The 55,819-nt window shown below is 73.1% G+C and carries 49 protein-coding genes and 1 pseudogene (1 of these 50 cut by a window edge); 28 read left to right on the top strand and 22 right to left on the bottom strand.

Annotation, left to right across the window (positions count from 1 at the left end; genetic code table 11):
* Window positions 1-94 carry the end of a 30S ribosomal protein S4 gene (rpsD, locus tag ACLBXO_RS04890; RefSeq protein ID WP_010686187.1) on the top strand. The gene continues 524 nt to the left of window position 1, outside the view, so the window shows 94 of its 618 coding nt (coding positions 525-618); its start codon lies beyond the left edge, outside the window; the stop codon is at window positions 92-94.
* Window positions 95-205: 111 nt separating this feature from the next.
* On the opposite strand, the gene ACLBXO_RS04885 is transcribed toward rpsD, so the two are convergent.
* Window positions 206-508, bottom strand: a complete 303-nt coding sequence (locus ACLBXO_RS04885; RefSeq protein ID WP_331313735.1) for a hypothetical protein — start codon at window positions 506-508, stop codon at window positions 206-208.
* 102 nt (window positions 509-610) lie between these two features.
* Between ACLBXO_RS04885 and ACLBXO_RS04880 the strand changes: the two genes are divergently transcribed.
* From ACLBXO_RS04880 to ACLBXO_RS04860, 5 genes are all read left to right on the top strand, one after another.
* On the top strand, window positions 611-949 hold the full coding sequence (locus tag ACLBXO_RS04880; protein ID WP_042670839.1) for a DUF2293 domain-containing protein: 339 nt from the start codon (window positions 611-613) through the stop codon (window positions 947-949).
* A 95-nt stretch (window positions 950-1,044) separates the two neighbouring features.
* Window positions 1,045-1,254 (top strand): TOBE domain-containing protein, encoded by a 210-nt coding sequence (locus ACLBXO_RS04875; protein ID WP_010686190.1) that lies wholly within the window; start codon window positions 1,045-1,047, stop codon window positions 1,252-1,254.
* Window positions 1,255-1,401: 147 nt separating this feature from the next.
* Entirely contained in the window at window positions 1,402-2,466 is a 1,065-nt protein-coding gene (tsaD, locus tag ACLBXO_RS04870; protein ID WP_447684656.1) for a tRNA (adenosine(37)-N6)-threonylcarbamoyltransferase complex transferase subunit TsaD, read from the top strand.
* Window positions 2,463-3,320, top strand: coding sequence for a GNAT family N-acetyltransferase (locus ACLBXO_RS04865; RefSeq protein WP_447684655.1), 858 nt, complete (start codon window positions 2,463-2,465; stop codon window positions 3,318-3,320). The genes tsaD and ACLBXO_RS04865 overlap by 4 nt, the downstream gene beginning before the upstream one ends.
* Window positions 3,317-4,315: an NAD(P)H-dependent glycerol-3-phosphate dehydrogenase gene (locus tag ACLBXO_RS04860; protein ID WP_447684654.1), complete on the top strand. Its 999-nt coding sequence runs from the start codon at window positions 3,317-3,319 to the stop codon at window positions 4,313-4,315. Before ACLBXO_RS04865 ends, ACLBXO_RS04860 begins: the two co-directional genes overlap by 4 nt.
* A gap of 40 nt (window positions 4,316-4,355) precedes the next feature.
* Here the strand turns inward: ACLBXO_RS04860 and ACLBXO_RS04855 are convergent, their stop codons facing one another.
* The gene (locus ACLBXO_RS04855; RefSeq protein WP_447684653.1) at window positions 4,356-6,815 is read right to left on the bottom strand and encodes an EAL domain-containing protein; all 2,460 of its coding nucleotides are present in this window, start codon (window positions 6,813-6,815) and stop codon (window positions 4,356-4,358) included.
* 222 nt (window positions 6,816-7,037) lie between these two features.
* Between ACLBXO_RS04855 and ACLBXO_RS04850 the strand changes: the two genes are divergently transcribed.
* On the top strand, window positions 7,038-7,454 hold the full coding sequence (locus tag ACLBXO_RS04850) for an EVE domain-containing protein (RefSeq protein WP_331313737.1): 417 nt from the start codon (window positions 7,038-7,040) through the stop codon (window positions 7,452-7,454).
* Window positions 7,455-7,481: 27 nt separating this feature from the next.
* On the opposite strand, the gene ACLBXO_RS04845 is transcribed toward ACLBXO_RS04850, so the two are convergent.
* Entirely contained in the window at window positions 7,482-9,017 is a 1,536-nt protein-coding gene (locus ACLBXO_RS04845) for a sensor histidine kinase (RefSeq protein ID WP_331313738.1), read from the bottom strand.
* A gap of 284 nt (window positions 9,018-9,301) precedes the next feature.
* Between ACLBXO_RS04845 and ACLBXO_RS04840 the strand changes: the two genes are divergently transcribed.
* From ACLBXO_RS04840 to ACLBXO_RS04820, 5 genes are all read left to right on the top strand, one after another.
* Complete coding sequence (locus ACLBXO_RS04840; RefSeq protein WP_103984994.1) at window positions 9,302-9,757, top strand: (2Fe-2S)-binding protein; 456 nt, start codon at window positions 9,302-9,304, stop codon at window positions 9,755-9,757.
* A 72-nt stretch (window positions 9,758-9,829) separates the two neighbouring features.
* Window positions 9,830-12,025: a xanthine dehydrogenase family protein molybdopterin-binding subunit gene (locus ACLBXO_RS04835; protein ID WP_331313739.1), complete on the top strand. Its 2,196-nt coding sequence runs from the start codon at window positions 9,830-9,832 to the stop codon at window positions 12,023-12,025.
* Window positions 12,026-12,162: 137 nt separating this feature from the next.
* Window positions 12,163-12,780: a uracil-DNA glycosylase family protein gene (locus ACLBXO_RS04830; RefSeq protein WP_447684652.1), complete on the top strand. Its 618-nt coding sequence runs from the start codon at window positions 12,163-12,165 to the stop codon at window positions 12,778-12,780.
* 70 nt (window positions 12,781-12,850) lie between these two features.
* Entirely contained in the window at window positions 12,851-13,543 is a 693-nt protein-coding gene (gene pyrF, locus ACLBXO_RS04825) for an orotidine-5'-phosphate decarboxylase (RefSeq protein ID WP_331313741.1), read from the top strand.
* Between the two features lie 63 nt (window positions 13,544-13,606).
* Complete coding sequence (locus tag ACLBXO_RS04820) at window positions 13,607-13,951, top strand: DUF1330 domain-containing protein (RefSeq protein WP_043346068.1); 345 nt, start codon at window positions 13,607-13,609, stop codon at window positions 13,949-13,951.
* A gap of 11 nt (window positions 13,952-13,962) precedes the next feature.
* Here ACLBXO_RS04820 and ACLBXO_RS04815 read toward each other — a convergent pair whose 3' ends face one another.
* Window positions 13,963-14,592 (bottom strand): TetR/AcrR family transcriptional regulator, encoded by a 630-nt coding sequence (locus ACLBXO_RS04815; protein ID WP_331313742.1) that lies wholly within the window; start codon window positions 14,590-14,592, stop codon window positions 13,963-13,965.
* Window positions 14,593-14,744: 152 nt separating this feature from the next.
* On the opposite strand from ACLBXO_RS04815, the gene ACLBXO_RS04810 reads away from it, so the two are divergent.
* Window positions 14,745-15,515 carry an SDR family NAD(P)-dependent oxidoreductase gene (locus ACLBXO_RS04810; RefSeq protein ID WP_331313743.1) on the top strand — a complete coding sequence of 257 codons (771 nt, stop codon included), beginning with the start codon at window positions 14,745-14,747 and terminating at the stop codon, window positions 15,513-15,515.
* 91 nt (window positions 15,516-15,606) lie between these two features.
* Here the strand turns inward: ACLBXO_RS04810 and ACLBXO_RS04805 are convergent, their stop codons facing one another.
* From ACLBXO_RS04805 to ACLBXO_RS04765, 9 genes are all read right to left on the bottom strand, one after another.
* Window positions 15,607-15,804 carry a hypothetical protein gene (locus ACLBXO_RS04805; RefSeq protein ID WP_012318739.1) on the bottom strand — a complete coding sequence of 66 codons (198 nt, stop codon included), beginning with the start codon at window positions 15,802-15,804 and terminating at the stop codon, window positions 15,607-15,609.
* 203 nt (window positions 15,805-16,007) lie between these two features.
* Window positions 16,008-16,652 carry a cysteine hydrolase family protein gene (locus ACLBXO_RS04800; RefSeq protein ID WP_447684651.1) on the bottom strand — a complete coding sequence of 215 codons (645 nt, stop codon included), beginning with the start codon at window positions 16,650-16,652 and terminating at the stop codon, window positions 16,008-16,010.
* 108 nt (window positions 16,653-16,760) lie between these two features.
* On the bottom strand, window positions 16,761-17,270 hold the full coding sequence (locus ACLBXO_RS04795) for a ferritin-like domain-containing protein (RefSeq protein WP_331313745.1): 510 nt from the start codon (window positions 17,268-17,270) through the stop codon (window positions 16,761-16,763).
* Between the two features lie 345 nt (window positions 17,271-17,615).
* A complete protein-coding gene (locus tag ACLBXO_RS04790) occupies window positions 17,616-18,215 on the bottom strand; it encodes a PAS domain-containing protein (protein WP_331313746.1) in 600 nt (199 codons plus the stop codon).
* Between the two features lie 571 nt (window positions 18,216-18,786).
* The gene (locus ACLBXO_RS04785) at window positions 18,787-19,656 is read right to left on the bottom strand and encodes an ABC transporter permease subunit (protein ID WP_447684650.1); all 870 of its coding nucleotides are present in this window, start codon (window positions 19,654-19,656) and stop codon (window positions 18,787-18,789) included.
* Window positions 19,653-20,444 carry a taurine ABC transporter ATP-binding protein gene (locus ACLBXO_RS04780; RefSeq protein ID WP_447684649.1) on the bottom strand — a complete coding sequence of 264 codons (792 nt, stop codon included), beginning with the start codon at window positions 20,442-20,444 and terminating at the stop codon, window positions 19,653-19,655. Before ACLBXO_RS04780 ends, ACLBXO_RS04785 begins: the two co-directional genes overlap by 4 nt.
* A 23-nt stretch (window positions 20,445-20,467) precedes the next feature.
* A complete protein-coding gene (gene tauA, locus ACLBXO_RS04775; protein WP_331313747.1) occupies window positions 20,468-21,493 on the bottom strand; it encodes a taurine ABC transporter substrate-binding protein in 1,026 nt (341 codons plus the stop codon).
* Window positions 21,494-21,695: 202 nt separating this feature from the next.
* On the bottom strand, window positions 21,696-25,163 hold the full coding sequence (locus ACLBXO_RS04770; protein ID WP_447684648.1) for a PAS domain S-box protein: 3,468 nt from the start codon (window positions 25,161-25,163) through the stop codon (window positions 21,696-21,698).
* Window positions 25,164-25,363: 200 nt separating this feature from the next.
* On the bottom strand, window positions 25,364-25,909 hold the full coding sequence (locus ACLBXO_RS04765) for a TetR/AcrR family transcriptional regulator (RefSeq protein WP_331313750.1): 546 nt from the start codon (window positions 25,907-25,909) through the stop codon (window positions 25,364-25,366).
* A 136-nt stretch (window positions 25,910-26,045) separates the two neighbouring features.
* On the opposite strand from ACLBXO_RS04765, the gene ACLBXO_RS04760 reads away from it, so the two are divergent.
* Window positions 26,046-26,609, top strand: a complete 564-nt coding sequence (locus ACLBXO_RS04760; protein ID WP_331313751.1) for a sugar O-acetyltransferase — start codon at window positions 26,046-26,048, stop codon at window positions 26,607-26,609.
* Between the two features lie 283 nt (window positions 26,610-26,892).
* Here ACLBXO_RS04760 and ACLBXO_RS04755 read toward each other — a convergent pair whose 3' ends face one another.
* The gene (locus ACLBXO_RS04755) at window positions 26,893-28,545 is read right to left on the bottom strand and encodes a hypothetical protein (protein WP_331313752.1); all 1,653 of its coding nucleotides are present in this window, start codon (window positions 28,543-28,545) and stop codon (window positions 26,893-26,895) included.
* A gap of 591 nt (window positions 28,546-29,136) precedes the next feature.
* Here ACLBXO_RS04755 and ACLBXO_RS04750 point away from each other — a divergent pair.
* Together ACLBXO_RS04750 and ACLBXO_RS04745 are read left to right on the top strand one after the other, a co-directional pair.
* Window positions 29,137-29,415, top strand: a complete 279-nt coding sequence (locus ACLBXO_RS04750; protein WP_447684647.1) for a hypothetical protein — start codon at window positions 29,137-29,139, stop codon at window positions 29,413-29,415.
* Between the two features lie 162 nt (window positions 29,416-29,577).
* On the top strand, window positions 29,578-29,895 hold the full coding sequence (locus ACLBXO_RS04745; RefSeq protein WP_331294265.1) for a hypothetical protein: 318 nt from the start codon (window positions 29,578-29,580) through the stop codon (window positions 29,893-29,895).
* A 21-nt stretch (window positions 29,896-29,916) separates the two neighbouring features.
* Here the strand turns inward: ACLBXO_RS04745 and ACLBXO_RS04740 are convergent, their stop codons facing one another.
* On the bottom strand, window positions 29,917-32,622 hold the full coding sequence (locus tag ACLBXO_RS04740) for an MGH1-like glycoside hydrolase domain-containing protein (protein WP_331313754.1): 2,706 nt from the start codon (window positions 32,620-32,622) through the stop codon (window positions 29,917-29,919).
* A 350-nt stretch (window positions 32,623-32,972) separates the two neighbouring features.
* Between ACLBXO_RS04740 and ACLBXO_RS04735 the strand changes: the two genes are divergently transcribed.
* The 6 genes from ACLBXO_RS04735 to ACLBXO_RS04710 all read left to right on the top strand — a co-directional run bounded on the left by ACLBXO_RS04735 (window position 32,973) and on the right by ACLBXO_RS04710 (window position 39,872).
* A complete protein-coding gene (locus tag ACLBXO_RS04735; protein WP_331313755.1) occupies window positions 32,973-34,106 on the top strand; it encodes a branched-chain amino acid ABC transporter substrate-binding protein in 1,134 nt (377 codons plus the stop codon).
* A gap of 122 nt (window positions 34,107-34,228) precedes the next feature.
* On the top strand, window positions 34,229-35,119 hold the full coding sequence (locus ACLBXO_RS04730; RefSeq protein WP_331313756.1) for a LysR family transcriptional regulator: 891 nt from the start codon (window positions 34,229-34,231) through the stop codon (window positions 35,117-35,119).
* 130 nt (window positions 35,120-35,249) lie between these two features.
* Complete coding sequence (locus ACLBXO_RS04725) at window positions 35,250-36,014, top strand: HpcH/HpaI aldolase family protein (RefSeq protein WP_091776158.1); 765 nt, start codon at window positions 35,250-35,252, stop codon at window positions 36,012-36,014.
* Window positions 36,015-36,050: 36 nt separating this feature from the next.
* Window positions 36,051-36,938 carry a 2-hydroxy-3-oxopropionate reductase gene (locus ACLBXO_RS04720; protein WP_331313757.1) on the top strand — a complete coding sequence of 296 codons (888 nt, stop codon included), beginning with the start codon at window positions 36,051-36,053 and terminating at the stop codon, window positions 36,936-36,938.
* A gap of 44 nt (window positions 36,939-36,982) precedes the next feature.
* Window positions 36,983-38,587, top strand: a complete 1,605-nt coding sequence (garD, locus tag ACLBXO_RS04715; protein WP_331313758.1) for a galactarate dehydratase — start codon at window positions 36,983-36,985, stop codon at window positions 38,585-38,587.
* A gap of 76 nt (window positions 38,588-38,663) precedes the next feature.
* Entirely contained in the window at window positions 38,664-39,872 is a 1,209-nt protein-coding gene (locus ACLBXO_RS04710) for a PepSY-associated TM helix domain-containing protein (protein ID WP_447684646.1), read from the top strand.
* A gap of 64 nt (window positions 39,873-39,936) precedes the next feature.
* Here the strand turns inward: ACLBXO_RS04710 and ACLBXO_RS04705 are convergent, their stop codons facing one another.
* From ACLBXO_RS04705 to ACLBXO_RS04680, 6 genes are all read right to left on the bottom strand, one after another.
* Window positions 39,937-42,117: a TonB-dependent siderophore receptor gene (locus ACLBXO_RS04705; protein WP_331313759.1), complete on the bottom strand. Its 2,181-nt coding sequence runs from the start codon at window positions 42,115-42,117 to the stop codon at window positions 39,937-39,939.
* Between the two features lie 421 nt (window positions 42,118-42,538).
* Complete coding sequence (locus ACLBXO_RS04700; RefSeq protein ID WP_447684645.1) at window positions 42,539-43,177, bottom strand: TetR/AcrR family transcriptional regulator; 639 nt, start codon at window positions 43,175-43,177, stop codon at window positions 42,539-42,541.
* 17 nt (window positions 43,178-43,194) lie between these two features.
* Entirely contained in the window at window positions 43,195-43,494 is a 300-nt protein-coding gene (locus ACLBXO_RS04695; RefSeq protein WP_447684644.1) for a hypothetical protein, read from the bottom strand.
* Between the two features lie 318 nt (window positions 43,495-43,812).
* Window positions 43,813-45,663 (bottom strand): NADPH-dependent assimilatory sulfite reductase hemoprotein subunit, encoded by a 1,851-nt coding sequence (locus ACLBXO_RS04690; protein ID WP_331313760.1) that lies wholly within the window; start codon window positions 45,661-45,663, stop codon window positions 43,813-43,815.
* A 171-nt stretch (window positions 45,664-45,834) separates the two neighbouring features.
* Window positions 45,835-47,604 (bottom strand): diflavin oxidoreductase, encoded by a 1,770-nt coding sequence (locus ACLBXO_RS04685; protein WP_447684643.1) that lies wholly within the window; start codon window positions 47,602-47,604, stop codon window positions 45,835-45,837.
* A gap of 111 nt (window positions 47,605-47,715) precedes the next feature.
* Entirely contained in the window at window positions 47,716-48,231 is a 516-nt protein-coding gene (locus tag ACLBXO_RS04680; protein ID WP_010686224.1) for an Lrp/AsnC family transcriptional regulator, read from the bottom strand.
* Window positions 48,232-48,496: 265 nt separating this feature from the next.
* Here ACLBXO_RS04680 and ACLBXO_RS04675 point away from each other — a divergent pair, with 265 nt between their 5' ends.
* The 3 genes from ACLBXO_RS04675 to cysN are packed head-to-tail and all read left to right on the top strand — an operon-like array spanning window position 48,497 to window position 51,710.
* On the top strand, window positions 48,497-49,348 hold the full coding sequence (locus ACLBXO_RS04675; RefSeq protein WP_331313761.1) for a phosphoadenylyl-sulfate reductase: 852 nt from the start codon (window positions 48,497-48,499) through the stop codon (window positions 49,346-49,348).
* Window positions 49,345-50,304, top strand: coding sequence for a sulfate adenylyltransferase subunit CysD (gene cysD / locus ACLBXO_RS04670; RefSeq protein ID WP_331313763.1), 960 nt, complete (start codon window positions 49,345-49,347; stop codon window positions 50,302-50,304). The genes ACLBXO_RS04675 and cysD overlap by 4 nt, the downstream gene beginning before the upstream one ends.
* The gene (gene cysN / locus ACLBXO_RS04665; protein WP_331313764.1) at window positions 50,304-51,710 is read left to right on the top strand and encodes a sulfate adenylyltransferase subunit CysN; all 1,407 of its coding nucleotides are present in this window, start codon (window positions 50,304-50,306) and stop codon (window positions 51,708-51,710) included. The genes cysD and cysN overlap by 1 nt, the downstream gene beginning before the upstream one ends.
* 164 nt (window positions 51,711-51,874) lie before the next feature.
* On the opposite strand, the gene ACLBXO_RS04660 is transcribed toward cysN, so the two are convergent.
* The gene (locus ACLBXO_RS04660; protein WP_331313765.1) at window positions 51,875-52,909 is read right to left on the bottom strand and encodes an LLM class flavin-dependent oxidoreductase; all 1,035 of its coding nucleotides are present in this window, start codon (window positions 52,907-52,909) and stop codon (window positions 51,875-51,877) included.
* A gap of 200 nt (window positions 52,910-53,109) precedes the next feature.
* Here ACLBXO_RS04660 and ACLBXO_RS04655 point away from each other — a divergent pair, with 200 nt between their 5' ends.
* From ACLBXO_RS04655 to ACLBXO_RS04645, 3 genes and pseudogenes are all read left to right on the top strand, one after another.
* Window positions 53,110-54,312, top strand: a complete 1,203-nt coding sequence (locus ACLBXO_RS04655) for a pyridoxal phosphate-dependent aminotransferase (RefSeq protein ID WP_331313766.1) — start codon at window positions 53,110-53,112, stop codon at window positions 54,310-54,312.
* 26 nt (window positions 54,313-54,338) lie between these two features.
* Window positions 54,339-55,181, top strand: a complete 843-nt coding sequence (locus ACLBXO_RS04650; protein WP_447684642.1) for a DUF1932 domain-containing protein — start codon at window positions 54,339-54,341, stop codon at window positions 55,179-55,181.
* Between the two features lie 427 nt (window positions 55,182-55,608).
* Window positions 55,609-55,819 (top strand): annotated as a pseudogene (locus ACLBXO_RS04645) (hypothetical protein); the annotation flags it as partial.

The following is a 55,819-nucleotide window of genomic DNA, read 5'->3' as shown; positions in this document are numbered from 1 at the left end:
GACCGCCCGCGTCACCCGCATCCCCAGCCTGTCCGAGGTGCCCTACCCGGTGCAGATGGAGCCGAACCTCGTCATCGAGTTCTACTCCCGCTGATCCTGTCGCCCCGGCGACCGATGGAGGGGCTGCCCGTTCGGGCGGCCCCTTCGCGTTTCGAGAGCCCCGTCCCGAAGGCGGACCTCCGGCACCCGGGACGGGATGCGGGCCTCAGCAGCCGTGGCAGATCGAGCCCATCGTGTGCCGCATCTTGCTGTCCCAGGCCTTCGAGCGGGCCTCGGCGGCCTTCTGGGCCTTGATCATCTCGGCCTGGTTCACGGGCTGCGGCAGGCCGGTGACGGCGGCGTTGCCCGTCGGCTTGGTCTGGCTCATGGGGGTGACCCGGCGGCCGCCCACGATGGGGCCGGCCGGGGCGGCGGGGCCTGGGCCCGCGCCCGGAGCCGGGCTCTGGGCCAGCGCCGGCGTCGCCCCGAGCAGGAGGCCGAGAAGCAGCGCGGGACGAAGAATTGCCATGGACGTGATCTCCCCGGCGGAGGATCCTGTGCCGGCCCCGCCTCATCTGGCGGCGATCCTACCCGATCACACCTTTAAAATCATGCCGACGGCAGATCCCCGGTGAGCGCCGGTCCGCCCCTGAACCGCCGGGAGGCCGTCGCCGCGGCCCTGGCCCGCCTCGCCCCGCGCCTGCCGGATTTCGAGGCGGAGGCCGCCCTCGACCGGGCGCTGGCGAGCCCGGGCCTGCGCCGGGCCGCCCCCGAGACGGCGGCCCGCCTCGCCCTCGTGGCCTACGCGCGCCACGTCTTCACGGATTACGACGAACTCCTCGCGGAAGGCTACGACCGGGACAGCGCCCGGCACTTCGTCCTCGAAGACCTCAACGCCGCGCTCGCCGCCTGGGGCGCCGCGCCGGTCCCCGAGGACGAGCCCGGCGCGCCCGGGGCCGATCCGCGCTGAGGCGGTCGCGCCGGGCTCCGCCATGCTGTAGGAGACCGGCCCGGGGCCGCCCCGCGGCCCGTTCCGGTGCCGCTCGTGGAGATTGGCAGCAGACCATGAAGATCAGCGCGCGCAACGTCCTCAAGGGTACGGTCGTCTCGGTGGAGAAGGGGGCGACCACCTCCCACGTGAAGATCGAGATCAGCCCCGGCCAGGTGGTCACCGCCTCGATCACCAACGCGGCCGTCGAGTCCCTCAAGCTCGTCGCCGGCGGTCCCGCCTACGCGGTGATCAAGGCCTCCGACGTCATGGTCGCCGTCGACTGACGACGGCCGGCGCGCCACCGTTCGGGGACGGAGGGCGGCGCGCATCCACCACGCTCCGGGCCCGGGCATGGGCATGGGCATGGGCCGGCCGCCTTCGCGCCGCCACCGCCGCCGGATAGGATGAGCCCGGACTAAGGAGTTCCGCGCGTGCAGAAGACCGTGCTCGGCATCGAGACCACCTGCGATGAGACCGCCGCCGCGGTGGTGTCGGTCGACGAGGAGGGGGTCGCCCAGATCCGCGCCAACGAGGTGCTGAGCCAGATCGCCGAGCACGCGGCCTACGGCGGCGTCGTGCCGGAGATTGCCGCCCGCGCCCATGTCGAGGTGCTCGACCGGCTGATCGCCCGCGCCCTCGACCGGGCCGGAACGGGCTTCCGGGACCTCGACGGCATCGCGGTGGCGGCCGGGCCCGGGCTGATCGGCGGCGTGCTGGTCGGCCTCGTCACCGCCAAGACCCTGGCGCTCGTGACCCGCAAGCCCCTGCTCGCCGTCAACCACCTGGAGGCCCACGCCCTCACGGCGCGGCTCACCGACGGCATCGCCTTCCCCTACCTGCTGCTCCTGGTCTCGGGCGGCCACACCCAGCTCGTCGCCGTGCGCGGCGTCGGCGACTACGTGCGCCTCGGCTCCACCGTCGACGACGCCATCGGCGAGGCCTTCGACAAGGTCGCCAAGCTCCTGGGCCTCGGCTATCCCGGCGGCCCCGAGGTCGAGCGCGTGGCCGAGGCCGGCGATCCCGAGCGCTTCGCCCTGCCCCGGCCGATGCTCGGCCGCCGCGAGGCCGACTTCTCCCTCTCGGGCCTCAAGACCGCCGTGCGGATCGAGGCCGAGCGGATCGCCCCGCTGGCCGAGCGCGACGTCGCCGATCTCTGCGCGAGCTTCCAGGCCGCCGTGGTCGACGTGGTGGTGGACCGCGCCCGGGTCGCCCTGCGCGCCTTCTCAGACGCGGCCGGTCGCCCCACCGCCCTGGTGGCGGCGGGGGGCGTCGCCGCCAACGGCGCCGTCCGGCGGGCGCTCGCGTCCCTCGCGGGCGAGGCGGGCCTGAGCTTCGTGGCCCCGCCCCTGCCCCTCTGCGGCGACAACGGCGCGATGATCGCCTGGGCCGGGCTGGAGCGCCTGCGCCTCGGGCTGGTGGACGACCTCACCGCCCCGGCGCGGCCCCGCTGGCCGCTGGCGGCCGCCCCGGCCCGCGCGGCGGTCCCGGCCGGATGAGCGCGGCGGACCGGCGCGCGCACTGGCGGGACCTGGTGGGGCGCCGCCTGCCCGAGGCCGCCCGGCCGGGCTGGCCGGTGCGGCTGGACCATTGCTTCGCCCGCATCCTCCTGGATCAGGCCTGCGGCGGCGCGTGGCGCGACCATGTCCGCCCGCCCGCCCACGCCACCATGCCCCTCGCGCAGCTGGAACTGGCGATCGCGCTCGGCGAGGCGGTGCTCGCCGGTCGCGCGGATCTCGCCCTCCTCAACCGCCGCTCGCTCGCGTGGCGCGGCAAGATCGCCCTCGCGCCGGTGCCAACGGCTCTCCGCGACGGCGACCTGACCCTGCGCCGCTGGCGCCCGGAGGACGCGGCGCCGTTCGCGGCGCTCAACGCCGATCCGGCGGTGATGGCCCACTTTCCCCGGACCCGGACCGCGACGGAGAGCGCCGCCGAGGCCGGCCTCCTCGACCGCCGCTTCGTGGCGGACGGGTTCGGCCCCTGGGCCCTGGAACACGCGGGCCGGTTCGTCGGCTTCGCCGGCGCGATGCGGATCCTGCGGCCCCTGCCCTTCCCGGGCGGCGACCGGCCCGGCTCGACGGTCGAGCTGGCCTGGCGCCTCGCGCGGGACTCCTGGGGCCGCGGCCTCGCCACGCGCGCCGCGCGGCTCGCCCGCGCCGACCTCGCGGAGCGCTGCGGGATCCGGAGCGTCGTGGCCTTCACGGCGGCCGGCAACGGCCGCTCCCGCGCCGTGATGGAGCGTCTCGGCATGCGCGCGGCCGGGACCTTCCCGCATCCGGCGGTGCCGGAGGGGCCGCTGCGCGACCACGTGCTCTACCGGCTGGACTGCGCCGACAGGGAGGAAGCGGCATGAGCGCCGAGACCCCGATCAACGTCGTCGGCGGCGGGGCCTGGGGCACGGCGCTGGCCAACGCCGCCGCCGGGGCCGGCCATCCCGTCACCCTCTGGCTGCGCGACCCGGGGGCCGCCGCCGCCCTCCAGGTCCAGCGGGAGAATCCGCGCTACCTGCCGGGCGTGCCGCTCCACCCGGCGATCCGGGCGACGGGCGAGGCCGCCGACCTCGCGGGTGCCCGGGCGACCCTCCTGGTCGTGCCCGCCCAGACCGTGCGCGGCGTGCTCGAAGCCCTGCGCGAGCCCCTGGCGACGGCGGGGCCGGTCATCCTCTGCGCCAAGGGGATCGAGCGCGGCAGCGACAGCTTCATGAGCGCGGTGGCCGAGCAGGTCCTGCCGCCGGGGACGCCCGTGGCGGTCCTGTCCGGCCCGAGCTTCGCCATCGACGTCGCCCGCGGCCTGCCCACGGCCGTGACCCTGGCGGCGGCCGATGCCGGCCGCGCCGCCGCCCTGAGCGCCCTGCTGTCGGGACCGAGCTTCCGCCTCTACCACACCGACGACGTGCGCGGCGTCGAGATCGGCGGTGCCGGCAAGAACGTGCTCGCCATCGCCTGCGGGATCGTGGCCGGGCGGGGGCTCGGCGAGAGCGCCCGGGCCGCGCTGATCGCCCGGGCCTTCGCCGAGCTGATGCGCTTCGCCCGCACCTTCGGCGGCCGGCCCGAGACGCTGATGGGGCTGTCCGGCCTCGGCGACCTCGTGCTCACCGCCTCCTCGCCGCAATCGCGCAACTTCGCTTTCGGCCAGCGCCTCGGCGCCGGGGCGAGCCCGGCCGAGGCCGCGGGCGGCAAGCTCGCCGAGGGGGCGTTCACGGCCGCGGCGCTCGCCGGGCTGGCGGCCGCCAAGGGCATCGAGATGCCGGTGGCGGAGGCCGTCGCGGCCATCGTGGCGGGCACGGCCAGCGTCGACGACGTGATCGCCGGCCTGCTGGCCCGTCCGCTGCGCGGGGAGACCGACTGAGCGCCGGCCCCGGCCCGCCATCCCCCGCCCGCAACCCCCGTCACGCCACCGAGGCCGCCGGTACAGCGCGGTCTCGTCCTTGGCCGTGGGTGTGGTCCGCGAAGCGCGCGATCGGCGCCGGCCGACCCAGCAGGTAGCCCTGGGCGAGGTGGCACTGCTCGCCGGCCAGGAAGGACAGCTCCTCGGCGGTCTCCACGCCCTCCGCCACCACGGCGAGCCCGAGGCCGCGCCCCAGTCCCAGGACGGAGCGCACGATCGCCGCCCCCTGCGGGTTGGTGTGGACCGCCCTGATGAACGAGCCGTCGATCTTGATCCGATCGAACGGGAAGGAGCGCAGGTTCGACAGCGACGAGTAGCCGGTGCCGAAATCGTCCATGGCGATCCGCACGCCGAGGGCCTTGAGCTGGCGCAGCGTGAGGAGCGCCCGGGCCGGGTCCCGGATCAGCGCCGTCTCGGTGATCTCGATCTCCAGGCGCTCCGCCCGCAGCCCGGCCTCGTACAGGGTGCCGTGGACGAACTGGACGAAGAGCGGGTTGTGGAGCTGCACCGCCGACACGTTGACGGCGATCGCCAGCGGGTTCGGCCAAGCGGCCGCCGCCCGGCAGGCCTCTCGCAGCACCCAGGCGCCGATCTCGAGGATCGCCCCGGTCTCCTCGGCGATCGGGACGAACAGGGCCGGCGAGATGCTGCCCCTGTCCGGATGGTGCCAGCGCAGCAGCGCCTCGAAGCCCGTGACCGTGCCGGACTCGATCCGGCTCTGCGGCTGGTAGACGAGCGCCAGCTCGCCCCGCGCCACCGCGTGGCGGAGGTCGTGCTCGAGCTGGCGCCGGTCGCGGATCTCCGCGCCCATGCTGGCGTCGTAGCGCCGGCAGGTCCCGCGCCCCTCGTTCTTGGCCCGGTAGAGGGCGGCGTCGGCGTGGCTCAGCAGCGCGCGCAGGTCCGCGGCGTCGTCGGGATAGACCGCGATGCCGATGCTGGTGGCGATCACCGGGCCGGAGGCGGCCGGCACCGCCGCCAGGGTGGCGAGGATCCGCTCGGCCAGCCGCTCGGCCTGTCCCTCCACGTGTCCCTCCACGTGTCCCTCCACGTGTCCCTCCACGTGTCCCTCCACGTGTCCCTCCACGTGTCCCTCCACGTGTCCCTCCGCCTGCGGCGTCAGGATGGCGAACTCGTCGCCGCCGAGCCGCGCCATCAGCTGCTTGGGATCGAGGAGGCCGCCGACCCGGAGGGCGAGGTCGCGCAGCATCGCGTCGCCGGTCGCGTGCCCGAAGAGGTCGTTGACCTCCTTGAAGCGGTCGAGGTCGAGGCACAGCACCGCGAGCCGGCCGCCCCGGACGTCCGCGGCGCGCATCTCCCGCTCGAGCCGCGCGTGGAAGCTCGTGCGGTTGGCGAGGCCGGTGAGCGCGTCGTGGTGGGCGAGGTAGTGGATCTCGCTCTCGGCCCGGCGCCGGGCGCGCAGGTCGCGCACTGCCACGGCGTGGTGCGGCAGGCGCCCGTACTCGGCGACCGGGCGCATGATCACCTCCACCGGGATGGGGGCGCCTCCCGCCGGGAGGAGTTCGGTCTCCAGGGGCTGGTCGGCCGTCCCGGCGCCGGGCACGAGGTCCGGCAGGTAGGCGCTCAGGCTCCGCCCCGTCAGGAGGGCCGCCTCCAGGCCCGCGAGCCGGGCGAAGGCCTCGTTGGCGCTGACGATCTCGCCGCCGCGGCAGACGACGAGGCCTTCCACGGCCGCGTTGGCGAGGCTGCGCAGGCGCTCGCGCTCGAGATCGGCGCGGCGGCGCTCGCGCAGGTCGACCACGAGGGCGGCGCCGGCGAGCAGCAGGATCAGGCAGCTCGCCACCGCCACGGCCGCCGCGAGCCATCCGGTCCGGATCGCCCCCGAGGGGATCGCCACGGTGGGGTCGGGATGGAGGGTCACCGCGCCCATGCCGGCGAAGTGGTGGCCGCAGATCGCCAGGATCAGCAGCGCGGCGCCGCCGTACCGACCCCGGACTGTGGTGGCCGACAGGCCGACCACCAGGGCGGCGGCGCCGAGCCCCGCCCCGAGGCCGACCGAGACCGCGACCAGCGCGGGATTCCAGGCGAGGTGCCCCGCCACCTGGTAGGCCGCCATGCCGGTGTAGTGCATGGTCGCGATGCCGCCGCCGACCACGGCGCCGCCGAGGCCCGCCTGGACCGACCGGCCGGACGCGGCCAGGGCGAAGCCGAGCCCGGTGATCGCGACGGCGTCCACGTAGGAGAGGAGCGTCAGCCCGACGCCGTAGCCCGACGGCAGCCCGGGCTCGAAGGCGAGCATCGCCAGGAAATGCGTCGCCCAGATCCCCGATCCCCCGGCGGCGGCGGCCACCGCGAGCCAGACGTAGCGGCCGCGGCCGCCGGTCCGGCCGGCATGGGTGAGCAGCTCCATCGCGGTGCCGCTCGCCAGCGCGCAGACGAGGGCCGCGAGGGATGCCAACCACAGATTGTGTTCCCCGGCAAAACAACCGATGACTGAGAACATATATGCAACCGGTGATTGGTATGAGGTACGCTCTACGGATATTGCATGCAGAATTTAATATTTGCCCAAGGATTGCGATAGAACTGCGCGGCGTTCTACGCGGGCTGTGCTTGGTCGCGGGCGCCGCGCCCGGCCACGGCCGCGCCGGCCTGTCCCCGGGGGGCGAAGCTGGGCTATGGCGGGGCGCGCCGCCCGGCCGGGCGGTCTACTGGGACTTCAGCGATGGCGTACTGGCTGTTCAAATCCGAGCCCGCGACCTGGTCGTGGGATCAGCAGGTCGCGGCCGGGGAAGCCGGCACGTACTGGAACGGCGTGCGCAACCACCTCGCCAAGAAGCAGCTGATGGCCATGCAGGTCGGCGAGCGGGGCTTCTTCTACCACTCGAACGAGGGCAAGGCGGTGGTCGGCATCGTGGCGGTGACCCGCGCCTACTATCCCGACCACACGGACGAGACCGGCCGCTTCGGCATGGTCGACGTCAAGGCCGTGCGGGCGATGCCGAGCCCGGTCACGCTCGAGGCGATCAAGACCGACCCGGCGCTCGCCGGCATGGTGCTGGTCAACAATTCCCGCCTGTCGGTGCAGCCGGTGACCGAGGCCGAGTGGGCGCGGATCTGCGCCCTCGGCGGTCTCGGCTGAACCGGGGCGCGCGGCCCGCCGGGCCGCTCAGGCGGCGCGGTTGAGGGGGCCGCGCACGGGGCCCACGAAGTCCGGCTCGACCTCGACCGGCGGCAGCGTGTCCATGACCCGAGCGGCCGGCAGGGTCACCACCACCTCGGTGCCCTCGCGGGGCTTGGAGGACAGCTGGAACTGCCCGCCGTGCAGCTCCACGAGGCCCTTCACGATCGGCAGGCCCAGGCCGGAGCCCTGCTCGGCGGTCTTGATCGCCAGCGAGCCGCGCCCGAACGACGACAGGACCGTGCCGAGCTCGTCCTCGGGGATGCCCGGGCCGCTGTCCTTCACCGACACGTACTGGCCGCCCGAGGCGGTCCAGCCGACCTTCAGCCAGATCTCGCCGCCCGGGGGCGTGAACTTCACGGCGTTCGACAGCAGGTTCAAGACGATCTGGCGCAGCGCCCGCTCGTCGGCCCAGAGCCGCGGCAGCGAGGCGTCGACGAGGTCGTGGAAGGTCTGGTTCTTCGCCTTGGCCCGCAGGCCCATCATGTGGCGGCACTCCTCGACCACGTGGGCGAGCTGCACCGGCTCCTCGTTGAGCTCGTAGCGCCCCGCCTCGATCCGCGACAGGTCGAGGATCTCGTTGATCAGGTTCAGGAGGTGCATCCCGCTGTCGTGGATGTCGTGCGAGTACTCGCGGTAGGACGGCGCCGTGTGGGTGCCGAACACCTCGTTCTTCATCACCTCCGAGAAGCCCAGGATGGCGTTGAGCGGCGTGCGCAGCTCGTGGCTCATCGTGGCGAGGAAGCGCGACTTCGCGAGGTTGGCCTCCTCGGCCCGGCGGCGGGCCTCGTCCGAGTTGGCCTTGGCCTGCTCCAGCTCGCCGAACACCGCGTCCTTCTCGGCGCGGGAGCGCAGGGCGCCCACCGTCGAGGTGTAGAGGCGGCGGGACAGGCCGAGGAAGAAGACCTGCGCGCCGCCGGCCATCACCACCAGCATCAGCAGGTCCATCCCGCGGGAGAAGGCCGCCAGCGAGGCGGTGGCGAGGGCCAGCGGCACCAGGGCCGCGACGGCGGCGAGCGGCACCGTCGCGGCCAGCATGGTGGTGACCGCGGAGGCGATGACGAGGCCGAACAGCGCGAAGGTCCAGCCGCCGGTCGTGCCGAGCCCGATCATCGCGGCCCACGACAGGCTCTGCAGCACCTCGCCGATCAGGAAGCGGCGGCGCCAGCGGGCGAGCGGGATCGTCGCCGGGTCCGCCCGGAGGAAACGCCGGCTCAACGTCGTGTTGAGCGTGATCATCAGGAAGACGCCGAGCGCCCAGGCCACGGCCACCGGCGGCGCGATCCAGAAGGTCGCCGCCGCGGCCAGGGCCGCCGCGAACCCCGCCAGCGGGATGCCCGCGCCGGCCCGGTACTGGGCGTAGTGACGCAGCAGCTCGTAGTCGAAGGCCCGCTCCAGGCCGGTCTGCGAGGTCAGCTTCTCGCGGGCCGAGCGGATCTCGCGGGCAACCCCGAGGCGGCGCGCCGCCTCCTCCGTCGAGGGGCCGCGACCGCGCTGGACCATCTCGACGGTGAGATCGGACATGCGCGTCTTGAAACTCGGCTCGAATGCGCGGGCGGGCGGCGGTGGCTGGGAACCTCTCCGTGAGGATGGGGCGGATGTGTTAAGAAGGGGCTGCCGGCATCCCCTCAATCTTAAGCATCGCGGGCTGTGGTGAGCCTGTCGTTGCGCCGGATCGACGTGCGGTGCCGCACATCGTGTCCGGGCCGGCGCCCGCTATCCTGGCGCGCAGGCCCGCTTGCCCGAGCGCGGCCGCACGCCGCGATCCGGGGCGCCCGGACACGCGCGTCGAGAGAGGGTCGCCGACCATGCCGAATCTGACCGTCAACGGCGTCGCGCACGCGATCGACGCCGATCCCGACATGCCCCTGCTCTGGGTCCTGCGCGACCGGCTCGACGCCACCGGCACCAAGTACGGCTGCGGCATCGCGCAGTGCGGCGCCTGCACGGTCCATCTCGACGGCCAGCCGGTCCGCGCCTGCCAGACGCGCCTGGGCGATGTCGGCACCGCGCAGGTCACCACCATCGAGGGCGTGTCGGGCCGGGTGGCCGAGGCCGTCCAGGCGGCTTGGCGCAAGCTCGACGTGGTCCAGTGCGGCTACTGCCAGTCCGGCCAGATCATGTCGGCCATCGGCCTGCTCTCGGGCAACGCCAAGCCGACCGACGCCGACATCGACGGCGCCATGGACGGCAACATCTGCCGCTGCGGCACGTATCAGCGCATCCGCGCGGCGATTCACGAAGCCGCGCGCAGCCTCGCCTGATCCGTCCCGGCGCCCACCTTCCTCTGCCCCTCGCCCGCCCCGCCCCGCGGTCCCGACCGGAGCCTCGCCGCCATGCTGAACGCCCGTCGACCGAGCCCCCTGCCCGCCCGTCCCAGCCGCCGCGGCCTGCTGGCCGGCGCCGGCGCCCTCGTGGTCGCGTTCCGGCTCGACCCGAAACCCGCCCGCGCCGCGCCCGGCCCGAACCTCGCCGACGTGAAGGCGCAGCCCAACGCCTTCGTGCGGATCGGCGCGGACGACACCGTCACGGTGGTGATCAAGCACCTCGACATGGGCCAAGGGAACACGACGGGGCTCGCCACGATCCTGGCCGACGAGCTCGGCGCCGACTGGCGACACGTCCGGACCGAGTTCGCGCCCGCGGACGCGGCGCTCTACAACAACACCCTGATGGGCCCGATCCAGGGCACCGGCGGCTCGACCGCGGTGGCCAATTCCTGGTTCCAGCTGCGCAAGGCGGGCGCGGCCGCCCGCGAGATGCTGATGGCCGAGGCCGCCTTCCGCTGGAAGGTGCCGGTCTCCGAGATCACGGTCGCCGACAGTCTCGTGCGCCACGCCCCGTCCGGCCGGCAGGCCCGGTTCGGCGAGCTCGCCCTCTCGGCCGCCTCCCTGCCGGTGCCCTCCGAGCCGCGGCTCAAGGATCCGAGCGAGTGGACGCTGATCGGCGCGAAGGTGCCGCGCCTCGATTCCGTCGCCAAGACGAACGGCACGGCGGTCTACTCCCTCGACATTCGCCGCCCGAACCAGGTCACGGCCGTCGTGGCGCGGGCGCCGCGCTTCGGCGCCACCGTGAAGAGCTTCGACGCCGCGGCCGCCCGGAAGGTCGCGGGCGTCCTCGACGTGGTGCAGGTGCCGACCGGCGTGGCGGTGATCGCCCGCGACACGTGGTCGGCCATGAAGGGCCGCGAGGCGCTGACCGTCGCCTGGGACGACAGCGCCGCCGAGACCCGCTCGTCCGACGCGATCCTGGCCGAGTACCGGGAGCGGGCCAAGGGCCCGGGCCTGACGGCGTCCGAGCGCGGCGACCCGCGGGCGGCGCTGAAGGGCGCCGCCAAGGTCGTCGAGGCCGAGTTCACCTTCCCCTACCTCGCCCACGCGGCGATGGAGCCCCTGAACGCCACGATCGAGCGGGCGGCCGACGGCGGCTACGACGTCTACGCGGGCTTCCAGTTCCAGACCGTCGAGCAGGCGACGATGGCGGCGATCCTCGGCGTGACGGCCGACCGGGTCCGGCTGCACAGCAACTGGGCCGGCGGCTCCTTCGGCCGCCGGGCGACCCCCACCGCCGACTACCTCGCGGAGGCCGCTGCCGTCTTCAAGGCGTCCGGCGAGAAGGCCCCGGTCCACCTCGTCTGGACCCGCGAGGACGACATGGCCGGCGGCTATTACCGCCCGACCGTGCTCCATAAGGTCCGGGCCGGCATCGACGGCAAGGGCGCGGTGGTCGGCTGGGACCACGTCATGGTCGGCAAGTCGATCATGATCGGCTCGCCCTTCGAGGCGATGATCGTCAAGAACGGCATCGATTCCACCACCGTCGAGGGCGCCTCCGACACGCCCTACGCGCTGCCGGCCTACCGGTTCGGCGTCCACAACGGCCGCGAGGGCGTGCCCGTCCTGTGGTGGCGCTCGGTCGGCCACACCCACACGGCCCACGTGATGGAGGTGATGATCGACGAGCTGGCGCACGCCGCCAGCGTCGATCCGGTCGCCTACCGGCTCTCCCTCCTGACCCAGGCGCCGCGGCTGTCGGGCGTGCTGAAGCTCGCCGCCGACAAGGCCGGCTGGAGCGCCAGGCCGCAGGAGCAGGGCCGCGGCCTCGGGGTGGCGGTCCACGAATCCTTCGGCTCCTACGTCGCCATGGTGGCCGACGTCACGGCGCACGACGCCGCGATCCGGGTGAACCGGATCGTGGCGGCGGTGGATGTCGGCGTTCCGGTCAACCCGGACGTGATCCGCGCGCAGGTCGAGGGCGCGGTGGGCTTCGCCCTGTCGGCGGTGCTGCGCAACCGCATCACCCTCAAGGACGGCCAGGTGCAGGAGCACAATTTCGACGCCTACGAGCCGACCCGGATGAGCGAGATGCCGAAGGTTGAGGTGCACATCGTGCCGAGCCAGGCGGCGCCCACTGGGATCGGCGAGCCGGGCGTGCCCGTGCTCGGGCCGTCGATCGCCAACGCGGTCTTCGCCGCGACCGGCCGGCGCCTGCGCTCCCTGCCCCTCGACCTCTCGGGCGCGAAGGGCGCGTGAGGAAACGCACGTTCCGATCGCGCGGATCGGCGTAGGACGGAGGGGCCTTCCCCCCAAGGCAAGAGACCCGACTGACGACGGCGCGGCGCGACACCGCGCCGTTTCTTTTTCGCGCGCCGCGACGCCATCTCCGGGCCATGCCCGCCTTCGACGACACCGCCGCGCGCCTGCGCGCCTGCCGCCTCTGCCGCGACACGCCGCGCTACGGTCCGCCCCTGCCCCAGGAGCCCCGGCCGATCGTGCAGGGCTCGGCCACGGCCCGCCTGTGCATCGCCAGCCAGGCGCCCGGTACCCGCGCGCACCGCACCGGCCAGCCGTTCACCGACCCGTCCGGCGTGCGGCTGCGATCCTGGCTCGGGCTCGACGAGGCGCGGTTCTACGATCCCGCCCGGGTCGCGATCGTGCCGATGGGGTCGTGCTTCCCCGGGCTCGACGCCAAGGGCGGCGACCGGCCGCCCCGCCGGGAATGCGCCGAGCGCTGGCGGGCGGAGCTCTTCTCCGGCCTGCCGGACCTGGAGCTGATCCTGGTGATCGGCCAGTACGCGCAGGGCTGGCACCTCGGACGGATGACGGGCGGCCTCACCGGGACGGTGCGGCGCTGGCGGGAGATCCTGGCCGAGCCGCGCCGCCCCCGGGTCCTGCCCCTGCCCCACCCGTCCTGGCGCAACACCGGCTGGCTCAAGCGCGAGCCCTGGTTCGAGGCGGAGCTGCTGCCGGTGCTGAAGGCGGAGGTGGCGCGGGTGCTGGCGGGGTGAGGTGGCCGTGCCGGCATTGACGGCGCAGGCGTTCCGCGGGATCGCTGCCGCGACTCCGAAGGACGCGCCGATGACCGAGATTGCCGACCCCCGCGACCGCCTGATCGTGGCCCTCGACCTGCCGAGCGTGCGGGCGGCCGAGGCCCTGATCGACCGGATCGGCGACGCCGCGACCTTCTACAAGATCGGCTACCAGCTGGGCTACGCGGGCGGCCTCGCGCTCGCCGAGCGGCTGGCGGGCCGCGGCCTCAAGGTCTTCCTCGACCTGAAGCTCCACGACATCGGCAACACCGTCGAGGAGGGCGTGCGCTCGGCCTCGGGCTCCGGCGCCACCTTCCTCACCGTCCACGCCTACCCGCAGACCATGCGGGCGGCGGTCCGCGGCCGGGGCGCGGGGCTCAAGATCCTCGCCGTGACGGTGCTGACCTCCTACGACGATGCCGACGCCGCGGAGGCCGGCTACGGCCTGCCGGTGGCGGAGCTCGTCGCCAAGCGCGCCGCCCAGGCGGCCGAGATCGGCATCGACGGCCTCGTCTGCTCGGCCGCCGAGGCGGGCGCGGTCCGGCGCGTCGTCGGCCCGGACCGGCTGATCGTGACCCCGGGGATCCGCCCGGCGGGCGCCGAGGCCGGCGACCAGAAGCGGGTCATGACCCCCGGCGATGCCCGCCGGGCCGGGATCGACCACGTGGTGGTCGGACGCCCGATCACCGGCGCCGCCGACCCCCGCGCGGTGGCGCGGGCGATCGTGGCGGACCTCGCCTGATCCGAGCGGGATTGCCTTCGGGCGGAGCGGTCCCACTTCGCTCCGCAGGGCAGGAGACGCAGCATGACCAAGGGCTACTGGATCGCGCGGGTCGATGTCCGCGACGCGGAGGCCTACAAGGCGTACGTGGCGGCCAACGGCGCGGCCTTCGCCAAGTTCGGCGGCCGCTTCCTCGTGCGCGGCGGCGCCCACGAGGCGGTGATGGGCCCGGCCCGGTCCCGCAACGTGGTGATCGAGTTCCCGAGCTACGCCGACGCCCTCGCCTGCTGGAACTCCGACCTCTACCAGGCCGCCAAGGCCAAGCAGCGCGGCGGCGTCGAGGCCGAGATCCTGGTGATCGAGGGTTATGACGGCCCGCAGCCCAGCGCCTCCGAGCCGGCGCCGGAGGCGGGACCGGCCTCCGAGTAGGCCGCCGCGCGCTACGACAGCGGCCCGCGCGGCGCGAGGCTCCGCAGCAGGAACGCCGTCATCGCCGCCATGGGCGGCACCGGCTGGAGGGTGGAGCAGCCCACCAGCAGCGGGTGGGTGTAGCGGGCGATGGCGACGTGGACGCAGGCGGCCGCCTCGGCGGGGTCGGCCGCCTCGAACTCGCCCCGCGCCACCCCGTCCCGGATGATTCGCTCGAACCCGGCGGTGATCCGGGCCACGTGGTGGCGGCAGACGTCCCAGCTCTCCGCCATCGCCGCCTCGATCATCTCGTGCAGGCGGGGAAACGTCTCGCAGCGCCGGGTACAGTCGCGATGCAGGGCCTCGATCGCCGCCGCGAGGCGCGCGGTGGCGTCGAGGCCCGGCCGGTCGGCGATGCCGAGGATCACCGCCTCGCTCTCGCCGATCAGCCGCTCCAGCACCGCCTCGTTGATCGCCTTCTTCGACTCGAAGAAGCGGTAGACGTTGGCCGGGCTCATCTTCAGCGTCCGGGCGATGTCGGCCACGGTCGTCTTCTGGTAGCCGATCTCGCGGAAATACGTGCCCGCCGTCGCGAGGATGCGGCTGCGCGTGTCGGGCGCGCACTCCTCCGCGAGCGAGCGGGTCGTATCTTCCAGGGACATGCGTCCTCACTAGGCCATGCGGCGGCGGGGCGTCAAAGACGCGGGCCCGGGTCGGGTTCCCCTGCGGCGGCTGCGCGCGCAAGGAACCGGTCCGGGCGACACCCATTGCCCAGGCACCCCGCCGCGACGGCGGCGCCAGCGAGAGATCCGCGATGCGCTTCACCGACACCCGCGCCCTGGTGACCGGGGCCGATTCCGGCATCGGGCAGGCGACCGCGGAACTGCTCGCCCGCGCGGGCGCCGACGTGGCCATCACCTACCACAGCGACGCCGAGGGCATCCGGGAGACCGCCGCGCGGGTCGAGGCCGCGGGCCGGCGGGCGCTGGTGCTCCAGCTCGACGTCGGCGACCCGGCCGCGGTCACGGCGGCCTTCGACCGCATCGGCAGCGAGTTCGGCACCCTCGACATCCTCGTGGCCAATGCCGGGCAGGCCATGAGCGGGATGCCGGTCGCCGAGATGGACGACGCGGTGCTGGAGCGGATCCTGCGGGTGAACCTCATGGGGCCGCTGTTCTGCGCCCGCCCGTTCATCCGGATGCGCCGGGCCCAGGGCGGCAACGGCAAGATCGTGTTCGTCTCCTCCGTGGCCCAGCACCTGCCGACGCCGGAGAGCGCCCCCTACGGCATGTCGAAGGCCGGGCTCGGCTCCCTCTGCCGGTCCCTGTCGCGCGAACTCGCGGCGGACCGGATCAACGTCAACAACGTCGCCCCGGGCCTGATCGAGACGCCGATGACCGCCGACCGCTTCGAGAAGCCGGAGGTTCTCGACCAGTCCCTGGAGCGGATCCCGTGGCACCGGGCCGGCCAGCCGGAGGAGATCGCCCGGGCGATCCTCTACCTCGCCTCGGAGGAGGCCGCCTACGTCACCGGCCACACCCTGGTGGTCGACGGCGGCCTGACGATGCAGTGGGGCGGCGCCTGAGCGGCGCCCGGAACGACGAAGCGCGGCGCGGGGGTCACGCCCGGCGCCGCGTCGAAGGCTCTGCGATGTGCGGTTCGCGCGTGACCGCGCCTCAGGAGCCGAACTGCGAGCCCAGGCGCTCGAGGTACTCGGCCAGATCGACGCCCCCGACGCGCTTGCCGTAGTCGAAGCGCATGCCCTGGCGGATGTCGACGCTGGCATCCCGCGTGGTCAGGGTGAAGGGACGGACGCAGACCCAGGCCCCGTCGCGGCGGTGCTCGAAGTAGCCGAGGATCTCGTGCTTGGCCATAACCTTTCCTCCGGAACCCAGTTCAGGAACATAACGGTCGTGCCGGCCGTCGGTTCATGGGGCGCGACTGTTTTTCGCGTGCGTGCGCGCACGGATCGAGTGTTCGTGAACCGGGAAGGCCGGCGGGGCCGGGTGGAGATCTCGCCTGAGCTTGGCCATTACAGGACGAATGTTCCGGCCCGGAGGGCGGGCGCGCGGCCGGCTCACCGCCAGCGGTCGAGGATCTCGGCGGTCGTCATCGTCTCGACCTGGTGGCCGTAGCGCATCCGGTACATCAGCAGGAGGGCGTCGTGCGCCTCGTCGCAGGAGCTGCACAGGGCGTCGGTGGCCAGCACGATCCGGTAGCCGAGATCGACCCCGCCGAGCACCGCGGCCAGCACGCAGACATCCGTCTCGGCGCCGGTGACGATCAGCGTCTCGACGCCCCGCGCCCGCAGGCGCGCGTCGAGGCCGGTCCCCAGCCAGGGCGAGTAGACGGTCTTGTCGACGATCTCGGCGGGCGGAGCCAGCCGGGCGAGGTCCGGGACGAGGTCGACCAGGCCCGGGTCGAGGCGCTCCCGGGTCATGCCGGCCCAGCGCCGCGAGTAGGTCGCCCAGGTGCCGCGCCCCTCCCCCGGCCGGGCGGCCGGGATGAAGCGGGTGAAGACGGTCCGCTCCGGACGCGCCGCCGCGAGGCGGCAGACATGGGGCAGGACGCGGTTCATCCACGGCGTCTGCCAGTCGGTGGGCTCGGCGAACATGCGCTGCATGTCCACGCAGAGGTGGACGCAGTCCGGCCCCAGGGCTCCGCCGGAGGATCCCGGCTCCGGCCGGGGGCTGTCCGTCGAGGGGCGGGTTCCGGTATCCATGGGCGCGCGATCAGGCCGGGCGAGCGTGGCTCGGGAGGGATTGAAGGGGGACGCGGGGGCCGTCCCCGCCCCGTCCCCGCCCCGTTTCGGGGCCGGGACGGGGGGACTTCAGCGGTCGGCCTTGGCGCCGGACACCGTCAGGGAGAGGTAGCGCTCGGTGGTCGGGCGGATCAGCTTGCGCACCGCCTCCGCCATGGCCTGCTCCTCCTTCAGCGACTGCTCGAACGCCGTCCGGTGGCCCTGCTGGCCGGCGGCGTCGCCGATGGTGAGCAGCGACTCGTAGGCGGCGATCTCGAAGTTCTCGAAGGCGTGGTTGGCGTAGGTGTTCTTCAGGATCTCGTCCTGGGCCGGCGTGTGGCCCAGCGCCATCATGTTGCCGACGAAGCCCAGGAAGCCCTCCTTGAGGGCCGAGGGGCTGTCGCCCAGGCTCTGCAGAGCCTCCTCCAGCCGGTGGCGCTGCCCGTGCGTCTCCTCGATGTGGCGGCGCAGGGCCTGCTCCATCTCGGGGTAGCGCTCCAGGCGCTCGACCTGCCGCTCCATGATCTGCAGCGCCTGCATCTCCACAGCATGGGTGTTCTTCAGGGCCGTGACGTAGATCTCGCGGGCGTCCATGGTCATGGCGTTCACCTCTAGGCGGTTGCGAGCCCGGGGCTCATTCAACCGGCAAACACGGGTGCCGCGCGGCCAAGTTCCGGTCGGAAGGTCGCAGGCGCCGGGTCGCCCGGTGCGGCCCCGGTGCGGCCCCGGCGCGTGACCGAGGAGGGGCGGCGTCGGTGCAGGAAGGCGGGCCCGGCCCGGAACAGCGGCGCGCCGTGAGCGCCGGTCCCGGCCGGGTCGGCGCGACGAGACCATCGCCCAGACGGGGCGCGGGCTGCCCAACGACACCGGCCGGCCGGTGGAGGTCGACGAAGCCGAGGCGGCGCGCATCGAGCGGAAGATCCGCGGCCTCTAGCGGCGCCCCGCTCAGTGCAGGGCGCCGCTGCGCTCGGCGCGCTGGCGCTCCGCGAGGCGCTTGCCGATCTCGAGGAGCAGCGTCTCGGTCAGCGCCACCAGGGCCGTGTCGCCGAGCACGGAGACGGTGTTGTGCAGCGACAGGCAGAGGTCGGCGGTGCGGTTGAGGGCGTCGTCGATCGTGTCCCCGTCGCGCTCCGCGAAGGCCGCGCCGGCCGACTTGCTGTCCGAGATCTCGACGATCACGCCCCGTCCGGTGGTGGGCCGCCCGTTCGGGTCCAGGTAGAAGTGCCCGCGGGTGAACAGCCACCGCAGCCGCCCCTCCGGCGAGCAGACGCGGTACTCCGCCGTGTAGGAGCCGCCGGTCCGGACGCAGTCCAGGATGACCTGCGAGATGTGGGGCTGATCGTCCGGGTGGACGGCCTTCAGGAGTTCGGCCAGGCTGACCCCGGCCCGCGACCGGGCCGGACTGATGTTGAACAGCAGGGCACTCACCGGATCGGCCCGCGCCTCGTCCCGAAGGATGTCCCACATCCAGAAGCCGACGCCGCCGGAGGCCTCGAGCGCCGCGACGAGCGCCGCCTCGGATACGACGTCGTCCGCGTGGTCCATCCGAGACATCCCCGATCTCACCGCAACCAGTGGCGATGCTGCGCGACGATCATCATCCTGCGGTATTCACTTTATAGTAATATAATTGTTCGTAAAGATCTTGTATTCAAATATATGTGTTGTCTCTCCCGGCCCGGATCGCCTGCCCTAGGCTTTCATCAGCGTTGAGCGGAGGAGCCGGAGAGAATTTTCTTCTGTCCGGTGCGGCGACGCCCGGATCCTTCCACTGGCCGGCACCTGAACTGCCCGGGCAGGAGCGGTGCCGAGGCCGATCCGAACCAGGCCGTGCGCGCGTTGCCCCCCGACGGACCCGGGGCGCGATTCGTCAGCGCATCAAATGAGGGCGACCGGCGAGCGGGCCGACGCGATCAGGACGGGTTGGTTCTGCCGACCTCCACGTCCGCTGCCTGGTGGGCCCCACATCTTGTCGGGACGCGGACGTGGATGCGGGGCCGGCCGGTTCCTCGGACGCGCAAAGCCTCCGCGCGGCACCGTCCGCCCCCACGCCGTGAACGCGCCGCGAGAGCGGGTTCGGACGTCCCGGCGGCCCGCGGAGGAATGACCCGCGGCGCTAGTGTCTGCCTTTCCAGGGCACCAGCACGCGCTCCAGGGCCCGCATCGCGAGCTCGAACAGGCCCGCGAACAGGCCGATCACCAGGATGCCCATCAGCACCACGTCGGTGCGCAGGAAGTTGGAGGCGTTGAGGACGAGCTGGCCGAGCCCGGCCTGGGCCGCCACCATCTCGGCGGCCACCAGGGTGGTCCAGCCCACGCCCATGCCGATCCGCAGGCCGATCAGGATCTCCGGCAGCGCCGCCGGGAAGACCACGTGGCGCAGGACCTGCCAACGGCTCGCCCCGAGGGCGCGCGCCGCGTTGATCTGGTCGACCGAGGCGGAGCGCACCCCCGCCCGCGCGGCGAGCGCCACCGGGGCGAGGCAGGCGAGGAAGATCAGCAGCACCTTCGACAGCTCGCCGATCCCGAACCAGATGATCATCAGCGGCAGGTAGGCGAGCGGCGGCAGCGGCCGGTAGAACTCGATCGGCGGGTCGAGGATGCCCCGGGCGATCCGGCTCGTGCCCATGGCGAGCCCGACCGGGATGCCCACCAGGGCGGCGAGGCCGAAGGCGCCGAGGACGCGCAGCAGGCTGTCGCCGATGTGGAGCCCGAGCGGGGCGCCGTCGATCTCCCCGCGCCAGGCCTGACCGAAGGCCGCCAGGACCGCCTCCGGCGGCGGCAGGAACAGCGGCTTCACCCAGCCGGAGCGGGTGGCGACCAGCCAGAGGCCGAGGGCTCCCAGCACCGTGGCGGCGCTGACCGCCGGCACCAGGATCCCGCCGCGTCGGCGGGCTCCGGGCCGCGCCCGCGGGACCGCCGCCGAGGCCGGGACCGGGACCGTAGCCGGGTCCGCCTCCGGCGCGGCGCGGGGCAGGCCGCTCATCGGACGGCCTCGGGCGCCGCGCCGGCGCCGCCGCGGATGCGCGCGAGCACGCGCTCGCGCACGGCGATGAAGGCGGGGTCCGACTTCACGGCCCGCGTGTCGCGGCCGCCGACGGCGGCCCGGGAGAAGGGCAGGTCCAGCGTCTCGACGACCCGGCCGGGCCGCGGGCTCATGATCACCAGCCGGGTGGCGAGGAACACCGCCTCCTCGACGTCGTGGGTGATGAAGAAGGCCATCTTGCCGGTCCGGTGCCAGATCCGGAGGATCAGCTCCTGGATCTGCTCGCGTGTGAAGGCGTCCAGCGCGCCGAGCGGCTCGTCCATCAGCAGGGCGCGCGGGTCTCCGGCGAGCGCCCGGGCGAGGCCGACCCGCTGCTGCATCCCGCCGGAGAGTTCGTGGACCTTCCGGTCGGCGCAGTCGGCCAGGCCGACGAGGTCGAGCATCGCCAGGGCGATCCGCCGCCGCTCCGCCCGGGGCGCGCCCCGCATCCGCGGCCCGAAGGCCACGTTCTCGGCGACGTCCAGCCACGGCATCAGGGCGTGGCGCTGGAACACCACGCCCCGCTCGGCCCCGGGCCCCCGGACCGGCTCCCCGTCGAGGAGGACGCGGCCCTCGGTCGGCGCCAGGAACCCCGCGATCGCCGAGAGCAGGGTGGTCTTGCCGCAGCCCGAGGCGCCGAGCGCCACGACGAACTCCCCGGGACCGATGGTCAGGTCGATCCCCGACAGCGCGGCGACCGCGTCGGCGCCCTCGCCGTAGCGGACGCTCAGGTTGCGGATCTCGATCATGGGCCCTCCGGTCCGGGGACAGGCTATTTCCGGGCCGCGTCCACGACCTCCGTCGTGACGAACCGACCGTAATCGGGCGCCAGCGCCTGCACGCGCCCCTGCGCCTTCAGGAACGCGGCGGTCTCGGTCAGGGCCTTGGCGGCCCCGCTGCCGAGCCAGGCCGGGGAGGCCTGCGCCTCCAGGGTCGGGAACCGGTAGGCCGCGAGGCTCGCCGGCACCTCCGCGGGCGCCGAGCCGCTGATCCGGGCCACCGCCGCCACTTCCGGCGCGTCGGCGCTCCAGGGCCTGGCGGCGTAGGCCGCGTCCTGGGCGGCGATCAGCCGGACGAGCGTCACCAGGAAGTCCCGGTTCCGCGCCGCCCAGGCCCGGTCGACCACGAGGCCGTCGAAGGTCGCCTTGCCCCGGCGGGCGAGGTCGCCGGCCGAGACCACCACGGTGCCGGACTTCTTCACCCGGGCGAGCACCGGGTCCCAGATGAAGGTCGCGTCGATGTCGCCGCGCTCCCAGGCGGCGGCGATCTCGGGCGGGCGCATGTTGAGGATCCGGACATCGGCCTGCGTCAGCCCGGCCTCCGCCAGGGCGGCGATCAGCTGATAGTGGGCGGTCGACACGAACGGCACCGCGATCGTCTTGCCGCGCAGGTCGGCCACGCCCGTCACGCCGCTGCCGGCGCGGGCCACGAGCTGCTCGGCGTCGGCGATCTCGTCGAGGATCCAGAACAGCTGGATGTCGAGCCCCTGCGAGGCGGCCGCCGCGATCGGGCTCGACCCCGCCTCGCCGATCTGGACGCTGCCCGAGGCCATGGCGCGGATCACGTCGCCGCCGCCGCCGAACTTGCGCCAGTGGACCGTGTAGCCGGTCGCCTTCTCGATCGCCCCGGAGGCCATCAGGGCGCGGAACGGCACCACCATGTCCTGGTGGGCGAAGGTGACCTCCCGGTCGGCCGCGCGGGCGGGGCCGGGCGCCGGCGCGCCGAGAACCAGGGCGGCCAGGGCGGCCAGCGCGACGGCGCGGCGGTGCGGACCGGCAGATGTACCGGCAGATGTCATGAGATGTCCCCCTCTCCGGCCGGCCCGGCGCGGAGGCGACTCGGGCGGCCGGGGATGAGGTTCGGCCAGGCTCGGCGTCGAAGGCAAGGGCCCGGGCCGGAACATCGTCCCTCGCCGCCGGGGTCCGGGAGAGGAACGTGTCGGCGTGCGGAACACCGGGGCCCGGCCTGCGACGGGGCCGCCAGCCGGGCGGCGCCCCCGCTCAGGCCGCGCGCAGCACCGCGATCTCGTCGATCGTGGCGGCCGCCTGAGCCCGGAGCGTGGACAGCAGCGCGGTGACGTCGTCGCCCGCGCGGCAGGCCGTCTCGAAGGTCCGGCAGGTCGCGGCGAGATCCACGAAGCCGATCATGCTGGCCGCCGACACCATGGCGTGCGCGTCGCCCGTCAGCCGCGCCCGGTCGCCGACGGGCGCCCCCGGCCCGAACCGCTCGGCGAGCTCCTTCGCCAGCATCGCCAGGAGATCGCCCATCCGCGTCTGGCCGACCATCGCGGTCATCTCGTCCAGGATGGCCCGGTCGATCGTGCCCGCGCGGCGCGGCGGCGCGGCGCGGGGGGCCGCCCAGCGGTCGATCGCGGCGAGCAGCGCGTCCGCGCGGAACGGCTTGCCGATATGGTCGTCGAGCCCGGCGGCGCGCAGCTCGGCCACCTGCTGCGGCAGGACGTTCGCCGTCATCGCGAGGATCGGCAGCCGGCCGGGGGCGCCGCCCAGGGCGCGGATCCGCCGGGTCGCCGCGATGCCGTCCATCACGGGCATCTGCACGTCCATCAGCACGAGGTCGTAGGACCGTGCCTGGACGGCCGCCACCGCGGCGACCCCGTCGGCCACCACGTCCACGGCGTGCCCGGCGCGCTCCAGGATCATCCGGGCGAGGTCCTGGTTGAGCGGCACGTCCTCGGCCAGGAGGAGGCGGCGGCCGGTCGCGCGCGCGATCGCCGCGTCCGGCGCGGTCTCGCGGGCCGGTGGGCCGGCGGCGGGCAGGTCGGCCTCGAACCAGAAGGTCGAGCCGTGCCCGACCGTGCTCGCGACGCCGATCGTGCCGCCCATCAGCGTGACGAGGGATTTCGAGATGGCGAGCCCCAGCCCGGTGCCGCCGTACTCGCGGCTGATCGAGCCGTCGACCTGCGAGAAGCGCCGGAACAGGCGGCCGCACTTGTCGGTCGGGATGCCGATGCCGGTGTCGCGGACGGCGAAGCGCAGCCGCGTCCCGCCCGTCGCGCGGGCGGCGTCCGGGCTGACCCGGACCGACAGCTCGATGCCGCCCGACGCGGTGAACTTCACCGCGTTGTTGAGCAGGTTGAGCAGGATCTGCCGGAGGCGGTCCTCGTCGCCCTCGACCCAGTCGGGCAGGCCCGGGCCCTGGGCGACCGTGAGGGCGAGCCCCTTGCCCGCCGCGAGGGGGCGCACGATCGACACCGCGTTGTCGATCAGCGCCTCCAGGGCGAAGGGCCGGGGCACGATCTCGATCTGCCCGGCCTCGACCTTCGAGAAGTCGAGGACGTCGTTGACCACCGTCAGGAGCGCGGCCCCGGCGGTGCGGATGCGCTCGGCGTTCCGGCGCGCCGCCGGGCCGAGATCCGTCCCGTCGAGGAGCAGGTCGGCGTAGCCGATCACCCCGTTGAGCGGCGTGCGGATCTCGTGGCTCATGGCGGCGAGGAACTCGCTCTTGGCCGCGCTCGCCCGCTCCGCCTCCAGGCACGCGGCGTCGGCCGCCGCCTTGGCGGCGAGGAGCGCCGCCTCGGCGGCCTTGCGGGCGGTGACGTCGATGTTGAGGCCGATCATCCGCCGCGCCTGCCCGGGCGCGCCGCGCCCGACGCCGTTGATCCAGCGCACGCCCCCGTCCGCGGTGGGGACCCGGAACTCGATCGAGAAGGTCTCCCCCGCGGCCGCGGCCGCCGCGGCGATCTGGATCGCCCGCTCGCCGTCGGCGCGGTCGATCAGGGCGAGCCAGTCCCGGGTGTCGAGGCTGTGGTTCCGGTCGGTCTCGATGCCGTGGAGCCGCGCGCTCTCGGGGGACCACTCGATCCGGCCGCTGTCGAGGTCGAGGTGCCACGTCCCGGCATGGGCGGCCTGCTGGGCGAGGTGCAGCAGGCTGCTGGCAGCTTCCACCGCGCGCCGGGCGGTCACGATCTCGTCGATGTCGAGGGCGGTGCCGAGCATGCCCACCATGCTCTCGCCCTGCCAGATCGGCAGGAGCACGATCTTGTGCCAGCGGTAGGGGCCGTCGTGCCGCTGCAGGCGGCCCTCGACCTCGTAGGGCGCGCGGCGGGCGGGGGCCTCCGACCACAGCCGCTCCATCCGCTCCGCGTCGTCGGGATGGGTCCGGGCGATCCGCGCGGCGCGCGTCGGGCCGATCGGGCCGTAGTAATCCTCGAAGCGCCGGTTGACGTAGGAGGCGTCGCCGGTCTCGATGCTGGCGATCCAGACGAGCTGCGGCAGCGCGTCGGCCAGGGCACGGTAGCGGGCCTCGCTCAACCGCAGGGCGTCCTCCGCGGCCTTGCGGGCGCTCACGTCGCGCAGGGTGGCGACGTAGCCGTCCGGGGCACCGGTCGCCCGGTCGTGGGTCAGGCTGAACGAGATCTCCAGCCAGACCCAGTGCCCGTCCCGGTGCCGGTAGCGCTGGGAGGTCAGGGCGCGGGACGCGCGGCCGCCGGTGAGGTCGTCGAGGAGGCGGCGGTACGCGCCGACCTCGTCGGGATGGACGAAGTCGAGGGGGTGGGTGCCGATCAGGTCCTGCGGGTCGTAGCCCAGGACGGCGCGCACCGCCGGCGAGACGTAGCGGCGGCGGGCGGTCAGGTCGGACCAGATGATGATGTCGGTGGCGTTCTCGGCCAGCAGCCGGTAGCGGCGCTCGCTCTCCTCCAGAACCTGCTCGGCGATCCGGCTCTGGGTCACGTCGCCGAAGGTCAGGACCGTGCCGCCGTCCGGCAGGGCCGCGCACCGGACCTCGAGGATCAGGCCGCCGGGCAGGCGCCAGTCGAACAGCGGCGGCAGCGCGCCGCGCGCGCCCGGCCCGAGGCCCGGATCGGACCCGGCCTCCGCGAAATCGCCGCGGGCCCGCTGGTAGGCGTGGATGTCCGGGAGGGCGACGCCGGCCCGGAGGACGTCGGCTGGCAGTTCGAGGAGGTCCGCGGCGCGCCGGTTGAACGCGCGCACACGCCGGTCGGCATCGAGGACGACGAGACCCTGGTCCATGCTGTCCAGCGTGCCGCGCAGGATCATGTCGGTCTCGCGCGCCCGCCGCTCCGACTGCACGAGGTCGGTCACGTCGAGGATGAGGCCGTGCAGTGCGAGGAGCGCGCCGTCGGGCCCGAACTCGGGCAGGCCCTGGATGATCGCGTCCCGCACGGTCCCGTCCGGGCGGACGAAGCGGGCCCGCGCCTGGTAGGGGATGGCCGGCCGGTTTCCCTCCAGGATTCCATCGAGACGCGCGACCAGGGTGGCGCGATCGTCCGGATGATAGCAGGCGACGTGCTCGACGAGCGGCAGGTCGCACGCGCCGGGCGTCCCGAGCAGCCGCGCGAGGTTCGCCGACCGGGTCACCCGGCGGGTGCGCGGATCGAGCCGCCACTGTCCGAACCCGGGTGCCCCGTCCCAGGGGGCAGGCTCGCCCGCGGCCTGGAGCACGGCGGGATCCGGCGGCGCGGCCGGGCGGGTCGCGTCAGTCTGCATCGGTCCCTGGGGATCCCCAACGCCGGCGCGGACCGCGCCCGGGCGCGCCGGCGGCGCGCATCGGGTCGAACCTGCTCGCGCGATGGTTGCGAATTCCTTGCCGGCACCGTGCGGCATTCGGCGCCTGCCCCCCCGGCGATCACGATCGCTCGAGGGTCCGGCGCGCCGTGGCCGCCTCCGCGATGCCGGGACAGGCGGGCCTACCGCACCAGCCGCTCCACGATCGCCCGCACCTGCGCCCGATCGGCCGGCTGCGGATCGACCGAGCGGTGGATCGTCAAGCCCTCGATCATCGCGTCGAGGGCCTTGGCGGTCTCCGGCGCGAAGTGCCGCCCCAGGGCGGCCCGGCTCTTGGCCATCCAGCCCTGCATGACCCGGCGCAGCGCCGGGTTCCGGGCCGCGAAGGCGTAGAGTTCGTAGCTCAGCAGCATCGTGCGCGGGCTCGCCCAGAGGTCGCTCACGATCAGGTCGACGACCGCCTCGCAGGCCTCGTCGAGGGTCGCGGCCGTGGCCAGCCGATCGGCGAAGCGCGCCGAGACCGTGTCGGCGAGCCCGGTGAACGCCTCCGTCAGCAGCGCGTCGAGGCTGTCGAAGTGGTAGGTCATGGAGCCGAGCGGCACGTCGGCCGCCGCCGCGACCCGGCGGTGGGTCGTGCCGGCGACGCCGTGCTCGGCGACGACGTCGAGGGTCGCCTGGAGGATGCGCGCCCGGCGATCCGGGTCGAAGCGGCGCTGGGCGGCGGGCAAGGACTCCTCCTCGGATCCGGTTCAGGGCTCTCGGCTCGTGACGCGCGCGGCCCCGATGTGTACATCTGTACGCATGGCCGGGGCCCGCGGCGCCGGGCCGGCGGCGGTTCGATGCCGCCGGAGCGAGATCCTCACCATGAAGACAGAGATCATGAAGACCCAGAAGCAGAAGATGCTGGCCGGCGAGCTGTACTGCGCCGACGACCCGGAACTGGCCGCCGACAACCGGCGCATCTCGGAATGGATGGATCGGTATAACGCCACGCAGACGCGGAGCCAGCCCGAGCGGCAGGCTCTCCTGGAGGAGGCCTTCGCGCGCGTCGGCCCGGGCTGCAACATCCGGCCGCCGTTCCACTGCGACTACGGCTACAACATCAGCCTGGGCCGCGGCGTGTTCCTGAACTTCGGGTGCAGCATCCTCGACGTGATGTCGGTGACGATCGGCGATCTGACGCAGATCGGCACGGCCGTGCAGATCCTGACCCCCGATCACCCGCGCGACCCGGCGCAGCGCCGGCAGATGCTGGAATTCGCCCGCCCGGTGGTGATCGGCGCCAATGTCTGGATCGGCAGCGGCGCGATCATCCTGCCGGGGGTCACGATCGGGGACGACGCGATCGTCGGGGCTGGCAGCGTGGTGACGCGCGACATCCCGGCCGGCGCCACCGTGGTGGGGAACCCGGCCCGGCCGCGGCCGTGAGAGGATGAGGGCGCGCGGGGGCGTGCTGCGTGGGGTGCCTGCTGCCCGACCGCGTCGGCGCCGGGGCCGGCGCCGAGCGCGCCGTGTCTCCGTGCGGGCCGGATCTGCCGCGACCGGACCGTCGATTGGGCGGGCCGATGCCGGGATCGCGCCGCCGGGATCGCGCTGCCGGCACCGGACTGCCGGCACCGGCCCTACCGCGCCAGCCCAGCGGTCCGGCGCGGCCCGGCTCCTCGCGCGCCGTGCCGGAGCGGCCGCGGTCGGGCGCCGGGCGGAGGCGGGGTCAGTCCTTCCGAGCCGGCGCCGCCGTCTCGCCGAAGCCGAAATCGGCCATCCGGTAGGAGAGCTGCGCGAAGCCGCCGTAGCGGCCGGTCTCAAACTTCATCGGGCTGGGCGCCAGGAACGGGAAGGCCGTCGTGTGCGCCCTGTCAGCCTGGAGCTGCCAGTACCGGCCGCCGACACCGACGCTGACGGACGGCGTCAGGTCGTACGCGATGATCCCCTCCAGGAAGTAGCCGTCGCCGTGGCCGGCTTCCGGCCCCGGATTGATGTCGGGCCGCAGCCAGTGCCGGTCGACGCCGCTGAGGCTCACGACCGGCAGGTAGGCGCCCTCCAGGCTGACCCGGACCCGATCGAACCGCGCCTCGCCGATGACGCCGACGCGCAGCGCGTTCCACTGCATGCTCTCGCCCAGCGTCTTCATGCCGGTCGGGTACGATCTGGCGCAGGGCGTCCCGCCCGCCACCTGGCGGCAGCCGTAGCCGTTATACAGTTCGGAGGCGAACTGGTATCCGATGAAGCCGCCGAGCTTGTACCCGTCCCGGCGCAGCAGGTCGTAGCCGAGATCGACCACGCCGTAGCCGACGTCGCCGTCCTTGATCGGCGACAGCGTCTTCGAGTAGCGGCGCAGGGCGGGCGGGAAGTCCTCGTCGGCCAGGCGTCCGCCCGTGACGCCGCCCGTCCCGAGGAAGCCCTTGGCGAACAGGCCGGTGGGATTGTGCTCGATCCGGGCGAAGCTCTCGCCGGCATGGGCCTGGGCGTTGGCGTAGGTCAGGCGCGAATTGAGCTGGCCCGGCGCGTCGGGGTCGCCGAGCTTCTCGCGCGGTGTCCCGGCGCTGAAGACGTAGCGCAGGCCGCCCTCGAAATCCCAGGTCGCCGGGCCTGCCGACGCGACCGGCGGCAGGTCGGGCAGCCCGGCTCCGAACCGGTAATTGAGGCCGACGCGGGCCAGGAAGCCGTCCGTCGCGACCCGCGTGCCGGCGTGGTAGCCGGTCAGCACGGGGTACGACGGAGCCGGGAGGACCGCCCGGGAGCCGAGATCGTAGTAGAGGCCCTCGACCTTGGCGGAGAGGTGCTCGCTGAAGGCGTGCTCGAGGCCGGCGCCGGCCACGTAGCCCAGGCGCACCGCGCCCTGGCGCCCGTCGAACAGCGGGAAACCGGCCAGCGACAGGTTGTTCTCGGTCCGGACCGTGCCCGCGGCGAGGCCGCCCGTGGCGTAGACGAGGGTGCGATCGACGGCGAAGCCGATCCGGCCGCGCAGGGTGGCGAGCTCGTCCAGCCGCTGGCCGGAATGGGCGACGCTGCGGCGATAGAAGCCGCCGCCCACGGCCGGAAAGGCGCCCTCGCGGCGCTCGTAGCCCCACAGCCGGGTGAATTGGTAATCCGCGGCGGCGCCGGCGACGAAGCCGGAATTCACCTGCCAATCGTAGCCGACCTCGGCGCCGCCGACGAAGCTCCCGTCCGAGGCCCGCTTCGATGGAATGACCGGGCAGTTCCGGGCTCCGGGCTGCCCGTCCGGACCTGTGCAGACGAACTGCGTGGCGCGGTCGAGGGCGCCGTAGCCGGCGAACAGGCCGGCATGCGCGCCGGTCCAGGAGAAGACCGGCAGCGCGGCCGGCGCCGCCGGAAGCGGCCGCCGCGGAAGATCCGCCGCCATCGCGGTCTGCGACAGCAGGCAGAAGAGAAGACCAGGACCCGAGATCCGATACATGAGAAATCCCCCGTCGTGCGTAATCGAAGGCGCCGACGTCATCGTCTCGTTGTCGCTGAGCGTGCGATGCTTGACATCAAACGTCCGCCGATTGCGCGCCGTCACCGCGGTGCGCCGGTATGGCTAAGGTAAAGTGCCCCGATTCTGAAGATCGGGAGTTCCGCAGATCGAGATGACGACGGATCTGGCGACTTATTGCAGGGTCCTTTGATCGTTACCCGATCAACTATTCGGGTGGCGACAGCGAAATCGGGAAAGTCATACTGCGATCTTCGGCGAAGAATAGTGATCGCGACTTGTCCGATCTTTCGTGCGGATCGACCTGACTCTGCCGGCGCATGGTGCATTCGTGCATCACCGGGTCCGCCCCTTCGGTGGCCGGCCCCGGCTCGGCGGCACGACCGGACCGGCGCGATCCGCGGAACCATCCGAGCGGTCCGTGCCTTCCTGGGCGGGGCCGCGGGCGGATCGGGTCCGGCCGCGAGCCCCCTGGAAACGCCCGCCCGTCTTGCCGGGCGGCGAGAGAGGAAACCTCACGTGCGTTCAACGATCATCACCGCCGCCCTGCTGGCGGTCCTCGGCTCGGCCGTCGCGATCCCGGCCTCCGCCGCGCCGATCGGCCCCGGCACCGGCGTGTCGGCGCCCGCCGACATGGTCTCGACGGTCCAGATGGATCCGGTGGAGCGCCACATGATGCGCCGTCGCATGGAGCGCCGGATGATGCGCCACCGGATGGAGCGCCACATGATGCATCGGGAGATGCGCCGCGAGATGCGCCACCGCGCGATGCGCCGCGAGATGATGCGCCGCATGTGACGCGCGTCCGCGCCGGGGTGGCGATCGCCCCGGCGCCGGCCGCGGACGACCCGCGCTCCGGGGCCGCGCGGGGTCAGGGCCGGCCGTTGCCGGCACGTCCGAGGCGATCGAACCATCCGCGCCCCGACGCGTTTCTGGCCACCGAAAGGGAGGATTGGTACGATGAAGGCGATTCTGGCAGCGGCCGCGGTGAGCCTCGGCATTCTGGGCGTGGTCGGCCCGGTCTCCGCGCAGCCGCGCCCCGACTACGACGATTACGGCGGCCGCGGCTACCGCGACCGCGGCGATTACGAGTACCGGGACCGCGGCTACCGCGACCGGGACGATTACCGCGGCCGCGCCAATTACGGGTTCGACGAGCGCGAGTACCTGCGCTGCAACCCGGATGTCCGCCGCGCGGTCGCGAACGGCCAGATGGAATCGGGTGCCGCCCACTACCGGGTGTTCGGGCGCCGCGAGGGCCGGCGGCTGAGCTGCTGACCGGTTCCCGCCCGGGCGCGCCTACCGCGGGCGCGCCCGGTCGCGCAGCAGGTTGATGATGAGGGCCGTCCAGCCGGTCTGGTGGGCGGCGCCGAGCCCCCGGCCGGTATCGCCGTCGAAGAACTCGTGGAACAGCAGCGGCTCCTCGGCGCCCGGCGCCGGGGCGATCGGCGGCCGCGACCCGAACGCCGGCCGGCGACCGGTCGAGTCCTTGGTGAACAGCGCGATCAGGCGGTCCTCGAGGGCGTCCGCGATGGCGCTGAGCGTGAGCAGCGCGCCCGAGCCCGTCGGGTACTCCACCCGGAAGTCGTCGCCGTAATAGGTGTGGAACCGCCGCAGCGCCTCGACGATGAGGAAGTTCATCGGCATCCAGACCGGGCCGCGCCAGTTCGAGTTGCCGCCGAACATGTTCGAGGTGGAATCGGCCGGGTCGTACCGGACCGTGAAGGAGGCGCCGAGCTCGTTGAGCACGTAGGGCGCCTCGCGATGCACCTTCGACAGGGAGCGCACGCCGTAGGGCGAGAGGAACTCGGCCTCGTCGAGCATGCGGCGCAGGAGCGCCTTCATCCGGTGGCCGCGCAGCAGCGACAGCAGCTTGCGGTCCTTCACGCCGCCCTCGGTCCAGCGGGAGACCAGCCGCGCGAGGTGGGGCCGGTTCTCCAGCACCCAGTTCAGGCGCCGGGCGAAATCCGGCAGACGGTGGAGCACGGAGGGCTCGATCACCTCGACGGCGAAGAGCGGGACGAGGCCGACCATCGAGCGGACCCGCAAGGGCAGCATCCCGCCGCCGGGGATGTCGACCTCGTCGTAGTAGAACTCGTCGATCTCGTCCCACAGGCCGAAGCCCTGCCCGTCCGCGCCTGACCCGCCCATGTCGGTCATGGCCTCGGCGATGAGCAGGAAGTGCTCGAAGAACTTCGAGGCGGTGCTCTCGTAGACGTCGTTGTGGAGGGCGAGCTCCAGGGCGATGCGCATCATGTTGAGCGCGTACATCGCCATCCAGGCGGTGGCGTCGGCCTGGTGCACCACCCCGAAGCCCGGGGGCGGGCGCGAGCGGTCGAACACGCCGACATTGTCGAGCCCCAGGAAGCCCCCCTGGAACACGTTGCGCCCCTGCGCGTCCTTGCGGTTCACCCACCAGGAGAAGTTGATCAGGAGCTTGTGGAACACGCCTTCCAGGAAGGCGAGGTCGCCGCGCCCGCCCCGCCGGTCCCGGTCGATCTCGAACACCCGGTAGGTGGCCCAGGCGTGGACCGGCGGGTTGGCGTCGCCGAACTCCCACTCGTAGGCCGGGAGCTGGCCGTTCGGGTGCATGTACCATTCGCGGGTGAGCAGCAGGAGCTGCTTCTTGGCGAAGTCCGGGTCCAGCAGGGCGAGCGGCAGGCAGTGGAAGGCGAGGTCCCAGGCGGCGAACCAGGGGTATTCCCAGGTGTCGGGCATGGACAGCACGTCGGCCGCCGCGAAGTGGCGCCACTGGCCGTTGCGGCCGCCCGCGCGCCCCCGGGGCGGCGGCGGCTGGAGCGGGTCGCCCTCCAGCCAGCGCCGCACGTCGTAGCCGTAGAGCTGCTTCGACCAGATCAGCCCGGCGGCGGCCTGGCGGAAGATCGCGCGGGACTCCGGGCTCGCGATGCCGTCCTGCAATTCCTCGTAGAACGCGTCCGCCTCGGCCACCCGGCGGCGGACCAGGGACCCGTCGTCGACGGCCCGGGCGCGCAGGCCCGCCGACAGCCGCAGGCGGATCCGGGCGGTCTCCCCGGGCGCCAGCCGCAGCGCGTAGTGCAGGCCGAGCTTGGTGCCCGCGTCCCCGCGCACCGCCGTGCGATCGCCGCCGACGATCGCCGCGTGGAGACCGTCCTTGAACGGTCCCGCGGCGTCCGGCTGCCCGCCGTGCAGCCGGAGGTTGGTGTCGTTCTCGCAGAACAGCAGGTCCGGCGCCCCGTCGAAGGCGAGCCGGTACGGCCCGAGCCTCTCGTGGGTGCAGACCGCGCCCCCGTCGGGCGCGCGGGCGATGCGCGGGCGGGCCTGCCCGGCCTCCCACGACCACGTGTTGCGGAACCAGAGCTGCGGGACGAGGTGCAGGTCGGCGGGCTCGGGCCCCCGGTTCAGCGCGGTGATCACCGCGTGGACGTCGTCGGCGTCGGCCTTGGCGTACTCCACGGTGACGTCGAAGAACCGGTCCCCGTCGAAGACGCCCGTCTCCTCGATCTCGTACTCGGGCTGCTCCCGCCCGCGCTGCCCGTTCTCGCCGACGAGGTCCGCGTAGGGGAAGGCCGCCTGCGGGTAGCGGTACAGCATCTTCAGGTAGGCGTGGCTCGGGACCGCGTCGAGGTAGTGGTAGACCTCCTTCACGTCCTCGCCGTGGTTGCCCTCCTGGTTGGTCAGGCCGAACAGCCGCTCCTTGAGGATGCGGTCGCGCCCGTTCCAGAGGGCGAGGGCCAGGCACAGGTTGCCGCGCTCGTCGCAGATCCCGGCCAGCCCGTCCTCGCCCCAGCGATAGGCGCGCGAGCGGGCGTCCTCGTGCGTCAGGGCGGCCCAGGCGTTGCCGCAGGGGCTGTAATCCTCCCGCACGGTCCCCCATTGCCGCTCGCTGAGATAGGGGCCCCAGAGCGACCACGCCCGGTCGCCCCGGCCCTGCTCGGCGATCCGGCGGCGCTCGGCCCAGTCCACCGAGGCGTCCCGATCCGCGTCCCGACCCGCGTCCCGATCCTCGTCCGCGCGCGGCCCCATCAGCCGCGTCCCGGACGCGGGCCCGGTCGGCTGGGGCGGGAGGTGGGTCGGGGACGGGAGGCGGCCATCGGTCACGGCGGGTTGCTGCGGATCCGGCGGCCCGATGCATCATCGGCGCCATCCCGATCCGGCGGGCCCTCGGGGAGCCGCACGGCTCCGTGAGCGCCCGCCGGCCGACCGGCGCGCCCGCGCCGGTCGACATCCGGGGCCGCCCCGGAAACCTTGACCCCGGGTAAGGTGAGCGACAGGATCGCGCCCGGTGATCTGCGACTCGACGCGCGGCGATCCGCGTTGACCTAGCCGAATTCAGCGTTCGTCGGCGATTTGTCCGGCCACATCTTGGGGGAACGATGACGCGATTGCTGATGGCTAGCCTGGCCGGGCTGCTGGTCATGGCCGCGGCGCACGGTCAGGAGGGCGGCGCGCCGGTGAAGATCGGCGTCGCCGCGCCCATGACCGGGCCGAACGCGGCCTTCGGCGCCCAGATCCGCAACGGCGTGAGCCAGGCGGTCGAGGACCTCAACAGGGCCGGCACCCTGAAGGGCAGGACGCTGACCGTCACGGTCGGCGACGACGCCTCCGACCCGAAGCAGGGCGTCTCGGTGGCCAACAAGTTCGCCGGCGACGGCGTGAAGATGGTCGTCGGCGACTACAATTCCGGCGTCACGATCCCGGCCTCCGACGTCTACCTCGACGCCGGCATCATCCAGGTCACGCCGGCCTCCACGAGCGTGAAGTTCACCGAGCGCGGGATGTGGAACACGTTCCGCACCTGCAGCCGCGACGACCAGCAGGGCGCGGTGGCGGGCAGCTACCTCGCCGCGCACTTCCCGGGCAAGAAGGTCGCCTTCGTCCACGACAAGACCCCCTACGGCAGGGGGCTGGCCGACGAGACCCTGAAGACCTTCCGGGCCAAGGGCGGCAGGGAGGTGCTGTTCGAGGGCATCAACCCGGGCGAGAAGGACTACGCGGCGCTCGTCTCCAAGATGAAGTCCGCCAACGTCGACCTCGTCTATTTCGGCGGCGTGCACACCGAGGCCGGGCTGATCATCCGGCAGATGCGCGACCAGGGCCTCGCCGCCCGCATGATGAGCGGCGACGCCATCCCCGACAAGGAGTTCGTCCAGATCGCCGGCCCGGGCGCGGCCGGGACCCTGATGACCTTCGCGCCGGACGCCCGCAAGAACCCGAACGCCAGGGGCGTGGTGGCGGCGTTCAACGCCCGGGGCATCGATCCCGAGGCCTACACGCTCTACGCCTACGCGGCCGTGCAGGTCCTGGCGAAGGCGATGGCCGAGACCGGCTCCAGCGACGGCAAGAAGCTCGCGGACTGGCTGCACCGGGGCGAGCCGGTGGACACGGTGGTCGGGCCGATCGCCTACGACGGGAAGGGCGACCTCACCCGCCCCGACTACGTCATCTACGAGTGGACCGAAGGGCCGGACGGCCGGATCGACTATGCCGGGCACGAGGTCGCGCCGTAGCCCGGTCGGGCCCGGAGGCCGCCGCCTTACCTAATTGGATGAGGGCGGCGATCGCAGCGCGGCCGCCGCGGAGGCCTTATGCTCCCGCCCGACCGCGCCGCGGTCCGGGAGAGGGAGCCTTCATGTTCGACTTCAGCCAGCTCCGGTGCTTCGCCGCCGTGGCGGAGGAGCTGCATTTCGGGCGCGCGGCCGCCCGGCTGAACATGACGCAGCCGCCGCTGTCGCGGCAGATCCAGGTCCTGGAGCGCGTCCTCGACGTGCAGCTCCTGGAGCGCACCAGCCGCACGGTCCGGCTGACCGCCGCCGGCCGCAGCTTCCTGCCCGAGGCGCAGCGCATCCTGCGGCTCGCCGAGACCGCGACGCACGTCACCCGGCAGGTCGCGGCGGGCCGCGCGGGCGTCCTCAAGTTCGGCTTCACGGCGGCCTCGGCCTACGACTTCCTGCCGCGCCTCGTCACCGCGTTCCGGCGGGCGCTGCCGGACGTGACGCTCGCGCTGCGCGAGATGGTCAGCAAGGACCAGATCGAGGAGCTGCTCGCCGGCCGGATCGACGCCGCGCTGGTGCGCCCGCCGGTGACGCACCCGGACCTGATCGCCGTCCGGGCGCTGGCCGAGCCCCTGGTGGTGGCCCTGCCGGCCGGGAACCCCCTGGCCCTGCGCGACGGGCTCGCCCCCGCCGATCTCGCGCGCGAGCCGCTCATCGGCTACGCGCCCAACGAGGCGCGCTACTTCCACGACCTCGTCCTGGGCCTGCTCGCCGAGGCCGAGATCCAGCCCCCGACGGTCCAGCAGCTCACGCAGATCCACTCGATCCTGGCCCTGGTCCGGGCGGCGCTCGGCATCGCCCTGGTGCCGGCCGCCGCCGAGCGCCTGCGCTTCGAGGGCGTGGTGGTCCGCCCCCTCGTCCTGCCGGCGCCGCGCCCGGTGGAACTGCTCCTCGCGTGGCGGCGCGACGCGGACGACCCGCTCATCGCCCAGCTGGTCTCGATCGTGGCCGGGATGCCGCCCGCGTGAGCCCGCGCGGCTGATCGATGCGCGATCCGCATCGATCGATCCAGTGTTTGGCTTTGACCTCGCGGCGGAAGGCTGCGCGTGATGGGACGGACGGCGCGCAGACGCCGCGACGCCCCCAGGGAGGATCGTGATGGACAGCCTCACCAACCGCTTCAAGGCGGCCCTCGCCGAGGGGCGCCAGCAGATCGGCCTGTGGTGCAGCCTCGCGAGTCCCATCTCCACCGAGGTGGTCGCCGGCGCCGGGTTCGACTGGCTGCTCCTCGACATGGAGCACTCGGCCAACGACCTCCGGGACATCTACGCCCAGCTCCAGGCGATGATGGAGGGCGACACGCACCCGATGGTGCGGGTGCCGAGCGACGACCCGATCACCATCAAGCGGATCCTCGACGCCGGCGCCCAGTCGCTGATGATCCCCAACATCGACGACGCCGCGCAGGCCGCCCGGGTGGTCGCGGCGACGCGCTACGCGCCCCGCGGCATCCGCGGCTTCTCGCAGGCGCCCCGCGCCGCCCGGTTCGGCCGGATCAAGGACTACCACACCCGCTGCGAGGCCGAGATCTTCGTGGCGGTGCAGGTCGAGTCCCGCCGCGCCCTCGACAATCTGGACGCGATCGCCGCCGTGGAGGGCGTGGACGGCGTGTTCATCGGGCCCGGCGACCTCTCCACCAGCCTCGGCTACGTCGGCCAGCAGGGCCACCCGGAGGTGGTCTCCACCATCGAGGCGGCGGTCGCCCGGATCGTCCGGGCCGGCAAGCAGGCCGGCATCCTCACGCCGAGCGAGGAGCTGGCCCGCCGCTACATCGCGGCCGGCACCCGCTTCACCGCGGTGGGCTCCGACATGGGGCTGCTCGCCCGCAGCTCCGAGGCGCTCGCCGCCCGCTTCCGCGCCTGAGTTCCGCGCCTGAGTTCCGCAACCGGGATCGTACCCATGAACATCGGATTCATCGGCCTCGGCATCATGGGCACGCCCATGGCCGGACACCTGATCGCGGCGGGCCACAGCCTGTTCCTCAAGACCCGGCGCAGCGTGCCCGAGGCCCTGCTCGCGGCGGGCGGCACCGCCTGCGCCACCGCCGCCGCGGTCGCCGAGCGCGCCGACACGATCATCCTGATGCTGCCCGACACCCCGGACGTGGAGCAGGTCCTGTTCGGGGCGGACGGGGTCGCCGAGGGGCTCAGCCCGGGCAAGACCGTGATCGACATGAGCTCGATCGCGCCGCTGGCCACCAAGGATTTCGCCGCCCGGATCGCCGAGCGGGGCGGCGCCTATCTCGACGCGCCGGTCTCGGGCGGCGAGGTCGGGGCCAAGAACGCCGCGCTCTCGATCATGGTCGGCGGCGAGGCCGAGACCTTCGCGCGCGCCGAGCCCCTGTTCGCCGCCATGGGCAAGACCGTGACGCATGTCGGCCCGGTCGGCTCGGGGCAGGTCGCCAAGGTCGCCAACCAGATCATCGTCGCCCTGACCATCGAGGCGGTGGCCGAGGGGCTGCTCTTCGCCTCGAAGGCCGGCGCCGATCCCGCCAAGGTGCGGCAGGCGATCACCGGCGGGCTGGCCACCTCGCGGATCCTGGAGCTGCACGGCGCGCGGATGATCGAGCGGACCTTCGACCCCGGCTTCCGCATCGGCCTGCACCAGAAGGACCTGAACCTCGCCCTGGACAGCGCCCGGACGCTCGGCCTCAGCCTGCCCGCCACGGCGCTGGCGCAGCAGCTGTTCTCGGCCTGCGTGGCCCAGGGCGGCGCGGCCTGGGACCACTCCGCCCTGGTGAAGGCCCTGGAGGCCCTGGCGAACCACGCGGTCGGCGACGCCGCCTGATCCCGACAGGAGCCCGGACGGGCGCGAGACGGAAGGAGCATCCGATGCAGGCCGAGATCGAGGCCCCGACCCGCCCGCACCCGGCCGGCGCGGGGGCCGGCGGAGGAGCCGCAAGGGCCGCCGGCGACGTGCCGCGCACGATCCGCCTGAGCGACAGCGACAACGTCGCGATCGTGGTCAACGCCTTCGGGCTTCCGGCCGGCACGGTGTTCCCGGACGGGCTGGAACTCGTCGAGTTCGTGCCGCAGGGCCACAAGGTGGCGCTCACCGACATCCCGGAGGGCGGCGCGGTCCGCCGCTACGGCGAGGTGGTGGGCATCGCCACGCAGGCGATCCCGCGGGGCGCCTGGGTGGAGGAATCCCGCGTCGCGACGCCGGTCGCCCCCGCCCTCGACGCCCTGGAGATGGCCACCCGCGTGCCGGCCCCCCTGCCCCCGCTCGAGGGCTACACCTTCGAGGGCTACCGCAACCCGGACGGGTCGGTGGGCACCAAGAACATCCTGGCGATCTCGATCAGCGTGCAGTGCGTCGCCGGCACCCTCGACGTGGCGATCCGGCGGATCAAGCAGGAGCTGCTGCCGCGCTACCCCAACGTCGACGACGTGGTCGGCCTGACCCACGCCTACGGCTGCGGCGTCGCCATCAACGCCCCCGAGGCGGTGGTGCCGATCCGGACGCTCCAGAGCCTCGCGCAGAACCCGAATTTCGGCGGCGAGGTGATGGTCGTCGGCCTCGGCTGCGAGAAGCTGGTCTCGGAGCGGCTCCTGCCCGACAGCGGCGCGGCCGGCGACGGGGTGGTGCGGCTGCAGGACGAGCGCCACCGCGGCTTCTCGGCCATGATCGACAGCATCCTGGCGATGGCCGAGGCCCGCCTGGAGGTGCTGAACCGGCGCACCCGCGAGACCTGCCCGGCCTCCGATCTGGTGGTCGGCCTGCAATGCGGCGGCAGCGACGCCTTCTCGGGCGTCACCGCCAACCCGGCGCTCGGCTTCGCGGCCGACCTGCTGGTCCGCTGCGGCGCCACCGTGATGTTCTCCGAGGTGACCGAGGTGCGCGACGCGATCCACCTCCTGACCCCGCGGGCGAAGAGCCCGGAGGTCGCCGCGGCGCTGGTCCGCGAGATGGCGTGGTACGACGCCTACCTCGCCAAGGGCGAGGCCGACCGCCGGGCCAACCCGTCGCCGGGCAACAAGAAGGGCGGGCTCAACAACATCGTCGAGAAGGCGCTGGGCTCGGTCGCCAAATCGGGCACGAGCGCGATCTCCGGGGTCCTGGCGCCGGGCGAGCGCGTCCGCGAGAAGGGCCTGATCTTCGCCGCGACGCCGGCGAGCGACTTCGTTTGCGGCACGCTGCAGCTCGCCTCGGGCATCACCCTGCAGGTGTTCTCCACCGGCCGCGGCACGCCCTACGGTCTCGCACAGGCGCCGGTGATCAAGGTCGCCACCCGCACCGAGCTGGCCGAGCGCTGGTCCGACCTGATCGACCTCGATGCCGGCCGCATCGCCACCGGCGCGGCGACGAGCGAGGAGGTCGGCTGGGAGCTGTTCCACCTGATCCTCGACGTGGCGAGCGGGCGCAAGCGCCCCTGGTCGGACCGGTGGGGGCTGTTCAACGACCTGACCCTGTTCAACCCCGCGCCGATCACCTGAGACTCACCGGCGGGACGGCGTTGCGTCCCGCCGCGTCGTCAGCGTGGCCGGACTCTGCTAGGCAGCCGGCACTGCCATGACGCTGCCGATTCCCTCCCTCCGGACCCTGCTCTTCCGCCTGCACTGGGCGCTGGGCCTCACCGCCGGCCTCGTCCTCGCCCTGATGGGCCTGACCGGGGCGCTGATGAGCTACGAGGAGGCGATCACCGCCTTCGCCAACCGCGACCGGCTGACGGTCGAGGCGGCCGCGCGCCAGGCCCTGACCCCGGCGGCCCTGGCCGCCCGGATCGACGCGCAGGCGGGCGGCCGCGTCGCCAACGTGCTGACCCTGTCGGACGACCCGCGCGCGAGCGTCCACGTCCGCTTCGCCCGCGATCCCGAGACCCGCGCGCGGCCGCCCGCCGCCTACGCCGACCCCTACGACGGCGCGCTGCTCGGCCCGGTGCGGCTGGAGGGCGCCTTCACGACGGTGCGGGACCTGCACCGCTGGCTGCTGCTGCCCGGCGGGTCCAAGGGCTGGGGCCGCACGGTGACGGGCGCCTGCACCCTGGCGCTGCTGGCCTTCCTGGCGACCGGCCTCTACCTGCGCTGGCCCCGGATCCACCGCTGGCGGATCTGGCTGAAGCCGGCCCTGTCGCGGCCCGGCCGGCCGCGCTGGTGGTCGCTGCACGCCGTGGTCGGGACCTGGCTCCTGCCGGTCTACCTGGTCATCGCGCTGAGCGGCCTGACGTGGTCGTACCCGTCGTTCAAGGACGGCGCGACGCGGCTGCTCGCGGGCGCGCCGGACGCGGCCAAGACCGCCGCCCCGGGCGGGAAGGCGGCTGGGCGGCGGGCCGCCGTCGATCCCGTGGCCGGCGCCGCGGCCGTCGACCGCGCCTGGGCGGATTTCCGCGCGCGGACCGGCGCGGAGGCCGGCACGGCGGTCCTGACCCTGCCGGGCGCCGACACGAAGGCGATCCGCATCCGCTGGCTGCCGAAGGGCGTCGACGCGCCGAGCGCCCGCAACGAGGCCCGCTACGATCCCGCCACGGGCGTCCTGCTGGCCTCCGAGTTGGCCGCCGAAGCGCCCCTGGGCCGGCGCCTCCTGGACAACGTCCTGGAGGTGCATCGCGGCCGCTTCTTCGGCGACCTCGTCGCGCTGCTGTTCTGCCTCGCGGCGCTGGCCATGCCGGGTTTCGCCGCGACCGGCCTGACGCTCTACGTCCTGCGCCGCCGCGCCGGGGCCCGCCGGAGGAGCGTCGAAGCGGCCGCGCCGGCGGGCGCCGTCCGCGCGGCGAGCCCCTGACGGGGGCCTCCCGCGGGCCGTCGTTCGACGAAGGCCGCCCCGCCGCCGCGCGGGTTTCGGCCTGTCAGAGCCGCGCGGTGATCGTCGCCAGAACCGTGAACGGCGCCCCGGGGGTGTTGTTGGTCGCGTTGGTCGGCGCCTCGATGTAGCGCACGTTCGTCAGGTTGCGCATGTTCACCGACAGGCGCCAGTGGGCGTCGAAATCGTAGTACACGAGCGCGTCGAGCCGGTTGTAGGCGCCCACGGTGAAGCTGTTGTCGAGGTCGCCGTAGCGCCGGCCGACATGGGTGACGCCGAAGCCGAGCCCGAGCCCGCGCAGAGGGCCTTCCTGGAACGCGTAGGTCGACCACAGGCTGCCGCTGAACACCGGCACGCCGGTGAGCCGGTTGCCGACCGCGAAGGTCGTGTCCTTGGTGATCCGCGCGTCGATCAGGCCGACACTGCCGATGACGTTCCAGCCGGGCAGGATCTCGCCGGCCAGGTCGGCTTCGACACCCCGCGACCGCTGCTGGCCGGTGATGACCGAGAAGGTGGGATTGCGCGGGTCGGTGGCCGCGACGTTGTCCCGGACGATCTGGAAGGCGGCCGCGCTCAGGGTCAGGCCGGGCGTGAGATCGACCCGGGTGCCGGCCTCGACCTGCTCGCCCGTGCTGGGCGGGGGGTTCGCCACGTTCAGCACGCTGGCGGTCTGCGGCAGGAACGACGTGGCGTAGCTCGCGTAGAAGGTCAGCGGCTCGAACGGCCGGTAGATCAGCCCCACCCGCGGCGAGGCACCGAACAGGGTCTGCTCGGGCGGCTGGGTCCGCGAGGCCGGCTGGCGGTTGAAATAGTACTGGCTGCCGAGATCGAACCGTGCCCCGACGACGAGCTGCAGGCCCGGCGCCAGCACGATCTGGTCCTGGGCGTAGAGTCCGAACACCTCCAGCTTCTGCTTCAGGTCGGCCTGGAACTGGAGCGGCTGGAAGGCCGCGCCAAACATCGGGTTGAGGAAGCTGACCGGGGCGAGGTTGCCCTGCTGGGAGAAGGCGTGGCGGAAGCCGTTCGAGTACTCGAATCCGAGGAGCGCCGTATGGGCGAAGCCGAAGGTGTCGAACTTCATCACGGCCTCGGTCTGGCTGTCGACCGCGGCGAAGCGCGAGTTGACCGTGGCCTCCCGCCGGGTCAGCAGCGTGCCGGCATTGTTGACCGCTAGGGCACGGGCGGCGAACACGTCGAACGTACCCCATTGCCCGGCGATGACCTGCCGGAGCGTCAGGTTCTCGTTGACGTCGTGCTCGGCCCGCAGGGTGATCGTGTTGAAGGCGCCGAAGTAGCGCGAGGACGGCTCACCGTAGAACCGGCCGATATTGTCGAGAGGGACGCGGCCGCGGAAGGCCACCAGCCCCTCGTCGTACTGGGTGTTCTGGTTGGTGAATTCCGAGTTCACGTAGACCCGGGTGTCGGCGCTCGGCGTCCAGCTGAGGGCCGGCGCGACGAAGACGCGCCGGTTGGTGTCGCCGCCGTAATTGCGGAAGGTCGGATCCTCCTGGGCGGCGAAGCTGAGACGCGCGGCGAGTCCCTCGACGGCGGGCAGCGCGCTGGACACGGAGCCCTGGAAGCGCCGGAAGCCGAAGCTGCCGCCCTGCACGCTCGCGTCGGCCGTGGGCTCGAAGGTCGGCCGGCGGGTCACGATGTTGATGACGCCGCCGGGGTCTCCCCGGCCGAACAGCACGGATGCCGGCCCCTTGATCACCTCGACGCGCTCGGCATCCACGAGGTCGCGCGTCACCGGGTAGAAGTTGATGGCCGGGTCGACCAGCACGCCGTCGACGGCGAAGACCTGCGTGGAGAAGCCGCGGATCAGGTAGTTCTGCGACCGGCCCTGCACCGTGCTGCCGAGAACCACGTTGCTGACGTTGGTCACGGCATCGGTGAGCCGCAGATCCTGCTGATCGGTGATCACCGAGCGGGGCACGACGTTGATCGATTGCGGCGAGTCGCGCACCAGCGTGTCGGTGCGCGTGGCGGTCGCCGAGCGCGTCGCCCGGTAGCCGACGACGGGACCGTCGGCCCGCTCGCTGACGGGGCCCGTGCCCGCAACACTGAGTTCCGAGAGAACAACCTCGTCAGCGGCGGGCTCAGATTGCGCGCGGATCTCTGTCGGCGCAAGCAGAAGGAGCGACGTTGCGAGTCCAGTCCTGCAGAGATTCGGGCGCGACCGGCAGTATTTGATGCGATCGACGACGTCGATCCGGGCGACGGGCATGATTTAAAATCGTTCTCAAGAGCGGCGTATCGGCGCGATGACGTATTTCTAGATTGCAAACGCCGTCTTTTCTCAACGCCGATCGCGAAAGCGGCGGGTGACGCGCGCAACCGGTGCCCGGTTGTTGCGCGGAAGGCACGATTCTATGGGCAGTGCTTTGAAGTCGTTCAAAGCTACCAACTTTGGCGTGTGCGATGCTGGGCTTCGCAACCGGCTGGTCCCGGGACGGGCGCCGGAGGCAGGCCGACTCACGGCCTCGTGTCCGTCGGGCGATCGCGCGGGATCGCCCGGGAGAACGGCCGGCCCGCGTGAGGGGGGATCGCGGACCGGCCGGCGTACCGCGCGCCGGATCCGACGCGCGATGGGGACGGCGGCCGGGCCGGCGCGCCGCCGGCACGGCCCGGAGGCGCGCGGCGCCGGGTCAGCCCGCCGGGGGCCGATCCCGGGGCGCCGGGGGCGCCGGGGGCGCCAAGCGACCGTCGAGCCCGGCGTCGAGCAGCGCGTGCAACTGGGCGATCGCCGCGGCGACGTCGTAATCGGGCAGCGCGGCCCGGCCCACGACGATCCCCTTCATCAGCGGCGCGAGCAGCGCGTAGAGCGCGGCCGGGTCGCATTCCGGCGCGGTGGCGAGCAAAGCCAGGGTCGCGACGAACCAGTCGCGGCTCTCGGCCTCGGTCCGCGCCGTCATGGCGGCGATGTCCGGGTTGCGGGTCGATTCCGACCAGATCTCCACCCGCAGGGTCGCGGCCTCGCGGGTGATCGACGCGAAGTAGCGGGCAATGATGGTCCGCAGCGCCCCGCGCGGGTCGCCGCTGCCCTCCATCTCGGCGACCAGGAGCGTGCCGCGCTCGCGCTCGCGCTCCACTAGCCCGAGGACCAGGGCCTCCTTGGATTCGAAGTAGCGGTAGAAGTTGCCCGGACTCATCGAGGCCTCGCGGGCGAGGTCCTGCATGGTGGTGCGATGGAAGCCGTTGCGCGCGAAGCAGGCCTCGGCGGCGTCGAGGATGTGCGCGCGCCGGGCGGACGGGTTGCCGCGGGTCTCCGCCGCCCTGTCCGTCATCCTGTCCGCCGCGCCGGTCACGGTCCGGGCTGCGCCGCGGCCGCGACCGGCGCGACGCGGCTCTGATCCTTGACCGGGCCGGCGACGGCGCAGGATTGCGGGCCCTGATGCAGGTCCGCGCAGATCCGGGCCTGCCAGCCGTCCGGGCCGGCACCCGTCCAGTTGATCAGCGCCAGCCAGGCGAGGGCCAGGACGGCGCCGAAGGTCAGGTTGGCGGGGGTGCAGACGGTGCGGACGAGGGCGAGGGCGCCCGGGCCGCGGGCGCCGAAGCGCTCGGCATCGAGATCGGACCAGCGGCCTTCGAGGGTGAGAGCCATCGCGCGCTCCTGTTTGCCTCACCCTTGTAATGAACGTTCATTCTCATGTCAATGAACGTTCATTCTCGTCGGTGACCCTCGGGATCGCGATGCGGCCCGTCGCTGCGCGGCGCGGGCGCGTGGGTAGAGGGGGGCCGGGCCCTCGCCGGCGGTTCGGGGTGTCCCAGCGGTCGTCCGGACCGGCGGCCCGGGCTCCGGACGGGCGGCTCAGGGCGGGCGGCTCAGGGCGGGCGGCTCCGGTCGCGGCCGCGCGGGCCGCGCCGCCGCGGGCTCATCGTCCCGGCGCGTCCGGGAGCCTCCCCGGACGCGCCGCCCGGGTCAGCCGAGCGCGGCCGGCTTGAGGGCGCCGGTCCGCTCGTGGAAGTCCGGGCCGTTGGTGGTGCGGGCCACGTGGCCGGCGCGGATCAGGTAGTCGCCGAAATGCTCGCCCGGCTGCCGGCCCTTCGCGTAGTCGGCGAAGAGCGGGTCGAGGGTGTCGCGGATCTCGGAGGCTGCAACATCCTCCTTGTAGAGCTTGCTGAGCCGCGAGCCGTCATGGGCGGCGCCGAGATAGAGGTGGTAGCGTTCGGGGCCGCGGCCCACGAGGCCGATCTCGGAGATGAACGGCCGGGCGCAGCCGTTCGGGCAGCCGGTCGAGCGGATCGTGATCTCCTCCTCGGCCAGCCCGTGGGACGCGAGGCTCTCCTCCAGCTCGGTCATCAGGTCCGGCAGGTAGCGCTCGCTCTCGGCGAGTGCGAGGCCGCAGGTCGGCAGGGCCACGCAGGCCAGCGAGCTGCGCCGGAGCGCGCTGGCGCCCCGGGTCAGGCCGTACTCGTCGACCAGCGCGTCGATCTCGGCCCGCTTCTCGGCCGGGACGTTGGCGATGATGACGTTCTGGTTGCCGGTGAGGCGGAAATCGCCCTGGTGGACCTCGGCGATGCGGCGCAGGCCCGAGAGGAGCTGCGGGCCGCCGTCGATGTCCTTGATCCGGCCCGAGGGCACGTAGAGCGTCAGGTGGTGGCGGCCGTCGTCGCCCTCGACCCAGCCGTAGCGGTCGCCGTTGCCCGTGAAGGCGAAGGGCTCGGGCGCGCCGAGCGTCTTGCCGATCCGCTTCTCGACCTCGGCCCGGAAGGCGTCGAGGCCGTAGCGCTCGATCGTGTACTTGAGCCGGGCGTTCTTGCGGTTCTTGCGGTTGCCCCAGTCGCGCTGGACCGTCATCACGGCTTCCGCGACCTTCAGGGCGTCCTCGGGCTTCACGAAGCCCATCACGTCGGCGGTGCGCGGGAAGGTGTCGGGCTCGCCGTGGGTCATGCCCATGCCGCCGCCCACCGTCACGTTCCAGCCGGTGACCTGGTTCTTCTTGTCGAGGATCGCGATGAAGCCGAGGTCGTGGGCGAAGATGTCGACCTCGTTGGAGGGCGGCACCGCCACGACGGTCTTGAACTTCCGCGGCAGGTAGGTCCGGCCGTAGACCGGCTCGACCTCGGCCTCCTCCTCGCCGCCGACCACGCGCTCGCCGTCGAGCCAGATCTCGCGCCACGCGCTGGTCTTGGGCAGCAGCGAGTCGGAGATGTCCTTGGCGAGCTGGTAGGCGGCCCTGTGGGCGCCGGCCTGGGCCGGGTTCGTCGCCGCCATGACGTTGCGGTTGACGTCGCCGCAGGCCGCGATCGTGTCGAGCAGCGCGCCGTCGATCGCCGCCATCGTGCGCTTCAGGTTCGACTTGATCACGCCGTGGTACTGGAAGGTCTGGCGCGTGGTCGCGCGCAGCGCCCCGCCCGCGTAGGTCCGGGCGATGTCGTCGAGGATCAGCCACTGCTTCGGGGTGATGACGCCGCCGGCGATGCGCAGGCGGATCATGAAGCTGTAGGCCTTGTCGAGCTTCTTCTTGGTCCGCTCGGGGCGCAGGTCGCGGTCGTCCTGCAGGTACATCCCGTGGAACTTCACGAGCTGCCCGTCATCCTCCGAGATCGCCCCGGTGGCGTGCTTCAGCAGCCCGTCCGCGAGCGTCCCGCGCAGGTAGCCGCTGGCGATCTTGATGTGCTCGTTCGCCGCGAGCTGGGCCGCGCGGGCGGCCTCGGCATCGGTGATCGGCCGCGCGGTCGGCGGGGTCTCGTAGACGCGCTTGGCCGGTGCCGAAGGCGCGCTGGAGGCCGGGGTCTCGGCGGCGTCGCGGGGGCTGTGGTCGTCCATGGGGTGAATCCGTCTGTCTGAACGCGTTGCCCGCGCCTCGCATCAGGGGCGGGTGCCGAGCGGGACTGGGCCGGCTCACGGAAGGGGGCGGGATCCGCGACGGTCTCCCTCTCCCGTGCCCCATCCTGCTCCGCTGCAATCTCGATCCTGCGGCCTCGGAAGGCCGGCCTGTTAGTAAACGTCCTGCTGGTAGCGGTGGCTGCGCTCCAGCGCCGCGACCTGTGCTTCCGCGTCGGCGGCGCTCAAGGATTTGGCGGTCTCGTAGGCCTTCACCAGAGCGGCCCGCACGTCCTTGGCCATGGCCTTGGCATCGCCGCAGACGTAGAGATGCGCGCCCCCGTCCAGCCAGGAGACCAGCTCCCGCGCGTGCTGGGTGATCCGGTCCTGCACGTAGACCTTCTCCGGCTGGTCCCGCGAGAAGGCCACGTCGATCTTCGTGAGCGACCCGTCCTCCAGGGCGTCCTGCCACTCGAGCTGGTACAGGAAGTCGTGGGTGAAGTGCCGGTCGCCGAAGAACAGCCACGACCGCCCGGGGGCTTCCACGGCCCGGCGCTCCTGCACGAAGGCCCGGAACGGCGCGACGCCGGTGCCCGGCCCGACCATGATGATGTCGGTGGCCGGATCCTGCGGCAGGCGGAAGTGGCGGTTCGGCTTCAGCCGCACCCGCAGCTTGGCGCCGTCGCGGATCCGGTCGGCGACGTGGACCGAGGCGACGCCCGCGCGGGCCCGGCCGTGGGTCTCGTAGCGCACCGCAGCGATGGCGAGGTGGACCTCGTCGCCCACCTCCTTGCGCGAGGAGGCGATCGAGTAGGCCCGCGGCGGCAGCGGCCGGGTGATGGTGCCGATGTGCTCGGCCGTGAGCTTGGCCGGGTAGGTCTCCAGCAGGTCGATCAGGTGCCGGCCCTCGATCCAGGCCTTGGCCTCGCCGCTGTCGACGAGTTTCTGCGCGTCCGCGTGGCCGGTGGCCTTCACGAACCGCTCGATCGTGGCGGCCGACAGCGTGGTGATGTCCCGCTCGGCGAGCAGGGCCCCGCGCAGGGCCTCGTCGCCCGCGAGACCCGCGGCGTTCAGGATCTCGTCCACCAGCTGCGGGTCGTTCTCGGGGAAGATCTCCAGCGAATCGCCCGGCTCGTAGGCCGGCGCGCCGTCCTCGAAGGCCAGCGCGAGGTGGATCGTCTCCTTGTCGGAGCGCGAGGAGTTGAGGTTCACGTGCTCGACGACCTCGACCACCAGGGGCTCGCGGCTCGGCTCGGCCTCGTCGTCCTCGCCGGCCCCGGCGCGGGCGAAGTCCACCGCCACGACGTTGTCGGGCTGCTCGGCCGGGGCGAGCGCCTTCAGCGCGCCCTTGATCCAGTCGGCGGCCGGCTTCTCGAAGTCGAGGTCGAGGTCGGCGCGCTCGGCCATGCGCTTGCCGCCCAGGGCCTCGAAGCGCGCGTCCAGCGCCTTCCCGATGGCGCAGAACTCCGCGTAGGAGGTGTCGCCGAGCGACAGCACCGCGAACTCGACGCCGTCGAGGCGCGGGGCGCCCTCCCCCATCAGCTCGCCGTAGGCCCGCACGGCCCGGGCCGGCGGCTCGCCCTCGCCCCAGGTGGCCGCGATCGCGATCAGCTTGCCGGCCTTGGGCAGGGTCGCGAGGTCGAGATCGGCGAAATCCACGACCTTCGGCTTGAAGCCCTGCTTGCGCGCGAGCTTGGCGACGTTGCCGGCGAGCGCCTCGGAATTCCCCGACTCGCTGGCGTAGATCACCGTCAGCGGCGCGGCGGCCTTGGGCGGGGCGGCCGGCACCGCGGCCGGCTGCCCGCCCGCGGCGTCGAGCCCGGCCAGGAAGCCGGCGAGCCACGCGCGCTGCGTGGGGCTCGCGGTGCCGAGCACCGCGTCGAGGCTGGCGCGCTCGCCGTCCCCGAACGGGGCGGTGCGCGGGAGGAGATTCTGGCGGGACATTACGGGACCATGTCGGGGCCGGCGCGGCCGGTGTCAATCGAGAAACGTTCTTTTTGCAGAACGGGCGGAGTTTAGGAGATCACGTTCGCTGCGCTGCGAAAAAAGAGAACATCATTCTCCAACCACGGCGAGGACGGGGGCAGTCCCCGGCAGGTGCCGCCCGTTCTTGGGCGGCGCCGGCAGCGGCAGGGCCGTGGTGGACTTCACCTTCTCCATGGCGAAGCGGGAGGTGACGTTCTTGAGCGGCAGCACCGCGATGAGGTGCTTGTAGAAGCTGTCATAGGCCTGCATGTCGGCGACGACGACCCGCAGCATGTAGTCCACGTCGCCGGCCATCCGGTAGAACTCGAGCACCTCCGGCATGGCCGAGACGGTTGCGGCGAAGCGCTGCAGCCACTCCTGGGAATGGTCCGCGGTCTCGATGGAGACGAACACGGTCAGCCCGAGGCCGAGCTTCACCGGATCGAGCACCGCGACGCGCCGGTCGATGACCCCGTCGGCCTCGAGCTTCTGGATGCGCTTCCAGCACGGGGTCTGCGACAGGCCCACGCGCTCGCCGATCGCCGCGATGGAGAGCGTGGCGTCCGTCTGCAGCAGGGCGAGAATCTTCAGATCGATCGCGTCCAAAGCTGTCTCCGTGGGCTTCCGCCGCCCGCGAGGCGCGAGCGCATATACGTGTCTACCGGCACCGGTGAGAAGAATCTTTTACCTCGGGCCCATGCTGCCCGCGCCGGGAGCTGTGCGCAACCGCACGCCGAACCGCGGGTCCGACCCGGTCGAGCGCGCCGGGGCGCCTTGACTTCGTTCGGTATAGCGAACATTTCGACCGTCCGACAACAGGCACGGCGCTGGCCGTGGCCTTTCCACCACGCGAACCCCGGGACATGGCGCGATGACCCGTCCGGACCGACAGACGGCCGACTCCCTCGCGGAGCGGCTGTCCGGGCTCGACCTTCCAGGCCGCCTCCACCTGATCGCCACCGAGATCCCCGGCCGCCTCGTCTTCACGACGAGCCTCGGGGTCGAGGACCAGGCGCTCACCCACGCCCTGGCCATGGCCAGGCTCGCCGAGGGGCTCGCCGACGGGCGCGTCGAGATCGTCACCCTCGATACCGGCCGTCTCTTCGCCGAGACCTACGACACCTGGACCGAGACCGAATCGGCCTACGGCATCCGGATCACCGCCTACGCGCCCGAGCGCGCGGCCGCGGAGGATTTCGTTCGGACCGAGGGCATCAACGGCTTCCGGCGGTCGGTCGCGGCGCGCCAGGCCTGCTGCGGCTTCCGCAAGGTCGAGCCGCTGGGCCGCGCGCTCGCAGGCGCGAGCGGCTGGCTCACCGGGCTGCGGGCCGGCCAGTCGGCCAACCGCGCCGAGACGCCGCTCGCCGCGTTCGACGCCGCGCGCGGCCTGATCAAGCTGAACCCGCTGGCCGACTGGTCGCGCGAGCAGGTCGATCGCTTCGTGCGCGACAATTTCGTGCCCTACAACGTCCTGCACGATCGCGGCTTCCCGTCGATCGGCTGCGCCCCCTGCACCCGGGCCGTGAAGCTCGGCGAGCCCGAGCGCGCCGGCCGCTGGTGGTGGGAGCAGGAAGACAAGAAGGAATGCGGCCTGCACGTCGGACGCCCCGGCGCGTCGGTGCAGCCCGGCCAGGAACCCGCGATCCTCGAGCCCGCCGCCTTCGAGCCTCCTTTCGAGGCTACCCCGAATCAGACCGCCCGCCAGCCGGAGTTCGCCCGATGAACGCCGCCCTCGCCGCCGCCGTGCAGCCGAGCGCCCCCGCGTCCGCACAGACCGCCGACCGCCTCAGCCACCTCAAGCGGCTGGAGGCCGAGGCCATCCACATCTTCCGGGAGACGGTCGCCGAGACCGAGAACCCGGTGATGCTCTACTCGATCGGCAAGGATTCCTCGGTCCTGCTGCACCTGGCGCTGAAGGCCTTCGCGCCCGGGCGGCTGCCGTTCCCGCTGCTCCACGTCGACACGACGTGGAAGTTCCGCGAGATGATCGCCTTCCGCGACGCCCGCGCCAAGGAACTCGGCCTCGACCTCCTGGTCCACACCAACCCGGACGGGCTCGCCCGCGGCGTCGGCCCTGTGAGCCACGGCTCGGAGGTCCACACCGACGTGATGAAGACGCAGGCCCTGCGGCAGGCGCTCGACCAGCACAAGTTCGACGCGGCCTTCGGCGGCGCCCGCCGCGACGAGGAGGCGAGCCGCGCCAAGGAGCGGATCATCTCGCTCCGGACCGCGCAGCACCGCTGGGACCCGAAGCGCCAGCGCGCCGAGCCCTGGCACCTCTACAATCTCAAGAAGAAGCGCGGCGAGTCCCTGCGGGTCTTCCCGCTGTCGAACTGGACCGAACTCGACATCTGGCTCTACATCGAGCAGGAGAACATTCCGATCGTGCCGCTCTACTTCGCCAAGGAGCGGCCGGTCGTGGAGCGCGACGGCCAGCTGATCATGGTCGACGACGAGCGCCTGCCGCTCGCGCCCGGCGAGACCCCGCAGCAGCGCCTCGTCCGCTTCCGCACGCTCGGCTGCTACCCGCTGACCGGCGCGGTGGAGAGCGACGCCGCGACGCTGCCCGAGATCATCGGCGAGACGCTCGCCGCCCGCACCTCGGAGCGCCAGGGCCGGGTGATCGACAAGGACGGGGCCGGCGCCATGGAGCGCAAGAAGCAGGAGGGCTATTTCTGATGACGCTCCACCAGGCTCCCACGGCCTTCACCGACCGGGCCTCCGGCTACGCGGCGTTCCTGACCGCCCACCGCAACAAGGCGGTGCTGCGCTTCATCGCCTGCGGCTCGGTGGATGACGGCAAGTCGACCCTGATCGGGCGGCTCCTGCACGACACCAAGCAGATCTTCGACGACCAGATCTCGGCGCTGCAGCGGGATTCGCGCAAGCACGGGACCCAGGGGCAGGAGATGGACCTCGCCCTGCTGGTGGACGGTCTCCAGGCCGAGCGCGAGCAGGGCATCACCATCGACGTCGCCTACCGGTTCTTCTCCACCGACAAGCGCTCCTTCATCGTGGCCGACACCCCCGGCCACGAGCAGTACACCCGCAACATGGCCACCGGCGCCTCGACGGCGGACGTGGCGGTGATCCTGGTCGACGCCCGCCAGGGCCTGACCCGGCAGACCCGGCGCCACGCGCTGCTCGTCTCGAATCTCGGGATCCGCCGAGTCGTGCTGGCGGTGAACAAGATGGACCTCGCCGGCTGGGCGCAGGGCACCTTCGACGGCATCGTGGCGGGCTTCTCGGACTTCGCCCGGGGGCTGAATTTCGCTGAGGTCAAGGCGATCCCGCTCTCGGCCAAGAACGGCGACAACGTCGTCGAGCCGGGTATCGCGGCGCCCTGGTACACGGGTGGTCCGCTGCTCACCTACCTGGAGACCGTGCCGGTCCGCGCCGAGGCGCTCAACGCGCCGTTCCGGATGGCGGTGCAGTGGGTCAACCGGCCCAATTCCGAGTTCCGCGGCTACAGCGGCCGGATCGCCAGCGGCCGGGTGCGCCCGGGCGACTCGGTGACGGTCCAGCCCTCCGGCCGGACCTCCACGGTGGCGCGGATCTACACCGCCGACGGCGACCTGCCCGAGGCCGGCGAGGACGAGTCGGTGACGCTGGTGCTCGCCGACCAGATCGACGCCTCCCGCGGTCAGGTGATCGTGGCCACCGACGCGCCGATGCGGGTCACCGAGACCCTCGACGCGCGCCTGTTCTGGGCGGCCGAGACCGATCTGAGCCCGGGCGCGAGCCTGTTCGCCAAGATCGGCACCGCCACCGTCACCGCGACCGTGGAGCGGATCGTCTCGCGCATCGACCCCGAGACCGGCAAGCCCGGCCCGGCCGAGCGCCTGTCGGCCAACGACATCGCGGACGTGGCGCTCCGCCTCGACCGGCCGGTGGCGGTGGACGCCTACGCGGAGAACCGCGAGACCGGCAGCCTGATCCTGATCGACCGCGAGACCACCGACACGGCGGCCCTCGGACTGGTCCTGGCGCCGAAGGCGGGGGCCGCGCAGGCGGCGACGCCCGGCGCCAAGCCCGCGGACGGGGGCGGGTTCCTCGCCCGCCTCGGGCGCCTGTTCGGGCGCTGAAATCCGCGTTCCAAAAGGTCCGGGACCTTTCGCGGGTGCAGGGCAGAGCCCTGCGAAACGGGTTGCGGGCACCCGGGAGGGGGTTCATGACCCGTTCGTCGGGGTTTCACCCCGACACCCCCCCTTGGGGCTGAGCCCATCGGGAACCCTGACATCTCCCGGTGTCAGGCCGCCTGTGAGGCGGCGCCGAGCCCCCAGGCCCGCGCCAGCAGCGCGTAGGAGTCGTGCCGCGCCGCCTGGTCGGGGATGGCCGAGACGATCATCAGCTCGTCGGCCTGCGTGCGCTGGACCATCTCGGCGAGCCGGGCCCGCAGGGTCTCGGGGCCGCCCACGTGCAGGCGGTCGCGGCCGCGCTCGATCTGCATCCGCTCGCCGTCGGAATACGGGTAGGCCAGCGCCTCGGCGAGGCTCGGCAGCGGCCGGTACTCGCCGCGCTCCCGCCGCAGAGTCGCCAGCCGCGCGCTGGAGGCGAGCCGCTCGGCCTCCGCGTCCGTGGCGGCGCAGACCGCCGCCACAGCCAGGACCGCGTGGGGCTTCGCGCCGAGCCGCGTCGGCCGGAACCGGTTCCGGTAGTCGAGCATCGGCGGCTCCGCGGGCATCCCGGAGAAGTGCTGCGCGAAGCCGAAGCCGCAGCCGATCTCGGCGGCGAGCCGGGCGCTGTAGTCGGAGGAGCCGAGCAGGAAGATCGGCGGCAGCGGCACCCCCGCCGGGCTCGCCGCGATCCGCGCGAACGGGTGCCCCTCCGGGAAGCCGCCGTCCCAGAACAGCAATTCCTGCAGGCGGTCGAGGAAATCGTCCCCGCCCCCGTGGCCGCCCTCTCCCGGCGCTTCCCGGCGGCGCAGCGCCCGCGCGGTGATTCCGTCCGTGCCGGGCGCGCGGCCGAGACCCAGGTCGATCCGGCCGGGGAACAGGGCCTCCAGCACCCGGAAGCGCTCGGCCACCATCAGCGGCGCGTGGTTCGGCAGCATGATCCCGCCGGAACCGACCCGCAGGGTGCGGGTCGCGGCGGCGATCTGGCCGATCATGATCTCGGGGGCCGGGCTCGCCACGTTGGGCAGCGCGTGGTGCTCGGCGAGCCAGTAGCGCCGGTAGCCGAGGTTATCGACGTGGCGGGCGAGCGCCAGGGTGTCGTGCAGGGCCTGCGCCGGGGTCGAATCGGCGCTGACGAAGGAGAGGTCGAGGACGGAGAGCGGGGTCATGGGCAGGATCTGGTAACGACGATCCCGCAAAGCGAGGGCGGCCGCGCAGGCGAGCCCTGCACGGCGCGCCGGGCGCGCGCGTCGACTGCGTGCTGCGCACCGCCTTGCCGGCTCAGCGTCCCGGGCCTAGGGTCCGCCGCGCCGCGAAACGGGCGGCGCTCGGGCACCCTCGCCCCTGACAATCCGGAGCACCGCACGCCATGGCTCTCCTCGCCGACGTCCTCTCGCGGGTGAAGCCGTCCGCGACCATCGTGATGACCCAGAAGGCCCGGGACCTGAAGGCCTCCGGCGTCGACGTCATCAGCCTGTCGGTGGGCGAGCCGGATTTCGATACGCCCGAGCACATCAAGCAGGCGGCGATCGCGGCGATCCACCGCAACGAGACCCGCTACCCGCCGGTCTCCGGCATCGTGCCCCTGCGCGAGGCGATCGTGCGCAAGTTCAAGCGCGAGAACGGGCTCGACTACGCGGTCTCGCAGACCATCGTGGGCACCGGCGGCAAGCAGGTGCTGTACAACGCGTTCCTGGCCACGCTGAACCCCGGCGACGAGGTGGTGATCCCCCGCCCCTACTGGGTGTCCTACCCGGAGATGGTCGGGCTGTGCGGCGGCACGCCGGTCTTCGCCGACACCGACATGGCCACCGGCTTCAAGCTCCAGCCGGAAGAGCTCGACCGGGTGCTGACCCCGAAGACCAAGTGGATCGTCCTCAACTCGCCCTCGAACCCGTCGGGCGCGGCCTATTCCCGCGCCGAGATGAAGGCGCTCACCGACGTGCTGCTCCGCTACCCGGACGTCCACATCCTCACCGACGACATCTACGAGCACCTGACCTACGGCGACTTCGAGTTCGTCACGCCGGCCCAGGTCGAGCCGCAGCTCATCGAGCGGACGCTGACCATGAACGGCGTCTCGAAGGGCTACGCCATGACCGGCTGGCGCATCGGCTACGCGGCCGGGCCGGAGAAGCTCATCAAGGCGATGGATTTCGTGCAGGGCCAGCAGACCTCCGGCGCCAGCACGATCGCGCAATGGGCCGCGGTCGCCGCCCTGGACGGGCCGCAGGACCACCTCGCCACGTTCCGGGCCGCCTTCCAGGGCCGGCGCGACCTCGTCGTGTCGATGCTCAACCAGACCAACGGGCTGACCTGCCCGACGCCGGAGGGCGCGTTCTACGTCTACCCGTCCTGCGCGGCGCTGATCGGCAAGAAGACGGAAGCCGGCAAGACCATCGAGACCGACGAGGACTTCGTCATGGAGCTGCTCCAGGCCGAGGGCGTGGCGGCGGTCCACGGCTCGGCCTTCGGCCTCGGCCCGAACCTGCGCATCTCCTACGCGACCTCGAACGCGGTGCTGGAGGAGGCCTGCCGGCGCATCCAGCGCTTCTGCGGCTCGCTGCGGTAGCGATCCCCAGGGTCCCGGAGGGTCCCGTGCCCACGATCGCGGTGATCGCCCCGGGCGCCATGGGCAGCGCCGTCGGGGCCCGGCTCGCCGGGCACGGCGCCCGGGTGCTGACCTCCCTGGACGGGCGCGGGCCCGCGAGCCGCGCCCGGGCCGCGGCCGCCGGCATGGCGCATGCCGGGGACGGCGAGCTGGCCGCCGCCGACCTCCTTCTCGCGATCGTGCCCCCCGCCGACGCGGAGGCGCTCGCCCGCCGGCTCGCGCCCGCCCTCGCGGCGGCCCCGCGCAAGCCGGTCTACATCGACGCCAACGCCGTCAGCCCGGAGACGGTCGGGCGCATCGCCGCGATCGTCGCGTCCGCCGGCGCGCCGTTCCTCGACGGCGCGATCCTGGGCCTGCCGCCGCAGCCCGGCGCCAAGGGGCCGCGCGTCTACGTCTCGGGCGCCGAGACGGCCCCGGCCCTGGTCCTGCGCGACCTCGGCCTCGACCTGCGCGTCTGTCCCGGTGATATCGGCGCCGCCTCCAGCCTCAAGATGAGCTATGCCGGCCTCAACAAAGGCCTGACGGCGCTCGCCGCTCTCGTCATCGGCGCCGCGGCGCGCGCCGGCGCCGGCGCGGCGCTGCTGGCCGAACTCGCCGAGAACGAGCCGGCGCTGCTGGCCCGGTTCGCCAGGGGCCTGCCCGACATGGCGCCGAAGGCCTGTCGCTGGGCACCCGAGATGGAGGAGATCGCCGGGTTCCTCGGGCCCGACGCGGCCGGGCGGCAGGTCTTCTCCGGCTACGCCGCGCTCTACCGCCGCCTCGCCGCCGAGGACGGTGCGGACGAGATCGCCGCGCTGATGCGCTTCGCCGCGGCCGCGGCGGAGCGCTGATCGCCGCGGGCCCCCGGAAACGGTCCCGCCTCTGTTGCCGGCTCGGCTGTCACCCTCTACACGGGCTGTCCCCAGCGGCCGATGCGCCTGAAGGTTTCGCGAGCCCGCTCGGGCCTGCATGGCGGCGGGGTCGGCAGTGACGGGGCGGTCCGGACCAGTTCTCTGGGCCGTTCCTGTGAGGCTCAGTGGGCCGAGTCGCTGCAGGAGTGTCGGGAGCGCGGGGAACAGGAACCGCGGGTCCGGCGCATGGCCCACATGATTTCCCGCCGGATTCCGCCCGCGAGACGGGTCGCGGGCGCGGGTCCCTGACCCGTTCCGGGACAGGGGCGCCCGGGGCCGTTGCGGCTTCGTTCACGCTCCGGAGCGATGATGCGTCCGGGCCGGGGATCCGGTTCCGCGTAACCGCGTTCTCTCGGGCCTGACGACCATGCGAGCCCTGCTCACCAGCGGCATCAAGGCGATCCTCGGCATCGCCGCGCTCTCCACCGCCGCGCACTGGACCCTCCGGGTGCAGCGCGAGTCCGCCGCGCCCGCGGTCGCGACGGCGAGCCTCGCCGAGCCCGCCGCGACCGGCTCCATCGAGCCGCGCCGGGTCGAGCGGGCCGCCGCGCTGGCGCCCGCGCCGGTCCCCGCGGCGG

The organism is Methylobacterium sp. C33D (assembly GCF_053345825.1).
The sequence above is the reverse complement of the archived record's forward strand: the minus strand, read 5'-3'. Positions and strand labels throughout refer to the sequence as shown.

Bases quoted from the DNA above. Each gene is read 5' to 3' on its own strand.
- ACLBXO_RS04795 (WP_331313745.1), bottom strand. From the start codon at position 17,270: ATGACCATGGACGCCCGCGAGATCTACGTCACGGCCCTGAAGAACACC.
- ACLBXO_RS04655 (WP_331313766.1), top strand. From the start codon at position 53,110: ATGGCTCTCCTCGCCGACGTCCTCTCGCGGGTGAAGCCGTCCGCGACC.
- ACLBXO_RS04800 (WP_447684651.1), bottom strand. From the start codon at position 16,652: ATGGATACCGGAACCCGCCCCTCGACGGACAGCCCCCGGCCGGAGCCG.
- ACLBXO_RS04805 (WP_012318739.1), bottom strand. From the start codon at position 15,804: ATGGCCAAGCACGAGATCCTCGGCTACTTCGAGCACCGCCGCGACGGG.
- ACLBXO_RS04810 (WP_331313743.1), top strand. From the start codon at position 14,745: ATGCGCTTCACCGACACCCGCGCCCTGGTGACCGGGGCCGATTCCGGC.
- ACLBXO_RS04705 (WP_331313759.1), bottom strand. From the start codon at position 42,117: ATGCCCGTCGCCCGGATCGACGTCGTCGATCGCATCAAATACTGCCGG.
- ACLBXO_RS04695 (WP_447684644.1), bottom strand. From the start codon at position 43,494: ATGGCTCTCACCCTCGAAGGCCGCTGGTCCGATCTCGATGCCGAGCGC.
- garD (WP_331313758.1), top strand. From the start codon at position 36,983: ATGCAGGCCGAGATCGAGGCCCCGACCCGCCCGCACCCGGCCGGCGCG.
- ACLBXO_RS04710 (WP_447684646.1), top strand. From the start codon at position 38,664: ATGACGCTGCCGATTCCCTCCCTCCGGACCCTGCTCTTCCGCCTGCAC.
- ACLBXO_RS04720 (WP_331313757.1), top strand. From the start codon at position 36,051: ATGAACATCGGATTCATCGGCCTCGGCATCATGGGCACGCCCATGGCC.
- ACLBXO_RS04875 (WP_010686190.1), top strand. From the start codon at position 1,045: ATGAAGATCAGCGCGCGCAACGTCCTCAAGGGTACGGTCGTCTCGGTG.
- ACLBXO_RS04885 (WP_331313735.1), bottom strand. From the start codon at position 508: ATGGCAATTCTTCGTCCCGCGCTGCTTCTCGGCCTCCTGCTCGGGGCG.
- pyrF (WP_331313741.1), top strand. From the start codon at position 12,851: ATGACCGAGATTGCCGACCCCCGCGACCGCCTGATCGTGGCCCTCGAC.
- tauA (WP_331313747.1), bottom strand. From the start codon at position 21,493: ATGACATCTGCCGGTACATCTGCCGGTCCGCACCGCCGCGCCGTCGCG.
- ACLBXO_RS04850 (WP_331313737.1), top strand. From the start codon at position 7,038: ATGGCGTACTGGCTGTTCAAATCCGAGCCCGCGACCTGGTCGTGGGAT.
- ACLBXO_RS04855 (WP_447684653.1), bottom strand. From the start codon at position 6,815: ATGTTCTCAGTCATCGGTTGTTTTGCCGGGGAACACAATCTGTGGTTG.
- ACLBXO_RS04770 (WP_447684648.1), bottom strand. From the start codon at position 25,163: ATGCAGACTGACGCGACCCGCCCGGCCGCGCCGCCGGATCCCGCCGTG.
- ACLBXO_RS04755 (WP_331313752.1), bottom strand. From the start codon at position 28,545: ATGGCGGCGGATCTTCCGCGGCGGCCGCTTCCGGCGGCGCCGGCCGCG.
- ACLBXO_RS04780 (WP_447684649.1), bottom strand. From the start codon at position 20,444: ATGATCGAGATCCGCAACCTGAGCGTCCGCTACGGCGAGGGCGCCGAC.
- ACLBXO_RS04830 (WP_447684652.1), top strand. From the start codon at position 12,163: ATGCCCGCCTTCGACGACACCGCCGCGCGCCTGCGCGCCTGCCGCCTC.
- ACLBXO_RS04660 (WP_331313765.1), bottom strand. From the start codon at position 52,909: ATGACCCCGCTCTCCGTCCTCGACCTCTCCTTCGTCAGCGCCGATTCG.
- ACLBXO_RS04790 (WP_331313746.1), bottom strand. From the start codon at position 18,215: ATGGACCACGCGGACGACGTCGTATCCGAGGCGGCGCTCGTCGCGGCG.
- ACLBXO_RS04675 (WP_331313761.1), top strand. From the start codon at position 48,497: ATGACCCGTCCGGACCGACAGACGGCCGACTCCCTCGCGGAGCGGCTG.
- ACLBXO_RS04725 (WP_091776158.1), top strand. From the start codon at position 35,250: ATGGACAGCCTCACCAACCGCTTCAAGGCGGCCCTCGCCGAGGGGCGC.
- ACLBXO_RS04730 (WP_331313756.1), top strand. From the start codon at position 34,229: ATGTTCGACTTCAGCCAGCTCCGGTGCTTCGCCGCCGTGGCGGAGGAG.
- ACLBXO_RS04865 (WP_447684655.1), top strand. From the start codon at position 2,463: ATGAGCGCGGCGGACCGGCGCGCGCACTGGCGGGACCTGGTGGGGCGC.
- ACLBXO_RS04845 (WP_331313738.1), bottom strand. From the start codon at position 9,017: ATGTCCGATCTCACCGTCGAGATGGTCCAGCGCGGTCGCGGCCCCTCG.
- ACLBXO_RS04700 (WP_447684645.1), bottom strand. From the start codon at position 43,177: ATGACGGACAGGGCGGCGGAGACCCGCGGCAACCCGTCCGCCCGGCGC.
- ACLBXO_RS04840 (WP_103984994.1), top strand. From the start codon at position 9,302: ATGCCGAATCTGACCGTCAACGGCGTCGCGCACGCGATCGACGCCGAT.
- ACLBXO_RS04835 (WP_331313739.1), top strand. From the start codon at position 9,830: ATGCTGAACGCCCGTCGACCGAGCCCCCTGCCCGCCCGTCCCAGCCGC.
- ACLBXO_RS04760 (WP_331313751.1), top strand. From the start codon at position 26,046: ATGAAGACAGAGATCATGAAGACCCAGAAGCAGAAGATGCTGGCCGGC.
- ACLBXO_RS04690 (WP_331313760.1), bottom strand. From the start codon at position 45,663: ATGGACGACCACAGCCCCCGCGACGCCGCCGAGACCCCGGCCTCCAGC.
- ACLBXO_RS04740 (WP_331313754.1), bottom strand. From the start codon at position 32,622: ATGGGGCCGCGCGCGGACGAGGATCGGGACGCGGGTCGGGACGCGGAT.
- cysN (WP_331313764.1), top strand. From the start codon at position 50,304: ATGACGCTCCACCAGGCTCCCACGGCCTTCACCGACCGGGCCTCCGGC.
- ACLBXO_RS04745 (WP_331294265.1), top strand. From the start codon at position 29,578: ATGAAGGCGATTCTGGCAGCGGCCGCGGTGAGCCTCGGCATTCTGGGC.
- ACLBXO_RS04685 (WP_447684643.1), bottom strand. From the start codon at position 47,604: ATGTCCCGCCAGAATCTCCTCCCGCGCACCGCCCCGTTCGGGGACGGC.
- cysD (WP_331313763.1), top strand. From the start codon at position 49,345: ATGAACGCCGCCCTCGCCGCCGCCGTGCAGCCGAGCGCCCCCGCGTCC.
- ACLBXO_RS04815 (WP_331313742.1), bottom strand. From the start codon at position 14,592: ATGTCCCTGGAAGATACGACCCGCTCGCTCGCGGAGGAGTGCGCGCCC.
- ACLBXO_RS04735 (WP_331313755.1), top strand. From the start codon at position 32,973: ATGACGCGATTGCTGATGGCTAGCCTGGCCGGGCTGCTGGTCATGGCC.
- ACLBXO_RS04785 (WP_447684650.1), bottom strand. From the start codon at position 19,656: ATGAGCGGCCTGCCCCGCGCCGCGCCGGAGGCGGACCCGGCTACGGTC.
- ACLBXO_RS04860 (WP_447684654.1), top strand. From the start codon at position 3,317: ATGAGCGCCGAGACCCCGATCAACGTCGTCGGCGGCGGGGCCTGGGGC.
- ACLBXO_RS04820 (WP_043346068.1), top strand. From the start codon at position 13,607: ATGACCAAGGGCTACTGGATCGCGCGGGTCGATGTCCGCGACGCGGAG.